Origin of the sequence: Paucilactobacillus nenjiangensis, from assembly GCF_005405445.1 — a bacterium.
In the GTDB taxonomy this organism is placed as follows: Bacteria; Bacillota; Bacilli; order Lactobacillales; family Lactobacillaceae; genus Paucilactobacillus; species Paucilactobacillus nenjiangensis.
In genome coordinates this window covers 1-48,074 of record NZ_BJEB01000007.1, presented here as the reverse complement: position 1 = coordinate 48,074, position 48,074 = coordinate 1, and the positions used below count along the sequence as shown (strand labels likewise).

General features: G+C 38.8%; 45 protein-coding genes, 1 tRNA gene, 4 pseudogenes and 1 other annotated feature. Of the genes and pseudogenes, 42 read left to right on the top strand and 8 right to left on the bottom strand.

The window, feature by feature from the left end; all coding sequences use genetic code 11:
• Positions 1-90: 90 nt before the first annotated feature.
• Positions 91-1,176 carry an Ldh family oxidoreductase gene (locus FFM59_RS02025; protein WP_137601394.1) on the bottom strand — a complete coding sequence of 362 codons (1,086 nt, stop codon included), beginning with the start codon at positions 1,174-1,176 and terminating at the stop codon, positions 91-93.
• 205 nt (positions 1,177-1,381) lie between these two features.
• On the opposite strand from FFM59_RS02025, the gene FFM59_RS02020 reads away from it, so the two are divergent.
• Positions 1,382-3,460, top strand: coding sequence for a DNA topoisomerase (locus FFM59_RS02020; protein ID WP_137601397.1), 2,079 nt, complete (start codon positions 1,382-1,384; stop codon positions 3,458-3,460).
• Positions 3,461-3,504: 44 nt separating this feature from the next.
• Here FFM59_RS02020 and FFM59_RS02015 read toward each other — a convergent pair whose 3' ends face one another.
• Positions 3,505-4,446: a 3-hydroxyacyl-CoA dehydrogenase family protein gene (locus FFM59_RS02015; RefSeq protein ID WP_137601393.1), complete on the bottom strand. Its 942-nt coding sequence runs from the start codon at positions 4,444-4,446 to the stop codon at positions 3,505-3,507.
• A gap of 393 nt (positions 4,447-4,839) precedes the next feature.
• On the opposite strand from FFM59_RS02015, the gene FFM59_RS10080 reads away from it, so the two are divergent.
• Both FFM59_RS10080 and FFM59_RS02005 read left to right on the top strand, forming a co-directional pair.
• Positions 4,840-5,967, top strand: coding sequence for an LPXTG cell wall anchor domain-containing protein (locus FFM59_RS10080; protein ID WP_137601392.1), 1,128 nt, complete (start codon positions 4,840-4,842; stop codon positions 5,965-5,967).
• Between the two features lie 95 nt (positions 5,968-6,062).
• The gene (locus FFM59_RS02005) at positions 6,063-6,950 is read left to right on the top strand and encodes a hypothetical protein (RefSeq protein ID WP_137601391.1); all 888 of its coding nucleotides are present in this window, start codon (positions 6,063-6,065) and stop codon (positions 6,948-6,950) included.
• Positions 6,951-7,096: 146 nt separating this feature from the next.
• Here FFM59_RS02005 and FFM59_RS10375 read toward each other — a convergent pair.
• A pseudogene (locus tag FFM59_RS10375) lies at positions 7,097-8,239 on the bottom strand (acyltransferase).
• 307 nt (positions 8,240-8,546) lie between these two features.
• On the opposite strand from FFM59_RS10375, the gene FFM59_RS01990 reads away from it, so the two are divergent.
• The 21 genes and pseudogenes from FFM59_RS01990 (at position 8,547) to FFM59_RS01890 (ending at position 29,677) form a co-directional block, all read left to right on the top strand.
• Entirely contained in the window at positions 8,547-10,031 is a 1,485-nt protein-coding gene (locus FFM59_RS01990; protein WP_137601388.1) for a hypothetical protein, read from the top strand.
• Positions 10,032-10,125: 94 nt separating this feature from the next.
• Positions 10,126-10,749 (top strand): annotated as a pseudogene (locus FFM59_RS01985) (GyrI-like domain-containing protein).
• A gap of 53 nt (positions 10,750-10,802) precedes the next feature.
• The gene (gene proC, locus FFM59_RS01980; RefSeq protein WP_170175900.1) at positions 10,803-11,597 is read left to right on the top strand and encodes a pyrroline-5-carboxylate reductase; all 795 of its coding nucleotides are present in this window, start codon (positions 10,803-10,805) and stop codon (positions 11,595-11,597) included.
• 21 nt (positions 11,598-11,618) lie between these two features.
• A complete protein-coding gene (nagA, locus tag FFM59_RS01975) occupies positions 11,619-12,752 on the top strand; it encodes an N-acetylglucosamine-6-phosphate deacetylase (RefSeq protein ID WP_137601386.1) in 1,134 nt (377 codons plus the stop codon).
• A gap of 51 nt (positions 12,753-12,803) precedes the next feature.
• The gene (locus tag FFM59_RS01970) at positions 12,804-13,505 is read left to right on the top strand and encodes a GntR family transcriptional regulator (RefSeq protein WP_137601385.1); all 702 of its coding nucleotides are present in this window, start codon (positions 12,804-12,806) and stop codon (positions 13,503-13,505) included.
• A gap of 404 nt (positions 13,506-13,909) precedes the next feature.
• Positions 13,910-15,364, top strand: coding sequence for an ABC transporter permease (locus tag FFM59_RS01965; protein WP_137601384.1), 1,455 nt, complete (start codon positions 13,910-13,912; stop codon positions 15,362-15,364).
• Positions 15,365-15,378: 14 nt separating this feature from the next.
• Positions 15,379-16,035, top strand: coding sequence for an ABC transporter ATP-binding protein (locus FFM59_RS01960; protein ID WP_137601383.1), 657 nt, complete (start codon positions 15,379-15,381; stop codon positions 16,033-16,035).
• 152 nt (positions 16,036-16,187) lie between these two features.
• Complete coding sequence (locus FFM59_RS01955) at positions 16,188-17,654, top strand: nicotinate phosphoribosyltransferase (protein WP_137601382.1); 1,467 nt, start codon at positions 16,188-16,190, stop codon at positions 17,652-17,654.
• A 12-nt stretch (positions 17,655-17,666) separates the two neighbouring features.
• Positions 17,667-18,491, top strand: a complete 825-nt coding sequence (gene nadE, locus FFM59_RS01950; RefSeq protein WP_137601381.1) for an NAD(+) synthase — start codon at positions 17,667-17,669, stop codon at positions 18,489-18,491.
• A 121-nt stretch (positions 18,492-18,612) separates the two neighbouring features.
• Entirely contained in the window at positions 18,613-20,787 is a 2,175-nt protein-coding gene (locus FFM59_RS01945; RefSeq protein ID WP_137601380.1) for a Tex family protein, read from the top strand.
• A 3-nt stretch (positions 20,788-20,790) separates the two neighbouring features.
• The gene (locus FFM59_RS01940; protein ID WP_137601379.1) at positions 20,791-21,231 is read left to right on the top strand and encodes a SprT family protein; all 441 of its coding nucleotides are present in this window, start codon (positions 20,791-20,793) and stop codon (positions 21,229-21,231) included.
• Between the two features lie 54 nt (positions 21,232-21,285).
• A tRNA-Leu gene (locus FFM59_RS01935) sits at positions 21,286-21,371 on the top strand.
• Between the two features lie 131 nt (positions 21,372-21,502).
• Complete coding sequence (locus FFM59_RS01930) at positions 21,503-22,474, top strand: beta-ketoacyl-ACP synthase III (RefSeq protein ID WP_137601396.1); 972 nt, start codon at positions 21,503-21,505, stop codon at positions 22,472-22,474.
• Between the two features lie 5 nt (positions 22,475-22,479).
• Positions 22,480-22,845: an acetyl-CoA carboxylase biotin carboxyl carrier protein gene (locus FFM59_RS01925; protein ID WP_137601378.1), complete on the top strand. Its 366-nt coding sequence runs from the start codon at positions 22,480-22,482 to the stop codon at positions 22,843-22,845.
• Between the two features lie 4 nt (positions 22,846-22,849).
• Positions 22,850-24,187, top strand: coding sequence for an ATP-binding protein (locus FFM59_RS01920; RefSeq protein WP_137601377.1), 1,338 nt, complete (start codon positions 22,850-22,852; stop codon positions 24,185-24,187).
• Entirely contained in the window at positions 24,168-24,956 is a 789-nt protein-coding gene (locus tag FFM59_RS01915; RefSeq protein WP_137601376.1) for an acetyl-CoA carboxylase carboxyltransferase subunit beta, read from the top strand. Before FFM59_RS01920 ends, FFM59_RS01915 begins: the two co-directional genes overlap by 20 nt.
• A gap of 2 nt (positions 24,957-24,958) precedes the next feature.
• Positions 24,959-25,714: a carboxyltransferase subunit alpha gene (gene accA / locus FFM59_RS01910; RefSeq protein ID WP_137601375.1), complete on the top strand. Its 756-nt coding sequence runs from the start codon at positions 24,959-24,961 to the stop codon at positions 25,712-25,714.
• Positions 25,715-25,814: 100 nt separating this feature from the next.
• The gene (locus tag FFM59_RS01905; RefSeq protein ID WP_137601374.1) at positions 25,815-26,762 is read left to right on the top strand and encodes an AEC family transporter; all 948 of its coding nucleotides are present in this window, start codon (positions 25,815-25,817) and stop codon (positions 26,760-26,762) included.
• A 127-nt stretch (positions 26,763-26,889) separates the two neighbouring features.
• Positions 26,890-27,828 (top strand): DMT family transporter, encoded by a 939-nt coding sequence (locus FFM59_RS01900; RefSeq protein WP_137601373.1) that lies wholly within the window; start codon positions 26,890-26,892, stop codon positions 27,826-27,828.
• A 657-nt stretch (positions 27,829-28,485) separates the two neighbouring features.
• A pseudogene (locus tag FFM59_RS10365) lies at positions 28,486-28,836 on the top strand (CHAP domain-containing protein); the annotation flags it as partial.
• A gap of 169 nt (positions 28,837-29,005) precedes the next feature.
• Positions 29,006-29,677, top strand: coding sequence for a 2,3-bisphosphoglycerate-dependent phosphoglycerate mutase (locus tag FFM59_RS01890; RefSeq protein ID WP_137601372.1), 672 nt, complete (start codon positions 29,006-29,008; stop codon positions 29,675-29,677).
• A gap of 70 nt (positions 29,678-29,747) precedes the next feature.
• Here FFM59_RS01890 and FFM59_RS01885 read toward each other — a convergent pair whose 3' ends face one another.
• Both FFM59_RS01885 and FFM59_RS01880 read right to left on the bottom strand, forming a co-directional pair.
• Positions 29,748-31,079: a C1 family peptidase gene (locus FFM59_RS01885; RefSeq protein WP_137601371.1), complete on the bottom strand. Its 1,332-nt coding sequence runs from the start codon at positions 31,077-31,079 to the stop codon at positions 29,748-29,750.
• Positions 31,080-31,143: 64 nt separating this feature from the next.
• A complete protein-coding gene (locus FFM59_RS01880; protein WP_137601370.1) occupies positions 31,144-31,428 on the bottom strand; it encodes an N-acetyltransferase in 285 nt (94 codons plus the stop codon).
• A gap of 138 nt (positions 31,429-31,566) precedes the next feature.
• Here FFM59_RS01880 and FFM59_RS01875 point away from each other — a divergent pair, with 138 nt between their 5' ends.
• The 4 genes from FFM59_RS01875 (at position 31,567) to gltX (ending at position 36,244) form a co-directional block, all read left to right on the top strand.
• Positions 31,567-32,103, top strand: coding sequence for a dCTP deaminase/dUTPase family protein (locus FFM59_RS01875; protein WP_137601369.1), 537 nt, complete (start codon positions 31,567-31,569; stop codon positions 32,101-32,103).
• 22 nt (positions 32,104-32,125) lie between these two features.
• The gene (radA, locus tag FFM59_RS01870) at positions 32,126-33,496 is read left to right on the top strand and encodes a DNA repair protein RadA (protein WP_137601368.1); all 1,371 of its coding nucleotides are present in this window, start codon (positions 32,126-32,128) and stop codon (positions 33,494-33,496) included.
• A 26-nt stretch (positions 33,497-33,522) separates the two neighbouring features.
• Positions 33,523-34,665 carry a PIN/TRAM domain-containing protein gene (locus FFM59_RS01865; protein WP_137601367.1) on the top strand — a complete coding sequence of 381 codons (1,143 nt, stop codon included), beginning with the start codon at positions 33,523-33,525 and terminating at the stop codon, positions 34,663-34,665.
• A gap of 91 nt (positions 34,666-34,756) precedes the next feature.
• Positions 34,757-36,244, top strand: coding sequence for a glutamate--tRNA ligase (gene gltX / locus FFM59_RS01860; RefSeq protein ID WP_137601366.1), 1,488 nt, complete (start codon positions 34,757-34,759; stop codon positions 36,242-36,244).
• Between the two features lie 64 nt (positions 36,245-36,308).
• Here gltX and FFM59_RS01855 read toward each other — a convergent pair whose 3' ends face one another.
• Entirely contained in the window at positions 36,309-36,857 is a 549-nt protein-coding gene (locus tag FFM59_RS01855; RefSeq protein ID WP_137601365.1) for a M15 family metallopeptidase, read from the bottom strand.
• A gap of 326 nt (positions 36,858-37,183) precedes the next feature.
• Here FFM59_RS01855 and cysS point away from each other — a divergent pair, with 326 nt between their 5' ends.
• The 13 genes from cysS to FFM59_RS01795 all read left to right on the top strand — a co-directional run bounded on the left by cysS (position 37,184) and on the right by FFM59_RS01795 (position 44,896).
• Positions 37,184-38,590, top strand: a complete 1,407-nt coding sequence (gene cysS / locus FFM59_RS01850) for a cysteine--tRNA ligase (protein ID WP_137601364.1) — start codon at positions 37,184-37,186, stop codon at positions 38,588-38,590.
• Position 38,591: 1 nt separating this feature from the next.
• Entirely contained in the window at positions 38,592-38,996 is a 405-nt protein-coding gene (locus FFM59_RS01845; RefSeq protein WP_137601363.1) for a Mini-ribonuclease 3, read from the top strand.
• Positions 38,993-39,748, top strand: coding sequence for a 23S rRNA (guanosine(2251)-2'-O)-methyltransferase RlmB (gene rlmB, locus FFM59_RS01840; RefSeq protein WP_137601362.1), 756 nt, complete (start codon positions 38,993-38,995; stop codon positions 39,746-39,748). The genes FFM59_RS01845 and rlmB overlap by 4 nt, the downstream gene beginning before the upstream one ends.
• A gap of 280 nt (positions 39,749-40,028) precedes the next feature.
• Positions 40,029-40,595: a sigma-70 family RNA polymerase sigma factor gene (locus FFM59_RS01835; protein ID WP_137601361.1), complete on the top strand. Its 567-nt coding sequence runs from the start codon at positions 40,029-40,031 to the stop codon at positions 40,593-40,595.
• 75 nt (positions 40,596-40,670) lie between these two features.
• Entirely contained in the window at positions 40,671-40,820 is a 150-nt protein-coding gene (gene rpmG, locus FFM59_RS01830; RefSeq protein ID WP_137601360.1) for a 50S ribosomal protein L33, read from the top strand.
• A 14-nt stretch (positions 40,821-40,834) separates the two neighbouring features.
• The gene (secE, locus tag FFM59_RS01825) at positions 40,835-41,014 is read left to right on the top strand and encodes a preprotein translocase subunit SecE (RefSeq protein WP_137601359.1); all 180 of its coding nucleotides are present in this window, start codon (positions 40,835-40,837) and stop codon (positions 41,012-41,014) included.
• 112 nt (positions 41,015-41,126) lie between these two features.
• Positions 41,127-41,675, top strand: a complete 549-nt coding sequence (gene nusG / locus FFM59_RS01820; protein WP_137601358.1) for a transcription termination/antitermination protein NusG — start codon at positions 41,127-41,129, stop codon at positions 41,673-41,675.
• A gap of 133 nt (positions 41,676-41,808) precedes the next feature.
• Entirely contained in the window at positions 41,809-42,234 is a 426-nt protein-coding gene (rplK, locus tag FFM59_RS01815; protein WP_137601357.1) for a 50S ribosomal protein L11, read from the top strand.
• Positions 42,235-42,326: 92 nt separating this feature from the next.
• Positions 42,327-43,019: a 50S ribosomal protein L1 gene (gene rplA / locus FFM59_RS01810; protein ID WP_137601356.1), complete on the top strand. Its 693-nt coding sequence runs from the start codon at positions 42,327-42,329 to the stop codon at positions 43,017-43,019.
• A 37-nt stretch (positions 43,020-43,056) separates the two neighbouring features.
• Positions 43,057-43,172, top strand: a sequence feature (ribosomal protein L10 leader region).
• Positions 43,173-43,203: 31 nt separating this feature from the next.
• The gene (gene rplJ / locus FFM59_RS01805; RefSeq protein ID WP_137601355.1) at positions 43,204-43,704 is read left to right on the top strand and encodes a 50S ribosomal protein L10; all 501 of its coding nucleotides are present in this window, start codon (positions 43,204-43,206) and stop codon (positions 43,702-43,704) included.
• Positions 43,705-43,755: 51 nt separating this feature from the next.
• Positions 43,756-44,124 carry a 50S ribosomal protein L7/L12 gene (gene rplL, locus FFM59_RS01800; RefSeq protein WP_137601354.1) on the top strand — a complete coding sequence of 123 codons (369 nt, stop codon included), beginning with the start codon at positions 43,756-43,758 and terminating at the stop codon, positions 44,122-44,124.
• 288 nt (positions 44,125-44,412) lie between these two features.
• Positions 44,413-44,670: a hypothetical protein gene (locus FFM59_RS09985; RefSeq protein WP_170175899.1), complete on the top strand. Its 258-nt coding sequence runs from the start codon at positions 44,413-44,415 to the stop codon at positions 44,668-44,670.
• Complete coding sequence (locus FFM59_RS01795; protein ID WP_225420269.1) at positions 44,630-44,896, top strand: DUF4767 domain-containing protein; 267 nt, start codon at positions 44,630-44,632, stop codon at positions 44,894-44,896. Before FFM59_RS09985 ends, FFM59_RS01795 begins: the two co-directional genes overlap by 41 nt.
• A gap of 97 nt (positions 44,897-44,993) precedes the next feature.
• Here FFM59_RS01795 and FFM59_RS01790 read toward each other — a convergent pair whose 3' ends face one another.
• The gene (locus FFM59_RS01790; RefSeq protein ID WP_263854032.1) at positions 44,994-46,199 is read right to left on the bottom strand and encodes an acyltransferase; all 1,206 of its coding nucleotides are present in this window, start codon (positions 46,197-46,199) and stop codon (positions 44,994-44,996) included.
• Positions 46,200-46,397: 198 nt separating this feature from the next.
• Positions 46,398-47,112 (bottom strand): annotated as a pseudogene (locus FFM59_RS01785) (glycosyltransferase family 2 protein).
• A gap of 192 nt (positions 47,113-47,304) precedes the next feature.
• On the opposite strand from FFM59_RS01785, the gene FFM59_RS01780 reads away from it, so the two are divergent.
• Positions 47,305-47,943: a YoaK family protein gene (locus tag FFM59_RS01780; RefSeq protein ID WP_137601351.1), complete on the top strand. Its 639-nt coding sequence runs from the start codon at positions 47,305-47,307 to the stop codon at positions 47,941-47,943.
• The last annotated feature ends 131 nt before the right edge of the window (positions 47,944-48,074 follow it).

Below are 48,074 nucleotides of genomic sequence, written 5' to 3'. Positions count from 1 at the left end.
ACCGCCGTATACGGAACCGTACGTACGGTGGTGTGAGAGGTCGGTAGCTGAACTAATCAACTGCCTCCTACTCGATTACCATTTAATTGATTATACGAATGCTTCGTACTTCACGTTTAAGCGAGCTGCGATAGCTTCAATTTCTTCAAGAGTCCGGTCATCAATTTCAATCCCGTTTTTGATATTATTTTCATATGCGAGTGCTTCTTTATCGCCGGCCACATAGATAGTTTTGCCTGGGACAGCAGGTAATGAACGAATATCTTGCAGGTAATTAGAGAATTTTTCAAAGATGGCATCTTTATCGCCAAAAATTGAAGGATCGATAGCAACGAAACTTTGACAAGGGCCCACAGATAGGTCGGTTGGAGTAATTTCATTAGACACATTACCCATGGAAAGAATTGAAGTAAATACTTCAACGATTACACCTAAACCAAAGCCTTTGTGGCTACCAGTATCTTCAGTGACACCACCTAAAGGAGCTAATCCAACGTTAGCATCAGGATCACGAAGTAAATCAAAATCTTCGGTATCATTGTGATCATAGACAGGGGTTTCGCCATCTTTGGCCACCCATAAAGCTGGCAAATCTTTTTCGAGTTTACGATAGACTTCAATTTTACCCTGAGGAACCGTCGTTGTAGCGACATCGAAAATAAAGGTATGGGGCTTTGCTGGCATTGCAAAGGCAATTGGATTAGTCCCAACTAAGGCTTTTGTCGCGTGAGTTGGTAACATGGCAGGACGTGAGTTACATGATGACATCCCCATCAGTCCTTGTTCCGCGGCCATGTTGGCATAGTAACCTGCAATGCCGTAGTGACCGGAATTACGGGTGGTAACAATTCCAATTCCATGTTCCTTAGCTTTTTGAATGGCGATATCCATACTGTAGATGCCGTTAAGTTGGCCTAAACCAAAGTGAGCGTCTACAACGGCACTGACGTCTGTTTCTTTCACAATCTCAGGAGCGCTTTGAACGCGGATTTTACCGTTTTGAATGAAGTTATCATACATGACTAAGCGTTGAACCCCGTGAGATTCAATACCATGTAAATCAGTGTAAATCAACATGTCAGCAGCTTGATGACTTTGTTCCTCTGAGAAACCATAGGCTTTGTAAATGTCGTAGACCAGTTCGTTAATTTTGGTGCTATCATATCGTTTTACCATTATATTATGTTCTCCTGTTCTATGTATAAATTGTATTGTATTTCACATGTTAGTAATAAAATTAAAAAATGTCAATCATTTTCTAATCTAATTTTAATCATAATAACCATAAAAAGAAAGGGTATTTGTGATATTTAACTAAATTAACACAAAAAAATGAAGTAAATTGGTACAATATGTTAAGAAAATAAAGGAAGGTATGTCGATATTGGATATGTTAATTTTGGCCGAAAAGGCTAGTGCAGCAAAGCATATGGCCAAGGCATTTGGTGGTACGAGTGGCACAGTGGCAGGTAAAACGTACAAAATTGTACATGCCCATGGTCACTTAATGGAGTTTAAAGATCCTGAAAAAATGGTGAAGACAGATGCCGAAAAGGAGCGCTACAGTTCTTGGTCGGATATGAAAACAATGCCATGGAATCAGGCCGATTTTTCGTGGGCCAAAACTTACGCAAAGTCATATAATTCATATACGAAAAAATCAAAATCGACGCGAGATGACGTAAATGCAATCAAGAGTGAAGCCGCCAATGCGGATGCTATTTTAATTGCGACGGATAATGATCCTTCTGGTGAAGGGGATTTACTGGGCTGGGAGATTGTCAATGCAATCAAATGGAACAAGCCGGTTTATCGGATTCGATTTGCTGATGAAACACCCAAGTCATTGAATCAAGCAATGCACAGTATGGTCGAAATCACGGACCAATTTAAACAAGGCGAATACCTCAAGTCAGATGCACGGAGCAAATGGGATTTTCTTTCGATGCAGCTGACCAGGATTTCAACGTACGCGGCGCGACAAGCGGGTTATCGAGTAAAGGTAATTAATCAAGGTCGCTTGAAGTCAGTGATTGTCTTAAAAATTTGGCAACAGCAACAATTGATTGATCAATACGTGAAGACCCCGTACTATGAAGCGAAGTTTAAAGATCCCGCTGGTCATATTTTTGCCCGTTCCTTAAAAGATGACGAACAAAAACGAACTGCCCGATTTGCAACTGAAAAAGACGGTCAAGCGGAAGTTGATAAATATACTAAAAGCCCAGTTACTAATATCAAACGCCAACACAAGACTCAAGCTCCCGGGGCCTTGATAGATTTAGCAAAGTTAGGTTCCATTCTGGCGAAGCAAGGGTTTAATTCTAAGGAAGTGCTGGCGACCTATCAAAAAATGTATGAAGCAGAAATTGTTTCGTACCCCCGAACCGAAGATAAGAAAATTACTCAAGAACAATTTAATGAGCTCTTGCCGGTAGTCGATGCGATTGCTCAAGTTGTTGGAGCTAATCAACAGCTCTTAACTCATCGAACCTTGCGGAGCAAACATCGCGCCACAGAAGCAGCCCATGGGGCGAACCGACCAGGAGTTAAAGTCCCTAGTTCGTTAGAATCATTGTCTAAGTATGGTCCGAGTGCGCAGGCGATTTATCGGACATTGGCACTTAATTATTTAGCTATTTTAGGCGAAGACTATCAGTTTGATCGGGTCACTGCAGAATTGGAATTATATCCCGATTTTAAAACTGGGTTTAATGTACCTGTGCAATTGAATTACAAGGCTATTTTTGATGATACTGACTCTGATGATGAGTCTAATTCTGTCAGTGATGTCGTGGGGCCTGAGGCAGAACCATTTGTTTATCAAGGAGCTAATCCTAAGCCAACTAGACCGAGCGCAGATTGGATTGGCAAATTTCTTGAAAAACACAATATCGGCACTGGTGCGACTCGATTGGGCGTGCAAGCTCAACTGACAAGTGGCAAAAATGCATTTATCAAAGATCAAAAAGGCTTTTATACACTGACTCAACCGGGAACCATTGCCGCCGTGTTAGTGCGCGATAGCTGGATTGGATCTCCTAATATCACCAAACAACTATTTGATCATATGGATGAAGTTGGCAAACTCAATGAATCACCGGCGATTGTAGTAAATTCGGCGACTAGAGTGATTGAACATGATTTACCAATTATTTTAAAAAACAGTCGGGAACTAACACAATTTGTCGGGAAACAAGTCAAAGCAACCAAGAAATATGCGGCCAAACCAAAGACAAAGGGTCAATTGACGAACGGCAAAGCAGTCGAGTTTAGTTCGACTTGGGGCGGTCATAAATTTACTGAAGGTGAAATTCAGCAGCTATTGGCCGGCCAGGTAATTTCATTTGCGGCTAAAAGTAAAGCTGGCAAGGCTTATACGGCTAGTGGAATGTTGAAGGAACAAACATATAAGGGCAAAAAGTTTTGGGGATTTAAAGCTGATTTTGGCAAAAAATAAAACACAGAAGTTGTTGGCATTTACCAGCAGTTTCTGTGTTTTATTTAGTCTTTATCTTGTTTGAGTAATTCCATTAAAGCTTGATCTCGTTGCGCGACAATTTTTTGGCCATCTTCACCGTGCCAGTCAAAGAATCCATGGCCAGTTTTTAAACCTAAATTGTTATCTTTAACTTTTTGATTAAGAACTGGATCAACGCCAGTATCATTAGCCAAGTCGTCGTATAGATAGGTACTAACGCCACGGAAGATATCGAGGCCACCTAGATCGGCACTTGCGATGGGTCCAACCAAGCTCCAGCGTCGGCCTAAACTGTATTTGATAATGTCATCAACTGCGGCGGGAGTAGCAATCCCTTCGTCGACAATATGCAGCGCTTCGCGAATCACCGCCAGTTGGATTCGATTCCCGACAAAGCCCAGTGATTCTTTTTGTAGTGGCACACCATGCTTACCAATCTTTTTGATTAATTGTTCGGTCAAATCCATGGTGGCTTGATTAGTTTTTTCGCCAGGAACAATTTCAACTAATGGCATTAATTGAGCCGGATTCCAAAAATGAGCGACGACGAAACGTTCTGGATGTTTTAACACAGATTGAATAGCTGTTGGACTCAGACCAGAAGTATTGGTGGCTAAAATAGTATCGTCGGAGACAAATTCCTCCACATGTTGCCAGACATTTTGTTTAATTTTCAAGTCTTCAATCACAGATTCGATGACAAAATCAGCTCTCGGGAACGCTATTTCATAATCTGTCGTAATGCTGATGCGCTGTGTAATATCTTCTAACGTTTCAGTAATCAGTCCAGCTTTTTGGAAAGTAGCAATGTCGTGGTTGATGGCATCCATTCCCTTTTCAAGTGCATCGTGACTGGAATCTAAAATGGTGACGTGATACCCATGCATGGCAAATTGTAGTGCAGTCGCATGTCCCATTGTGCCAGCCCCAATGTTCGCAATATTTTTAATTTGATTGACGTCCATAATGTTTCCTCCAAATGGTTAAATTTGTTATACGCTTACAACATGATTATAGCGGTAATAAGACGAATATTAAAATAATTAGTTACATATTTAATCTATAACAATTTATTGAAGATATTATAAAATAATTGGATAAATACAATAATAAAAAGGTAAAGCTACTTGTGGAACAAAAAAATGAGTTGCTTTTAAAACTGTTTTTGAATGTTACGCCTATTTATCATTTTATTGTTTTAGGTGAGTAACAATGTGAGAAATTTAACACAATGGCCTATGGTATCGTGTGGTATCGAATTGGTTCAATTGATTACAATGGGTTGAAACAGTCCGAATCATAAGCTTTAGGAATATTTGGAGTCGGGTATAGGGTTGGAAAAATTTGGAGGAATTAATATGAAGAGTAGAAAGTTAAGAAACACTGTGCTATTTTCAGGGGTTGTCTTAGGAGCGCTGGCGTTGGGAGTTGTGACTGATACTAATAACACAACTGTCTTTGCAGACGTGACCACATCAGTCACCAGTGCAGTTCCAGAAAACCAAACAACTAAAACAACTGGAATTAATGATACAGTAGATGCATCGACTGCGACAGACAAGGATTATGATCCTATTAACGTGGGAAATGCTGCCAAAATAAATCCATCACAGGCGATGGATGAAAATGGACAATATACTGGTGTAATTGAACCAAGAATTTCTGACAGAGAAAATTTAGATCAAATGGTCACCGTCATTGATGCTGCCTCACTATTAAATGGTGATACTGCACACTACGTTGAAAAACAAGCAGACGGTAGTTTCCAAGTTAATTCGGTTACTCTAAAGGGTGGACAAGAACCAGCCGAAGTTAAATCCTTTAATGTTGATGTATCGTCTGTTGTATCTGGCGACGTAGTTAGTTTGGACGCCACATTAGATAACGGTGTCAAGCTTCAAATTAGGTCGTCAACACTTCAAGATCCAGCCAAGTATCCTAATCTGGTTAGTGGAAAAACATTCCACGTCTATTTTATTGGACAAAATATGTACGATGACATTCACAATGAGCGCGTAGCTGATGACAGCACGATTGGACAATCTGTTTTCGTCGGATTTGTGAACTCACCTTTAACTTTCCATTATTATAATGCTGAAGGCAAGTTGTCTACCGGAACTTTAAATTTAGTTAATGGAGAAGCAACACCGGTTAATAATCAGACAACTCCACCAGCAGAAACTGAAAAACGAACAGAGCCCGAAACACCAACGGATACTGAAAAACCAACAGAGCCCGAAACACCAACGGATGCTGAATCAACAACAGCGCCTACGACAGTTGTTACCGATGAAAAACAGGCTGTTGCAGAGGATGGCAATAAAGTTCTTACAACGACAACCACCAAAACAGATAATGCTGCAAAAGCAGCTGCTTTGCCACAAACTGGCGATGACATGATGACTGCAATGTTAACAGCGGTACTTGGATTATTTGGTTTGGAACTATTTCTTAGTACAAGTAGAAAAAAATATCGTTTTAAATAGTCCGACTTGAGACAATTGAACAACGTTAAAAATAGCTACGGTCAAGTTGACTGTAGCTATTTTTCGGTAAAATAATTACTTTGGAGGCAGTAACAATGAAACATAAATTGAGTGTAGGTTTAGTCTTATTACCAATCATGATGCTGGGACTGGTATTAACCGGGTGTGGAAAGCAATCCAGTTTTATTGATGCAAAAAAAGATTTCGCGTCTAACATGCAATCAAACCAACAAGTGACGGTGAAGGTGACAAATGCACAAAAATCAGAAAAATTTGATGCAGTCACGGCAACAGTGAATGCACAAAATACTAATAAGGTCAAAATCCATGCCAATGTGAAGTATGATGTCAAATCGTATAGCGGTAATTTGTACGAAAATTTGAAAACGATGTCTATCTATTTGCCTGCAGAAACTTATTACACATATCTTGGTCAACTATCAGGGATGGCACTGCCGTCTAACAGTGCCTTTAATAATAAGTATGTGGAAGTAACAGCGGAACAAATGAACATTACCAAAGATCAGATTAAGAATAATCAAATGATTGGTAGTACGGATAAATATCAAAGTGCGATGGTCGATAATTTGAAGGACGTCCTGAAAAAGAGTGATAATTCAGATTTTAAAAAGGACGGTTCGAAAATCACGTATACCTATACCAAAACACAACTGAAATCATTGATTAAAAAGGCCAATACCGATTTAAAAGCCGACAAGAGCACCAAAGACCTTGCCTTTAATAAAAATGACTTAAAAGGAATTGATTCATTATTGAAAGGGACGACTGTAACAGAAACTGTTGATACCCAAAATAAATCAGTGGATTACTATACAATTAAGCACGATGATGCTCAGTATCAAGTTTCCATTAAAAATACAAAGGCCAGTGATCATGTCATCCTCCCAAGTGGTGATAAAACCATTTCAATGACCGACTTTCAAACAGAAATTCAAGCAGCATTGATGGCAAGTTATGATTAATATCAGCGTGACTTAACAAATAAATAAGTGTAGTGGAGCTGTGACAAAATTAACGTTTTGTATCACAGTTTTTTTGTACAACCATTTTTTAGAATCGGTTCCATAAGTCAACGTCGTAGCCATTCTCAAGAACTGCGCGATTTGTGTTACATTCGCGCTTTATTTTGTTGATGCAGAGTCGAGAGCCCGACGACATAACTAGTGATTTTAAAATGACCAAGGAGCGCGTTAATTACCCAGGCACAACCCCAAACAAAAAGATAGCCAATCGGGAGTAGCAGTAAAATACCCCAAGAGGGTAATGAAACTAAACTTAATAAGCCATAAAGCCCCATTAATGGAATCGTCTGGGTTAGATACATGCCAAATGAATATCGTGAACTGAGTTTAATCAAATGATTTAAGTGGCTGCTTTTTTTGGCAAGTAAGTGGTGGCCCAGGAGCCAAGTAACGCACACAGTGAGGATGCCATAAATGAGCAAATAGGGTTGGTGAATTAATTCGGTTCTACCTAGGGATAAATGCAGGATTTGGCGGTTGTAGAAAAACAAACCAAAGGTACCAATAGCTAAAATGTCGGTGGCACTCCACAGTAACCGTTGATATTTTAACCAAAGATTGGTCAGCTGTTGGTAGTGAGTGGCGGTATAGGCGCCAAAAATAAAATAAAATTGATACGTAAATACATTCATTCCGTATGAGCGGAAGAAAAATGGCCAACTGCTACGATCAACACCAGGAAAAAGATATTTGATACCCAACAATAAAATTAATTGGGTAAGAAAACTGATGCCCAGGACTAATCCTTGGCGGTCAAGTCAATGCCACCATTTTAAAAAGAATGGAAACAAAAGATAAAATTGAATGATGACAAATAAAAAGTACATATAGAATTTATTTCCATGAATTAAAGCGGGCCAGAGATGATTCAAATAACGATGCCAAGTAAAGGAACGAGCTTGATAAATAACGGTATGAAGCATCAAAGTGAGATTCCAAAATAAGTAGGGGATGCCAACACGGCGGGCGCGTTTATACCAAAAAGTAAGCATAAAATCGCTGCTGTTTTGGTATTGGTAGACGAGGACTAAGCCGCTGATAAACATGAAGCCAAAGCGCGTGAAATGTATTGAGAGATGAGACGACTCTAAAAATAATCGACTGAATGATCCGTGACTCATACTGTGGATGAAAGCGGTGGTGACGTGGTTCATTAAGACACCAGAGATGAAAAGTAGTCGCATCAAATCAACCTCGTGTAGATAAGGTTGTGGCTTGTTATCTGTCATTAAAAAATGCCTCCGCTGTTTAGTCTTTATAAATGCTACCAACTAAATATGAATATTGTGAGGCTAAACTGCCAAATTTAGCGATGTAATTTTTGCTTTTTTAAAAGATAAATAAACTAATTTAATCGACAAAAGCGACCAATATGATGAAAAAATAACAACTTTAATTAGAGCTGGTTAAATTGATTTTGACAAATATATTATAAAAACAAGTTGAGTAGGCTTGAATGACGGGATATTTAAGGTATAATAACGAACAAATAGATAAATATCATGAAACTTACTATAATATAATATTTTTGGGGGAGTGTTAGAAGTTATGGTTAAGGACGCTGTTTTTCGCGATACTGAGCTAATTAAAATTCAAATATTGAATATCTTAGTTAATTTGCCAAACCATTCAATATTGGACAAAGATATTATCAAACAAACTGGGGTGTCTCAGTTTAGATTGCAGAATATAATTGAAGAATTAGACACAGAAATTAATCAACATATCGTTGATCCAGATGTGTCATTTAAGTATGAAAATAATTATTTAACTACGCAAAATTTAACTTGTTCGCATATTAAAATTATTCGTTTGGAATATATCGTTAATTCAAACTCATTTAAAATCATGAGATATAATCAGTTTGAAAATAACAGATACAAGCTACACGATTTCTTAGAAGATAACGGGATTGGTCAGCCTAACTATTATCATTTAAGAAAAGAATTGGAACCGTTACTTGAACGCAAAACTGTTTTCGCTATGGTACCGACTTACATTGATAATTTTGAATATGTGAAACGTCGCAAATTAGCTAGTCTCTTTTACTCATACTACACTGATGTCCGGGATCCATTTCCTGAGGTTTCAGAAACAGTCACAGAGTTTATTAATCTGATTTCCAGCAAAATGCCGTTTGATTTGTCACACGCGAATACCGCGAAATTAAGAATCTGTATTTCAGTGCAATTGATGCGGATTAAGAATAAAAACTTCTTAAAGAACTACTCAGTGCCAATGACGCTGAAGACTGAAGAATTGGCGAATGAATTTTCATTGATTTACAAGCAGTTTGCTCAAGATGATGACGTTGACGCATTGACTGAGGCAGTCTTTTTACTAAGTATCTGTTATAGCCAAATCGTCGTTAAAGATCCAGCTAAGTATGGCCAATTTGTTGAATTTGATAGCTATATTCAAAAAAAGAATCATTCTTTATATACTTTTCTTGATAAGTTGCTGGAAATTAATGCATCCGATCACGGATTTAGTCCAGCTGAAATTGATCAAAAAATTGGGTATATTTTGCGGCTCAACGAATGGTTATTGATTTTTGACTTGGGCTTTATCAATGGTGTGCATGATAGCGTTTATCAAAGTCTAGTGGCCAAGTATCCACAACGTTCATTGGTGTCGGATCAGTATGTAGATAAATTAATTACGACTTTTGACTTAGATTTAGAAGAACAATCTTTGAATTATTTAAAATATAATTATTTAATTGGGTTTATGGAAATCATTCCCGATGATTCGGTTGATAAGAACGTTAATATTGCCTTGGATTATGCCAATAGTTTTGCGTATGCTGATTACGTCAAAATGTTGTTACGCCGTTATCCTTCGATTCACATCGATGACTGCTTGTCTGATCACACAGACATCTACATGACTGACGTTTATTCTGATTTTGTCAAAATTCCACAAGTTGTTTGGCCAAATTTGCCTGACAAAAAAGAATTAATTGCGTTTGAAAAAATCGTGCAAAATACACAATTTAATAAAATTAAGCTAGCTGACTAATTCATCCAACTATCCTACAGTTTGTAGGGTAGTTTTTTGTTTGAAATAACCGCAGATAATCGTTATCTTTAAGATAGTAAATGGAAGAATTCATATGACAAAAATTGAATGGAAGAAAACGGAACCCTGGTACTCAACACGGAAAAAGGCAAGAATTCTAACCTTGCCAGATCAACATTATTTTTTAATTGATGGCCTGGGTGATCCTAACCAAGCCGACTTTGCCCAGCGCGTACAAACTCTTTATCCGTTATCATATGCGATTCGAATGAGCTATCGCAATGATTGGGAGATTGATGGGTATCAAGAATATACGGTCTATCCATTACAAGGACATTGGTCAATTCAAGAGCAGTATCTTAATCAGACGCCGATGAAAAAAGATTATTTTAAATACACGATTGGCATTAAACAGCCTGAGTTTGTGACTGCGGCAGTAGCAGAAAAAGCTAAACAACGAGCAGCTGAGAAAGTTGATGCGGCGTTACTTAAACAGGTGAGGTTTGAAACAATTAAAGGTAAACAGGTCGGCCAAATTTTGCATGTTGGTCCATTTGATGAATAACCAGTCAGTTTTGCTAAACTCGAAGACTATTTAAAGACTGAAGGATACCAATGGGTTTCGCATGAACACGATGAAATTTATTTGTCTGATCCAAGAAAAACGGCCCCTGAAAAGATGAAAACTATCTTGCAAGTTGAAATTAAATTGGTATAGACCTCTAAATCGTGGTACAATGACACTAGTCAAATTGAAAGGATGATATTTACATGAAGGTTGGATTTATTGGCGCCGGTGAAATGGCGAAAGCAATTATCAACGGCTTGTTAAAAGCGAACCATGTTTCTGGTTCAGATATCTATCTCCATAGTGCACATGCTAACAATTACGAACCATTTGCTCAGGCAAAAGGCTTAGTGGCTGCTAGTACAAATAAAGAAGTTGTACAAAATTCAGATTATGTAGTGCTGGCAGTGACACCGGATCGTGCAGCTGACGTACTTCGAGAAGTCAATGATGTACTGACAGACAAAGTTTTGATTTCGATTGTTGGAGGAATGAGTATCCAACGGTTAGAAGAATTGACAGGTTATAACACACCTATTTTACGTGCATTACCAAATGTAAATGTCGAAATAACAGCAGGGATGACTGCAATCCATGCGAATGAACAACTCAATGAAGCTCAAACGAAACAAGCAGTTGGGCTATTTGAAGCAATTGGGTCTGTCAGTGAACAGCCAGAAGATAAATTTAGTATTTTTAGTGCGATGGCTGGAAGTGGACCTGCTTACGTGGCCTATTTCATTGATGCAATGAGTCGTGCTGGGGTGAAATACGGCTTGAGCAAACAAACGGCCACTGAAATTGCCGCATCTGTTGTTCAAGGTTCTGCACAGTTAGTGACAGAATCAGGCGAAACACCAATGGATGTTGTTGACGCCGTTTCTTCACCAGGTGGAAGTACAGTTCGCGGGTTACTAGCGATGGAAGAAGCCGGCTTTATGACTTCAATTATTAAATGTATCGACGCTACAATTGGTCAGGACAAAAAAGTAGATTAAAAATTAGGAGTGTAATCAAGCATGAGTATCGTATTAAAACATGCACAAATTTATACAGGGTTAGAATTAATTCGTGACGGCTTTATTCGCTTTGATAAGCAAATTGAAGCAGTCGGTCCAATGAGTGAATTTCGGGCGCAAGCAGGTGATCAAGTCGAATTTGTAAGCGGTAAAAAAATTATCCCTGGATTTATTGATGTGCATACACATGGTGGCTATGGTCTGGACACGATGGATGGAAATGCTGACGAAATTAATACAATGGTTAACAAAATGATACACGAAGGGATTACCACCATTTTCCCAACAACAATGACTCAATCAGATCAAGCTATTGATCATGCTATGAAGGGGGTTGCTGAAGCAGCCAAAGTTAACCCTGTGATTAAGGGAACTCATTTGGAAGGACCATTTATTGCGGCAATTTATAAGGGTGCCCAACCCGAAAAATACATCAAAGATCCTGATCCAAAATTATTGGACCACTGGAATGAACTATCTAATCATTTAGTTCGTTTAATTACGTACGCACCTGAAGATAAGGGTGCACGTGTCTTTGAAGATTATTGTTTGGAACACGGCATTGTCCCATCAGCCGGCCACAGTAATGCAACCCGTGAACAAATGTTAGCTAGTCGTGCAACTCACGTGACTCATTTGTATAACGCACAACGTGAATTTAAGCATCGTGAACCAGGTGTAACTGGACATGCCATGCTTGAAGATGATATGTATTGTGAATTAATTTGTGATGGTTTCCATATTGTCCCTGATATGTTGCGTTTGGCCTTTGAACAAAAGGGTGCCGATAAAATTGAATTGGTTACAGATTCAATGCGTGCTAAAGGAATGCCTGAGGGCGAAAGTGAATTAGGTGGCCAAAAAGTTATCGTTAAGGATAAGCAAGCGCGTTTGGAATCAGGCAATTTAGCTGGCTCCGTCTTGACGTTTAATGATGCCTTTAAGAATGCTATTTCATTCATGAACTGTACCATTGAAGATGCAGTCAAGATGTCATCTGTCAACCAAGCAACCGAATTTGGCTTGGATGATAAAGGAACCCTAGAAGTTGGCAAAGATGCTGACTTGAATATCATGAACAGTACCTTAGATGTTGAACGTGTGTATAGTTATGGACGTCGCTTTGACAATTAATTAAAATTGGTATAGACTTTCGATATTCTTAAATAGCGGAGGAACTGACATATGGCCTCACCGGTATACATTCAAATTCATAATCAAATCAAAGCAGAGATTGAGGACGGCAAGTGGGCAGTTGGTGCTAAAATACCTGCTGAACGTGAACTTTCACTTCAATTTGATGTGAGCAGAATGACGCTACGACAGGCCATCCAAACATTGGTTGACGAAGGAATTCTTGAACGACGAGTTGGTTCTGGAACCTATGTTTCCAATCAAAAGGTTCAAGAAAAAATGTCTGGAGTGACCAGTTTTACCGATTTAATGAAGGCTGCTGGTAAAGTAGCCTCTAGTAAGACGATTTCTTACCATATGACGATGCCATCTCAAAGTGAAATTGATCAATTGAAGTTGAAAAATGGTCAAAAGGTGTTACGAATGGAACGAATTCGTTATGGTAGTGGCGTCCCAATTTGTTTTGAAATTGCGACGATTCCATCTGACTTAATTTCTGGGCTGACTAAAGAAGAAATCACGACCTCCCTTTATAGTTCATTAGAAAATAAGGCAAAGCTTTTCCCTGGGAAAGCGATGCAAACCGTGTCAGCGATGGCAGCATCCGAAAAAATCGCCGAACATCTGGAAGTAAAACGCGGGGATGCTTTGCTTCGTGTCCGCCAATTATCATATCTTCAAGATGGGCGTCCCTTTGAATATGTTCATACCCAATACGTTGGAGATCGGTTTGAATTCGTGTTGGAAAGATAGCCCAGAGTGTGAACCTAATTGTTCAATTCTGGAGCATTTGCAAAGTAAAACAATTAGCCGGGTTTATCGGGTAGTTGTTTTATGAGCTAAGCGAGAGAATTAATTAGGTGAGCACGATTATGTTATGGGCGACATTAATAGCTAGGCGGAAATTGCAGACTTATTGAACGTAATTTGGCTATCGGCTATTTGTTTTATAAGCTACGCAAAAAAATTAATTAGGCGAGCACGATTATGTACTTGCAAAACATCGAAATATGAAATGACATGAGTGGCTCGGCGAAATTTGGCTGACCGCTTTTTTCTTGCGATAAAATCCATGAAACGAGCTAACTAAATTCATAAATAAGTCATTTTTATTCAGTAAAGTATTCTTATGAATTAATTATCAGGAGGAAACAAGTATGAATTTTGTTAAACGAGCTTGGCTTAGTTTAGTCGCTAAGAAAGGTAGAACAGTATTGTTAGCAGTTATCACTTCTGCCATTATGCTTTTCGTTTTAGCAGGGTTACTAATTAATAATGCAGCCGATTCGGCAATTAAAAATGCCAAAGCTAACGTGGGGGCGACCTTAACGTTGTCGGCCAATCGTGAGGCAGCATTTAGTAAATCTCAAGCTAGTAGTTCCTCGACGACGAAAAAGACAGTCAAAATGTCTTCAGTTAAGTTGAGTGATGCTGCTAAGATTGCTAAATTAAACCATGTTGCGAGTTATAATGTTTCGGCAACGGCTTCCGTTAACGCGTCAAGTTTTGATGCAATTACGACAACAAGTAGTTCTAACCAGCCAGGTGGTTCAGATTCGTCTAGTAGTGGTGACATTTCAATTAGCGGGGTAACGAATACTGCTTCATCAACTTCGTTTACTGATGGAACCAATAAAATCACTAAGGGACGTGGAATTACTGCTGGGGATAAGAATACTAACAATGTAGCCATTGAGTCAGAATTAGCCAAACAAGAAAACATTAGTGTTGGTGACACTATTACCGTTAAGTCAACTTCTGGTAGCAAGTCTTACAAACTAAAGGTTGTTGGAATTTATAAGTCTAGTTCAAGTTCATCGACTCAAATGGGCCCCGGCGCCAGTGATCCTGGCAATACAATTTATGGATCATACACGCTAGCTAACACAATTAAGGGGACTAAGTACGCTAATACTGCAGATTCAGTTACCTTTACAATTTCGGCACCATCAAAGATTAGTAGTGTGAAAACCGCTGGTAACAAAATCATCAACAATTCCAAATATACTTTAGCAACCAATGATGCTAGTTATCAAACCGTTAAATCTGCCATGAGCAGTGTTAAGTCATTTTCAAATAAAATCGTCTGGCTTGTGTCAATTGCCGGGACCATTATCTTAGCTTTGATTGTAATCTTGATGGTTCGAGAACGTCGCCATGAAATCGGCATCTTATTGTCGATGGGTGAACAACGATGGAAAATTATTGGGCAACTATTTACTGAAATGGTCATCATTTTAGTCGTTGGGTTAGCTGTTGCTGGAATTGGTGGTAAGTTCGTTGGTGACAAGCTTGGTTCACAATTAGTTTCATCACAATCAGCAACCTCGGCCGGTACAATTTCAGCTCCAGGTGATAAGAACGTGCAAATGAGTGGTAAGCCAAGTGGTGGCGGTGGCGGCAGTATGGCCGGTGGTTCCAAGCCAAGTGGTGGTATGTCTGGTGGGGCAACCGCTGGGACTTCGACAAGCGACACTGACATTGATGTAAACTTATCAGTGGTTGAGATGGTTGAACTGGGAGGCTTTGGTCTCGCAATTATGTTCCTATCGGTCTTACTCGCTTCCGGCGGAATACTCCGATTACAGCCCAAGAAAGTGTTAATTGATTAAATGGAGGTATTTATATGTTAGCGACGAAAGACTTAGGATACTGGTACGACAATCCAGATAATATTTTATTTGAAGAAGTCAATTTAGAATTTGACACTGGTAAGTTATATGCGATTGTTGGACAAAGTGGTTCAGGTAAAACAACTTTTCTATCACTGTTGGCTGGTCTTGATACGCCTAAAATGGGTTCGATAGAATTCAATGGCAGTGATTTGAAACGCATCGGTTTAAACAATTACCGCAAAAAAGACGTGTCAGTAATTTTTCAATCATATAATCTCTTTACTTACATGTCACCACTCAATAATTTAATGACGGCCATGGCTGTAACCAATGCTGAACATAAGGGTGATAAAGAATATGCCCGAGATATGTTGCGTCAATTAGGACTATCTGAATTACAAATGGATAAAAATGTGCAACACTTATCCGGTGGACAACAACAACGGGTGGCAATTGCCAGGACATTAGTGTTAGATGCCCAAGTGATTGTTGCTGATGAGCCCACTGGAAATTTGGATGAAGACAATACCGCAGAAGTAATTGAACTCTTCCAAAGAATCGCGCATGAACGTGATAAGTGTGTCATCATCGTGACCCATGAAACCGCGGTGGCGGCTGCATGTGATGTCTCCTATCGACTATCGCACCACGTGTTTACGAAAGAATAATTTAAGATAACTATTATGAGCGAAGCCGAATAATGAGGCTTCGTTTTTTGTTCAATCGTAATTAATATTGTTATTTCATCAATGATGGCCAAACGTGGTAAAATGATAGCGTTATGTATTTACAGTAATAAAATTACGGAGGGTACCTAATCATGAGTTACCAATTTCCAGATGACAGTTGCACATTACATACGGACGCATACGAACTCAGTATGATGCAAACGTATTGGAAAAAAGGAATCGGTCAGCGCCGAGCTGTTTTTGAAGCGTATTTCCGCGACATGCCGTTTAAGAATGGTTATGCAGTTTTTGCAGGCCTACAAAGAGTTGTGGAATATATCGAACAGTTAACCTTTTCAAAGAGTGATATCGAATATTTAAGAACAACGAACCAATTTGATGATGACTTTTTGGATTATTTAAAAGATTTTAAATTTGAAGGCTCAATTAACAGTGCCGTTGAAGGCGAACTTGTCTTTAACAATGAACCGATTATTCAAGTTGATGCACCATTGATGGTGGGTCAATTAATTGAAACAGCAATCTTGAATATTATTAATTATCAAACCTTGATTGCGACCAAAGCAGCCCGAATTAAATCAGTCGTGGGGACTGATCCAGTGCTGGAATTTGGTTCTCGTCGTGCACAAGAAATGGATGCAGCCATCTGGGGAACCAGAGCGGCTTATATTGGTGGCTTTGATGCAACCAGTAACGTTCGTGCTGGGAAGCTATTTAATATTCCAATTAGTGGTACTCATGCCCATGCACTAGTGCAAGCTTATATGAACGATTATGATGCTTTCATGGCATACGCCGAAACCCATCGTGATTGTGTCTTTTTGGTGGACACATTTGATACGTTAAAGAGTGGGGTGCCAAACGCAATTCGAGTAGCGAAGGAAATGGGAGACAAGATTAATTTCCAAGGAGTTCGCATTGATAGTGGTGATATGGCCTACATTTCAAAACGTGTGCGTGAAATGTTGGATGAAGCTGGTTTTCCTGATGCAAAAGTTTATGCTTCCAACGATTTAGATGAAAAGACAATTTTGAACTTGAAAATGCAACACGCAAAGATTGATGTTTGGGGCGTGGGTACTAAGTTGATTACTGCTTTTGATCAACCAGCTTTGGGTGCCGTTTATAAGTTAGTGTCATTTGAAAATGATGATGGCAAAATGATTGATACCATCAAAATTTCTAGTAATGCTTCGAAGGTTTCAACTCCAGGTAAGAAACAGGTTTGGCGAATTACTGACACCGGGGATGGCAAATCAGAAGGTGATTACATCACATTATTTGATGAAGATCCACAAGCTCAAGATTCAATTTATATGTTTAGCCCAGATTACACGTATATCAACAAGACGGTTGAGAATTTTGAAGCTCGCGCTGTGTTGCAGCCAATTTATGAGAATGGCAAATTAACCTATGACTTACCTTCTTTGGAAGATATTAAGAAGGGATCGCAAGCACGCCTAAACTTATTATGGGATGAATATAAACGTGATTTGAATCCACAAATTTATCCTGTTGACTTGTCTCAAAAGTGTTTTGATAATAAAATGGAGATTATTAACGAAGTTCGTGATTATGTAAATAAGTTGAATTTTTAATGAGGTGAGAGAATGAGTCCAAAACAAACTGAAATCATCAATGCGTTACAAGTACAACCAACGATTGATGTTCAAGAAGAGATTAGAAATAGTATTGATTTTTTGAAACAATATTTATTGAAGACTGGTCTAAAAGGATTAGTCCTCGGAATTTCAGGTGGACAAGATTCTTCACTAGCAGGTAAGTTATCACAATTGGCCATGGAAGAATTACGTAAAGAGACGGGCAACAGTGATTATCAATTTATTGCGGTTCGTTTGCCATATGGAAGTCAAGCCGATGAATCGGATGCAATGGCTTCAATTGAGTATATTCAACCCGACAAAACTGTTCGAGTAAATATTAAAGAAGCAGTAGATGCAACTGTCGCTGCGGTAGAAGAAAACAACATTACTGTGTCTGATTTTAATCGTGGTAACATTAAGGCCCGCCAACGAATGATTGCTCAATATTCGGTTGCTGGTGGATTTAATGCAGCGGTGGTTGGAACTGATCATGCTGCCGAAGCGGTCACCGGATTTTATACTAAGTTTGGGGATGGCGGAGCAGATGTGACGCCACTCTGGCGTTTAAACAAACGTCAAGGGAAAGCATTGCTTAAAGCTCTTGATGCACCTGAACATTTATACGTTAAAGTACCGACAGCAGATCTTGAAGATGATCGACCCGCTTTACCTGATGAAGTCGCATTAGGGGTAAAGTATGACGATATCGATGACTATTTGGAAGGCCGTGAAGTACCAGCCAAATCAGCTGCAACCATTGAAAATTGGTATAATAAAACCCAACACAAACGCCACCTTCCAATCACTGTTAAAGATGAATGGTGGAAATAAGTAAAAGCGAAGCCAACTGGTCAGCTACAGAGCATTCGTGATAGAAAAATAAATACCTCGATTTCATATTGAAGTCGAGGTATTGTTATGAATAGATTCAATAAAGGGGAATACAAACTTAATGGAAGAACAAACTGTTCAACTAGTTAAAAATAATTTGCAGGGAATTAGCGGCAAGCAAGTCAACACGGTCTTAAAACTCATGGATGATGGCAATACTGTGCCGTTTATTGCACGTTATCGAAAAGAAATGACTGGTAGTTTGGATGAAGTCCAAATTCAAGACATTGAAACTGAATATAAGCGCGTAACAACTCTTCAAGACCGAAAGACGGCGGTTGTTAAAAGTATTGCTGAACAAGGTAAGCTAACTGAAACGTTAGAAAAGAAGATTCAATCTGCGGAAAAAATTCAAGATGTGGAAGATTTATATTTGCCATACAAGCAGAAAAGACAGACTAAAGCGATGGTCGCAAAAGAAAGAGGCTTAGAGCCATTAGCTAACTGGATCTTGTCGTTCCCAACTGACAGTTTAACCACCAAAGCCGAGCAATTTGTTGATGCTGATAAAAAATTGCCTGATGTCCAAGCTGTACTTGATGGATCACATGAAATTTTAGCCGAAGCATTTAGTGAAATTGCGGTTGTTCGTAACTGGATTCGTAACCAAACTATGACCAATGGGACAGTCGAAACGACGGTTAAAACGAAGGGTAAAGAGCTTGACGAATTAGGAGTTTATCAACAATATTATCAATTCGAAGAACCCATCAAACGCATGTCGTCGACCAGAACGATGGCCATCAATCGCGGTGAAAAAGAAAAAATATTAACCGTCAAAGTTAAGGTTGAAACTGAACCAATAATGACCTTCTTTAGATTTAGATTGATTGGCAAACATGCAGATAGTGAAGCAACACAGTTTATTGAAGTAGCCTATCAAGATGCGTATAAACGCTTTATTGGTCCAGCAATTGAACGTGAAATTCGGAATAGTTTAACAGACGATGCCCAAGAACAATCGATTAAAGTGTTCGGTCAAAATCTGTACAACTTATTGATGCAGGCGCCAATTAAAGGCAAGGTTGTGTTAGGATTTGATCCGGCTTATCGTACTGGATGTAAGTTGGCGGTCATCGATGAAAATGGTAAGTTTTTAGAAAAAGCTGTTATTTATCCACATAAGCCAGCGCCCGAAGCAAAACGACAAGCCGCTCAACAAGAATTTATTGATTTGTTAACGAAATATCATGTTGAAATGATTGCCATTGGTAACGGGACTGCAAGTCGTGAATCAGAACTATTTGTGGCGGAAGCAATTACGAAAATCAAACAACCCATTTATTATGTAATCGTCAATGAAGCGGGTGCGTCAGTTTATTCAGCTAGTCAAGAAGCACGAGATGAATTTCCCGACTTGCACGTTGAGCAACGTAGTGCCATCAGCATTGGACGGCGGTTGCAAGATCCATTAGCCGAATTAGTCAAAATTAACCCAGAGTCGGTGGGTGTGGGTCAGTATCAACATGATCTACCAGCGAAAGATTTAGATAGTGAGTTGGATGTGGTCGTTGAACGGGCAGTCAACCGTGTCGGTGTTAATCTAAATACGGCCAGTTACCAATTACTGACGCATATTTCTGGCTTGTCGAAAACGATAGCTGAAAATATTGTCAAATATCGTGATGAAAATGGGCGTTATAATAGTCGAACAGAATTGAAAAAAGTTCCACGTTTAGGATCTAAAGCATTTGAACAATCAGTTGGCTTTTTGAGAATCATTGGTGGCAAAACGCCATTAGATAATACCGATATTCATCCAGAAAGTTATGCCACGGCCAAAAAAGTATTAATCGCAGCCGGTGTGGATGCTAAAGAGTTAGGTACTGATTCAGCAGCTGACAAACTCAAACAAATTAATGCCAAACAATTACCAACTGACGAGTCAGTCGGAATGGAAACTTTGAATGATATTTTAAATAGTTTGCAAAATCCAGGCCGTGATTTACGTGATAACATGCCAGCGCCGTTATTACGTAAGGATGTTTTAACTATGGAAGATTTGAGCGAAGGCATGAAGCTGGAAGGTACGGTGCGAAACGTAGTTGATTTTGGTGCTTTTGTCGATATTGGTGTGAAGCATGATGGTCTGGTGCACGTTTCTAAGCTAACTAAAAAGTTTGTGTCTGATCCTAAGCAAGTTGTCTCCGTTGGCGATATTGTGGAAGTATGGATTGATTCAGTGGACTTGAATCGACAAAGAATTCAGTTGACGATGATTGATCCGAAAGAGTAAAAAATGACGAATTTAGAATTACAAAATTTAACACAAAAATTGTCGACTGAAAAATTTAATCGACCATTTATCCATGATGTCTATTTTAACCAACGGCTGCGGACTACTGGTGGCCGCTATCATTTGAACAATCATCATATTGATATTAATCCGAAAATGATTGATCAATTTGATATGGATAACTTGGTGGGTGTGATTTTACACGAACTGTGTCACTATCATCTACATTTAACAGGTAAGGATTATCATCATGGTAGTCATGACTTTAAAGCATTGTTGCAGCAAGTTGGTGGAAGTCGTTATGCGCCAATTCCTGCGACTGAACAAGCAAAGATGGTGCGCTATCAATGCCAATCATGCTGGAATGTTGTAGTGAGGCGCAGAAAATTAAATGTGAAACGCTATGTTTGTGCTAGATGTGGTGGCCGATTGAAGTTAATTTAATCAATTTGAGTATTGTCATCTGCAAAAATATTTGCTATGATAGTATTCGTTGATGCGGCGGTGGCGGAACTGGCAGACGCGCAAGATTAAGGATCTTGTGGACAATTATGTCCGTGGAGGTTCAAGTCCTCTTCGCCGCATATTATACGATTGAAAGAGTTTGGTGTGAGCCGAACTCTTTTTGTTTGTTTAAAGTTTATGTAGATAAGTAGCATTTTCAATGTCGCTACGATAAAATGTAGTGGTTCGCAAATTGAAAGTAGGGATTATGATGGAAACTTTTGCTAAAATTACTGCAACCGCGGGCTATGTGCCAGACCGGATTGTAGCCAATGAAGAACTTGCCGAATTGATGAATACGTCAGATGATTGGATTGTGGCCCATACCGGAATTCACACGCGTCACTATGCAATGAATCAGGAAAACACGTCAGATTTATCGGTGCAAGTTGGACAAAAGTTAATTGAACAAGCTGGTATTGACGCTGAAGAGATTGATTTAATTATCATTTCCACGATTACGCCAGATTCATTAACTCCATCAACTGCTGCAATTGTGCAAGGAAAGCTACATGCCAAAAATGCGATGGCCTTTGACCTCAGCGCAGCCTGTGCGGGGTTTGTTTATGCCATGAGCGTAGCGGATAAAATGATGCGTAGTGGATTATATCGCCACGCAATCGTGATTAGCGCTGAAGTTAATTCCAAAATGATGGATTTTACAGACAGAACATCCACGGTTTTCTTCGGGGATGGAGCTGGTGGTGCGCTATTGAGCCAAACCGATGATGCCGCACAAGAATTTTTAATTGATGAAAAAATTGAAACTGATGGAACTGGGGCCACCACTATCCATAGCGGTCGAGTTAACCCAATTACTCACATTAGCGCTGATAATTTTCCGGTGACTGATGCTTTTTATCAAGATGGTCGTTCGGTATTTGAATTCGCCACCCAAACGGTGCCAGTTCAAATGCGGGAATTGTTATCAAAAAATCATTTAAGCGGGAATGATTTAGAGGCCGTAATTTGTCATCAAGCTAATCTAAGAATTATTGAAAAAATAAGTGACACACTCGGAGTCGATATGGGCAAGTTTCCGCACACGGTTGAACGGTTTGGTAATACATCGTCAGCCGGAATTCCGTTGACTTTGTCTACACTCGAACACGCAGACAAACCTGTATTGTTAACAGGATTTGGTGCAGGCTTGGCTTATGGTAGTATACTCATTAGGATGTAATTGATATGAATGTAAAACAAATTAATACTTTAATTTCACAATTAAAAAAAATAGATTTCACACATGCTCGAATTAAAATTGATGATTTCGAACTGGAAATTGATCGAGATGGTTCCGAACAAATCGTTGATTCCGATACGGAAGTCATTACTAGCCCAATGATTGGCATCTTTCATCAAAATGAGCAGCCAATCAAGGTTGGTGACGTGGTAGACAAGACTGCCGTCTTAGGTCAAATCGAGAGCATGAAACTCTATAATGAGTTAGTTGCTGGGGTAGAAGGTCAAATAACGAAGGTCTTAGTTGCTGATGGAGCAGCAGTTGAATTCGGCCAAAACTTATTTGAGATTGAATTAAACGAGGATATTTAGGGTCATGTTTAAAAAAGTTTTAATTGCTAATCGTGGAGAAATTGCCTGTCGATTGATTCGGGCTTGCCAACAATTAAATATAAAAACAGTTGCAGTTTATTCGACTGTTGATAAAGATGCGACATTTGTCCAAATGGCAGATGAAGCTTTTTGTATTGGGTCATCTGCAGCCACGGCGTCTTATTTGAATCGTGAAGCAGTTTTAATGGCTGGGGTGATTGCGAATGTTGATGCAATTCATCCGGGCTATGGCTTTTTAGCAGAAGATGGAATGTTTGTGCAAATGTGTGAACAGTGCGGGATTCAATGGTTAGGACCTCGGTCTGAAATTATTGCCTTGATGGGTGATAAAGCGTCTGCTCGTAAATTTGCAGCGAGTCGAGGAGTTGCTATTATTCCAGGGACACAAGTCATCGACGATACAGAAAAAATTACCGTAGCAGCGACAAAACTTGGTTTTCCTTTGTTAATCAAAGCCAGTCGTGGTGGTGGCGGTAAAGGAATCAAAAAAGTTACACGCCTAGAAGAATTGGACAATATGGTTCAGTTAGCCAAAGGTGAATCACAATCTGCGTTCGCGAATGGTGAAATTTATTTGGAAAAAGTTTTAACCCAAGCGCGCCATATTGAAATTCAAATTATTGGTGATCAAAAGGGGCATATTCAAATTTTAGGTGACCGTGATTGCACGTTGCAAATTGGTCGCCAAAAGGTGATTGAAGAAAGTACGGCGACTTTTATTACTGGCGCTCAACGGCGAGAACTCGGTCAAGCAGTTCATCAATTGCTTGATGGGGTCGGTTATCAAGGGCTAGGCACGGTTGAATTTTTGTTTTGTGAAGACCGCTTTTATTTCTTAGAAATGAACACCCGATTACAAGTTGAACACGGTGTGACTGAAGCAACTTCTGGATTAGATGTGGTTTTATTACAGCTACAACTGGCTTCAGGCCAAGGAAAAATTGCCAGTGAAAATACACCAACTCATAGTGGAGTGGCAATTGAAGCTCGGATTACCATGAATCTGAATTCAAAAGAAGCACGTTTGGACACGTTTGAGGTGCCAGCCGATGTCCGAGTTGATACTGGCTACCAAACTGGTGACAAGATTACGCCATACTATGATGCCTTATTAGCAAAAATTATTGTACATGGTGAGACTAGAATGGCTGCCATTCAAAAAATGCAACAAGCTTTGTCAGAAGTAAGAATCAGTGGTATTGATACCAATCTAGAGTTGTTACAGCAAATTATGGATAACACGAAGTATCAGCAAAACTCATTTACAATCGAAACGTTAGATGCGGGGATGGTGAAACAATATGAGTCACTTACCAGCTAATGGAACGTGGAGTAAATGTCCATTTTGCAATGCTCATGTGAACCAACTAGAGTGGGGCTTTTATAAGCAATGTCCACATTGTCATCGTTATCTACGGCTCACGGCGCAACAACGAATTAATCAAGTGGTTGATGCGAATTCATTTAGTCAAATTGACACGAATGTTGAATCGACAAACCACTTGAATGTGCCAGAATACACCCAAAAACTAGCTAAAGCACATCAGCAAAGTGGATTAGATGAAGCAATGGTGATTGGTCAAGCCAAAATCAAGGCACAGCCAACATTAATCGGGGTAATGGACACTCATTTTATGATGGGAACGCTGAATACTGCTGTGGGCATGATTATTAAGCAATTGTATTTAGAAGGTGCACAACGACGATTACCCATCGTCATTTTCATTGCCTCTGGTGGAGCGCGAATGCAAGAAGGCATCTATTCATTACTTCAAATGAACACGATTCTCAATGCGAAGCGAGCTTTTGACCAACAAGACTTGTTTTCGATGAATGTTTTAACGGACCCAACCATGGGTGGCGTTTCGGCTAGCTTTGCCTTTGAAGGTGATATTGTGATTGCCGAAAAATATACCCAAATTGGATTTGCGGGTCGTCGCGTGATTGAAACTATTTCTAACGAACAGTTACCAGTTGATTTTCAAGATGCTGATCATTTAAAGCAACATGGCTTGTTAGATGACGTGATTGAACGAGCTGCTATTGCTGACTATGTCGGGAAAATGTTGAAATTGCACCAAGGAGAATAAACATGCTAGATAAACAGCTTCAAATTATCAGAAGTAGTCATCGAATCTCTAGTGCTGACTTATTAGGCCAAATTGTGACGGATTTTACCGAAATTCATGGAGATCGAGTTTTGGGGGATGATCCTGCCCTGACGGCCGGAATTGCTCTATTTGAAGGCATGCCGGTGACGGTACTCGCAGTTAATCGTGGTCATAGTATGCAAGAACGCCAACGATTTAATGGTGGACAAGTACGAGTCAGTGGCTATCGTAAAGCTTTAAGAATGATAGTGGCGGCAGAAAAGTTCCACCGTCCAGTGATTTCACTGATTGATATGCCTGGCGCTGATGCTAGTGTTGACTCTGAAGATCACGGGCAGAGCCAAGCCATTGCAGATTTAATGAGTAAAATGGGTGCATTGACCGTTCCGAATATTGCTGTCTTTCTTGGTGAAGGTCATAGTGGTGGGGCACTAGCTTTATCGAATGCCAACCGGATTTTAATGCTTGAATCGGCCTTATTTTCCGTGGCCTCTCCAGAAGCAGTTGCAGCTATTATTACTACCGACGATGACGTCAGTGAATATCTGCCAATGACAGCTAGTCAGCTGTTAAAAATTGGAGTAAATGATGAAACTATTTTGGAAAATCAGAATTTAGTCATCAATTTAAAAACGGCATTGAAAAAACATGTGTCTTCATTAACACCATTATCAGCAGAAGAATTAATTACAGATCGCAGTAATAAATTTAACCAAGTGTTGAACACCTGGAAGTAAGAATGGAAGCCCTACCAGGTGGTACGGCTTTTTTATTTTGCAATTTAATCCTTGATACGTGTGCTATACTTTTTACATTACATATTTTGGAGGCATAGAAGTGTCAGTCTTTTTATCGAGTGTTTCGGGAGTTTTGATTATTCTAATCATGGTCGTGATTGGATACATATTGGCAGAAAAAAAGTGGTTTGATGAAAATTCCACTCGTCTTTTGTCAAAGTTAGTTACACAAATTGCTCTACCAGCATACATGATCACCACCATTATGCGTGATTTTACCGCCCACGATTTAAAAACATTGTTACCTGATTTGAGATATCCAGTTATTTCAATGTTAATATTGTTTGCATTGTCATTTGCCGTGTCTAATGCATTACATATTAAAAAATCACATGCGGGACTCTTTTCATCAATGTTCTTTAACTCAAATACAGTGTTTGTCGGATTACCAATTAATTTAGCTTTGTTTGGTGATAAATCCTTACCCTACGTTTTAGTTTATTACATGGCCAATACGACCTTCTTTTGGACTTTAGGCGTTTATCTAATTCAAAAAGACGGGATGGGTAAAGTTAAAATTGATATCTGGACCACTGTTAAGAAAGTCTTTTCACCACCATTGATGGGTTTTGTGGTTGGAGTTATCTTTGTAATTTTGCATATTAAATTGCCAGCATTTATCGTGAGCGATTTAGACTATATCGGTGGGCTAACCATTCCTTTATCAATGCTGTTTATCGGGATAGCCGTATCAAATGCGGGTATTTCGCGAATGCGACTTAATCCTGATTCATTAGGAATTATCATTGGTCGATTTATTTTTTCACCAATTTTAATGATGATTTTAGTCTTGCCAAGTAGCATGTCAGATTTGATGAAACAAGTCTTCATTTTACAAGCTGCAATGCCTGTCATGACTAATGCGCCAGTTGTTTCTAAATTGTATGATGCGGATGCGGATTACGCCGCCATCATGGTCACGGAAACCACGTTACTTAGCATCATTGTGGTACCTATTTTGATGGTTATTATCAAAACGATGATTTAAAAAAGTAGTATCATAGACTTATTGACCACATTTAGTCTGTGCAGATTGGACAATAGATGTGGCTGAGATGAGATGATAATCTTGTCTCGGCCATTATTTTATTACATAAGAGAATAAGGAGAATATTTTGAAAAGAACAGGGTTATACATCGCGTTATCAACGGTGCTTTTTAGTTTAATGGAAATTACATTGAAATCAACAGGAGGGGCATTTAATCCAATCCAAATTAACTGGATTCGATTTACAATTGGTGGCATTGTGCTTTTGCCATTTGCGATTCATTCATTGCGGATGAGCAATTCAATGATTCATTTAGCAGATTTAAAGTTGTTTGCGCTCACTGGCTTGATGTGTCTGGTTGTCAGTATGACACTGTTTCAATTGGCAATTACATATGATAAAGCATCGACTGTAGCGGTGGTTTTTTGTTCCAACCCTGTCTTTGCATTAATTTTTTCAAATTTAATTTTAAAAGAACGTCTTGGCCGAGCTAACTTAATTTCAGTAGTTGTTTCTTTAATTGGGTTACTGATTATTGTTAATCCAACCCATTTAACGAATCCTCTAGGACTCACACTGTCAATTTCATCTGCGTTGACCTTTGGATTGTATAGCATCATTTCTAGATATGGATCACTACGTCGCGGTTTTGACGGTATAACAATGACCTGTTTTACATTTTTGATTGGTTCAGTCGAGCTGATGGTAATCATGTTCATTACTAAAATTCCAGCAGTGGCAACAGCGATGAATCACGTTTCTTGGCTTAAACAATTTAGTGCAATTCCATTTTTCAACAATGTTACTCCACAATATTTCTGGCTATTATTCTTCGTTGGTGTTGGAGTCACAGGTGGAGGATTTGCATTTTATTTCATGGCAATGGAACTCTCTGACGTTTCGACAGCCTCATTAGTCTTTTTCATTAAGCCAGCTTTAGCCCCAATATTCGCCGCTCTGTTACTTAGTGAGGACGTACTTCCAACGACAATTGTCGGAATTCTTGTAATAATTGCCGGGTCATTTGTGGCCTTCTTAGGTAATAAAAAACGCCAAAGAGTATAAAAAACACAAAAAAGGCAAAAAATTTCCACATTTTTTTAAAAAAATTAAAAATTTCAAACCGCGCCATGTTGGGGTGGACGAATGATTATGTAATACTGCTGTAATACTTGTAAATATCTGTAACGCTTCTGGCATTTTAACGAAATCTAAGCATGCTAGTATATTCCTCGTACGATAAATCAAGAAGAAAAGCCATTCAAGGCTAAACAAACAATATAGGAGCGTAATATGAGTAAATCAGTAGCAACAAAAGCATTAATCAGTACTTTAGTAGCAGCAGGAGTATTCGTAGTAGGAACACAAGTAGCTAATGCAGACACAATCAACATTGCATCAGGCGACACAGTTTCAGCTTACGCTGCAAAATACAATGTATCAATCGATGACATCGTTAAAGCTAACAAGCTTGCTGATGCTAACTTGATCATTGCTGGTCACACTATTGAAATTCCAGGCGCTACTAGCGACGCAACTTCAGAAGTTGCTTCATCAGCTGTTGCCGATACCACTGTTGCATCATCTGCAGTTGCATCATCAGCCGTTGCTGACTCAACTGTTGCTTCTACTGACACTACTTCAGCTGCACCTGCTGATTCAAGTTCAGATCAACAAACACCAGCACCTGCTACACCTGGTTCAACACACGTTTCTTATGATTCAGCAGGTAATGCATACGCCTGGGGTCAATGTACTTGGTATGTTAAGAATGTCGCATCATGGGCAGGTAATCACTGGGGCAATGGTAACCAATGGGGTGCCAGTGCTGCCGCTGAAGGCTTTACTGTAAACAGTACACCAGCTGCTGGAACTATCGTTTCCTTTGCTGGTGGACAATCCGTTGGTGGCTGGACAGCTGATGCTTCTTATGGTCACGTTGCCTATGTTCAATCATACAATGCTGCTAATAACACAATCATTATTTCACAAGGTGGTTTAGGCTTTGGTAGTCCTGCAGGTCCTAACTATCAAACAATTAGTGCTGCTGGTTTGACTTACATTCACCAATAAACTTAAATTTAATTATTTTAAAATGTTAATTTTCAACTCGAAAATTAGCATTTTTTATTTGGCTTAAATTTTTAGTAATTAATACTAGTACGACTATTAAATTGCAGAAAAACCAAAAAGAGTCAAATTTGCGTGATATAATAGGCGGTATTAATCGGAGGTGGAAGCATTGGTCAAATTAGTTATTACCCGTCATGGCGAAAGTCAGGCGAATCGAGACAATGTGTACACAGGGTGGTCTGATGTGCCTTTAACCGCCAAGGGAATTAAGCAGGCACAGATGGCGGCTCAGCGAATTAAAAATTTGAATATTCACTTTAGCGATGTCCACACATCGATGTTACAACGCGCAATTACGACTGCAAACTTAATTTGTGATGAGATTGATCAATCATATTTACCTATCCACAAAACGTGGCGTTTAAATGAGCGTCATTATGGTGCACTTCGTGGTATGAACAAGGATGATTCCAAACAACAATTTGGCGTTGAACAGGTCGCTAAATGGCGCCGAGGTTATTCAGAAGTACCCCCACAATTGTCAAAACGAGATCATGAACGTCGTTATGACCGCTTAGGGGTTCAGATACCATTGTCTGAGAGCCTTAAAATGACGCAAGAGCGCCTATTACCATATTGGAATGATGTAATAGCCGGACAATTGATAGACGGTCAGAATCAGTTGATTGTGGCACATGGCAGTTCTTTACGAGCACTGATCAAGTATCTAGATCAAATACCAGATGATCAAATAAATTCGGTGGAAGTCCCCAATGGGCAACCAATCGTCTATGAACTTGACTCAAAATTAAATGTCATTCAAAAACAGATATTAGAATAAAAATAGTGTGCTACTTCAATTAACGATGAAGTAACACACTATTTTAAGTCAAAAGTTATTTAAATGGATATTATGCTAAAGCACCCATTGGATCCCAAGGTTTCAATGTAATTGGTTCTTCGGCTTGCGCCTTTAACAAATCTTCGGGGAGGAACTTTTTGTTAACCACAATTTGGTAACAATATTCATCTAGCCAAGCATCGGTCATCACGAAATAGCCTTTGGTTCCGACTTTTGGTCCCCATGAATTTTCAACCTTCCATTTAGTTGGTTGTCCATCAATCAAATCAACACCAGTCAAGACCATGGCATGAGTCATTAAACTCTCACCGTAATCAAGACGTTCGGCCTTGGTCATTGAAAAGTCTGTGTTGAAAAGTTCACTCTTAGCATAGACGTTTAGGTCCATAATTCCTTGCTGACGTTCTGAACTTTGACCTACGTCACAACCAAACCAAACGCTTTCGCCAGATTTTAGTTGAGCAATGGCCAATTGTTTGAATTGTTCAATTTCTACATTCAAATGTTTGACTGCACGACCACCAACGACATTACCAAGCATATCAATGGTGTAAGTTTTATTGTAGGGCTTGTCATCCGTAGGGGAGTTGATGATTGAAACGTAATCATCCAAATTCCAGCCAATATATTTCTTGAAGAAGCTTTGTGGAGTTAAATCTTTTTCAATATGATATTGTTTGGATTCGTCGCGATATTCAAAATCAAATTTAACCGGTGGCTGGCCAAAGGTATAAGTTAAAATACGATAGTTCTCTGACATCATTTGATTCCGAGCAGCGTCAATTTGTGAATCATCACTATGATTAGCCACGAGTGTTCGTAAAGTAATCGCGTCTTTCCGTAGTTTTTTGTTTAAAACGGTGTTAATTTCATTAGATTTAGAAGAACTGTAAGTTTCTGGCATGACAGATTGTGGGACGATACCATATTTTTCAATTAAGGCACAAAGCATGTCCCATTGACCACCATCTTGCTGTGGAGTGGCCATCAAGAAAGCAACTTCGCGACTATCTGCAGATTGTGTGGCTGTATTTAAAACGTTTTCGTAGAAATAGTTAGCTTTTTCAAATTTATCCCAGAAAAAAGTGTAAGACTGTGATAATTCAAATTTTTTCAGGCCTAATTTATTGGCCATGTCATGACGCATCGTGTTGAGGGCTGCAAACATCCAACAACGGCCAGATTGTTTTTGATTGGCCACGTCACCCGTATCTAGGTCAATTGAAAATGTTGGATCTGATTCAACGGCAGCATGCCAATCATAACTGCTGGCTAAAATACCATTTTTAGTCACAGTTCGTTCTAACACTTTCGCTTGTGGTTCATTTGCTAATTGTTGTTGATACTCGTTTAATTTTGTTTGATCAATTTCAAAACTCATGAAGTCACTCTCCTTTAATGTATATCTTTAATTGTAGCGCAAGTAGGTTAAAACTGCGTCCTTTTTACTCATTCACTAGTATTTTTTGATAACTAGGGTGTTTGGCAAATTCAGTTTTTGTCCAAGGGTCTAATAATTTGATGGTGAGCTGATTTTGGGTAGCATAACTGACAAATTCAGCAATTAGTTGAGCACCAATTTCAGTCGCGTCAAAATCTGGGTGCACAAAAACGTGTTCTAAGACCGCAATTGAATTATCTGTGGCAATCGAAGGAAAATAAATTTCGCCAATAATTGGATAATTGGTGTCACTAAGAATTAGATGATCTGAGGTGTAATTATATGTCATGAAAAGCCAACTTTCTGAGAGGTTAATTAAAATTTAAACGATAATACACACGATTGTCAATTCAAGCCGATAAAGTAGTATCAATATATTTTGCCATATCTTATAATTAAAAGGTAAATAACAGATGAGGTGAATTATATGTTACGGGGATTTCAAGTAGTATCAAAAAAAGCAGATCAAAATATCAATTTGCCAAAGCGCCAGACTCGACAAGCCGCTGGGTATGATTTTGAAAGCTCAGAAGATTTCGTGTTACCTTCAATTTGGAAATTAAAATTTGTTAAAATCATTAAGGGCTTATTGCACAACATTGAGCTGTCAGATGACGATTATTTAGATGCTAATAATGCATTGAAGCCAGTTTTAGTACCAACTGGTATTAAAGCCTACATGCCAGAAAGTGAATTTTTAATGCTGGTAAACCGCTCGAGTGGGCCGTTAAAACGTCGGTTAATTTTACCAAATGGGGTTGGAATCGTGGATGCTGATTACTTCGACAATGAAGGTAATGAGGGTGAAATATTTTTCCAATTAATTAATTATGGCGTGAAGGATTTAGTGATTAAAAAAGGTGAACGAATCGGTCAAGGAATCTTTATGCCATTCTTGACGGCTGATGATGAAGAACAACCTCAAAGCGACCGCACTGGTGGCTTTGGATCAACCAAGAAATAATTTAGGAGGTGGAGGAGTATTAATGGCTAAAGCAAAAACAGTCTATGTATGTTCAAATTGTGGATATAGTTCTCCCAGATTTTTAGGGCGGTGTCCTAATTGTGGTGAATGGAACACGTTAGTGGAAGAAAAGGTGCAACCAGAATCGGCCCAAAGCCGCTCCCGAATTACCATTGATGGGAATAAAACTAAACCAACACGGATTAGTGACATTCATTCAGAAGATACACCACGAGTACAGACTAAAATGCCGGAACTGAATCGCGTCTTGGGTGGCGGAATTGTCCCTGGTTCTTTGATTTTGATTGGTGGAGATCCTGGGATTGGGAAATCAACGCTCCTCTTACAAGTATCAGGACAATTAAACCAAACGGGTGGCACAGTGCTGTATGTTTCTGGTGAAGAAAGTGCCAACCAAATTAAAATGCGTGCGGAACGTTTAGACGTAACCGGAGATCAATTTTACATTTATCCGGAAACTGATATGGCTAGTATCCGCGCCACCATTGAAACAATGAAACCAGATTATGTCATTATTGATTCTGTCCAGACAATGATGGAACCAGATGTAACTTCGGCGATTGGGAGTGTGGCCCAAATTCGCGAAGTCACCGCAGAACTGATGCAAATTGGTAAAAGCAATAATATTACGATCTTTATCGTTGGCCATGTGACCAAAGGTGGCGCCATTGCGGGGCCTAAAATTTTGGAACATATGGTTGATACAGTGCTTTATTTTGAGGGCGATTTACACCATGCCTATCGAATTTTACGCTCGGTCAAGAATCGCTTTGGTTCCACAAATGAGTTGGGCATTTTTGAAATGCAAAATGGTGGATTGTACGAAGTGTCAAATCCATCTGAGATGTTTTTGGAAGAACGGCTGAAGGATGCAACTGGATCAGCCATCGTGGTTTCTATGGAAGGAACGCGTCCAATTTTAGTAGAAATTCAGGCGCTAGTTACACCGACTGTCTTTGGCAATGCCCAACGGACAGCGAGTGACTTAAATCGAAACCGAGTTTCCCTTTTAATGGCAGTGCTTGAGAAACGGGCGAATTTGATGCTTCAAAATCAGGATGCCTATTTAAAAGCGGCTGGTGGTGTCAAATTAGATGAACCAGCGATAGATTTGGCTATTTCGATGAGTATTGCCTCAAGTTACCGAGACAAAGGAACACGGCCTACAGATGCATTCGTCGGTGAAGTCGGTTTAACTGGTGAAATTCGCCGTGTTAATCGCATTGAAGAACGGGTGGCAGAAGCCCGTAAATTAGGCTTTAAACGGATTTTTGTCCCTAAGAATAATTTACAAGGTTGGACGCCACCTAAGGGAATCCAAGTGATTGGTGTAGCTACACTTGTCGAATCACTTAAACTTGCGTTAGACTAACTGAAGAAGGGAGGTGTAATTAAATTATGAGAAAACATATTATTAGATCATTATTCGTTGTTGTTGGAGCTGCGTTAGGCTTTTACTACTTACCAATGTTTTGGAATATGACAGGAGTCACTTTACCCGGAATTGGGTTATTATTTAGCGATATCTTGATTGGTGCAATTATTTTTTGGTTGCTGTCATTACCACTTGGGGGATATATTGAACGATTGGTAAATCGTACGGAAAACTATTTAACCAAGCAAAGTCCTGTGTACTTGTTATTTGGGAGTTTTCTAACGATTATTGGACTGGTTTTAGCGGTCCTTGTATCGACACCCTTGTGGAATTCACACGTGCCAGTGTTGAACAACGTTGTTCCGATTATCTTAATGGTTACATTCGGGTACTTAGGTTTTCGAATTGGAACTACTCGATTAGATGATTGGCGTGCGTTAATGCAGTCACGGCGTTCAAAGGGAACCCCAGAAACTGATGGTGAATCTGGCAGTGTTTTATCCAAACAAGATGCTAACTATCATCACTACAAAATTTTGGATACTAATATTTTGATTGACGGTCGAATCTATGACATTGTCAAAACAGGTTTCATTGAAGGAACTTTATTAGTTCCTAATTTTGTCTTGTACGAATTGCAATATATCGCGGATTCTAGCGATAGTATTAAACGGGTTCGTGGTCGCCGTGGATTGGACATTTTAAACAAACTGCAAAGCGAAAAAATCGTCCCAATTGAAATGTATGAAGGTGATTTTGAAGACATTCCTGAAGTAGATAGCAAGTTAATTCGTTTAGCTAAGGAAGTCGATGGCGTCATCGTGACCAATGACTATAACTTGAATAAAGTAATTCAATTCCAAAATGTCCAAGTGATGAACATCAACGAATTGACTTCATCATTGAAGGCACGGGTCTTACCTGGTGAAAAACTTAATGTCATGGTTGTTAAAAATGGGACTGAACGACAACAAGGAGTTGCCTATTTAGATGATGGGACAATGGTTGTGGTTGAAGATGGTCGCTATTATTTAAATGATCATATCGAAGTTGAAGTAACTAGTGCTTTGCAAACTGATTCCGGTCGGATGATTTTTGCTCGTCCAGTGCATTCAACCAAGAATATCAACGATAAACATACAGATTCAAAAAATAACAGTAGATAATTGATTTTTTTTCTGAGACTTGTAAACTAATAGATGGTTTGAAAAAAGTAGATAGTCATTTACTATCAATACATGAAAGAGGCGTAATATTTTGGCTAAAAGCAAAATCCGAGTACGATACGCACCAAGTCCAACTGGACACTTGCATATTGGAAATGCGCGTACAGCACTATTTAATTATTTGTACGCACGACACAATAAAGGAAAGTTCATCATACGGATTGAAGATACCGACACTAAACGGAACATCGATGATGGTGAACGCAGCCAATTAGATAATCTAAAATGGTTGGGCTTAGATTGGGATGAAGGTCCTGATGTAGGTGGAGATTTTGGACCATATCGTCAATCTGAACGTAAAGATATTTATGTAGATTACATTAATCAACTGCTGGAAAAAGGTTTAGCTTACAAGTCATATCGGACGGAAGATGAACTAGAAGCTGATCGTGAAGCTCAAAAAGCTCGCAAGGAAATGCCTCATTACGTTTATGAATATGCTGGCATGGATGACAAGCAAATCGCCCAAGTACAGGCTGATGCTGAAGCTAACGGACTGGAACCAGTTGTTCGTTTCCGCGTGCCTGAAGGGGCTACTTATGCCTGGACTGATTTGGTTAAAGGTGATGTATCGTTTGAATCAAAGACTATCGGTGGCGATTTCGTCATTCAAAAGCGTGACGGCATGCCAACGTATAACTTTGCTGTTGTGATTGATGATCACCTCATGGAAATTTCTCATGTTTTCCGTGGGGATGACCACGTGGCTAATACGCCTAAGCAATTGATGATTTATGAAGCCTTTGGTTGGGAAGCACCACAATTTGGTCATATGAGTTTAATTATTAACTCTGAAACAGGTAAAAAGTTAAGCAAACGTGACGAATCAGTGCTTCAATTTATTGAACAATATCGTGAATTGGGGTACCTACCTGAAGCCATGTTAAACTTCATTATTTTGCTTGGGTGGTCACCAGTTGGTGAAGATGAAATCTTTACTCGTCAAGAATTTATTAAAATGTATGATGAAAAACGTTTAAGCAAATCACCTGCTGCATTTGATGGAAAGAAACTTGAATGGGTTAATAACCAATACATGAAGAATGCGGATGAAGATGCAGTCTTTGATTTAGCACTGCCTCAATTAATTGAAGCAGGGTTGCTTGAAAAACATGCTGATCCAATGAAGATGGAATGGACTCGTAAGTTAGTGAGCTTGTTCAAGCGTGAAATCAGTTACGCAGCCGAAATCTTACCATTTGCTAAGCCATTTTTCCATGGCCCTGCAGATATTAATGATGAAGCGCGTGCTGAATTAGCTGAAGACGATGCTTTGACTGTCTTGAAAGAATTCCGTGCTCGTATTGCGGACGTTGATTACTTGAATACAGTCAAAGTCTTAAAGACAATCAAGAGTATTCAAAAGGATACCAAGATTAAGGGTCGCAAGTTATGGATGCCAATTCGAATTGCAATTACGCATGAGATGCATGGCCCAGAACTGCCTGAATCAATTGAATTAATTGGTTATGAACAATCAATTAAGAATCTTGACGAAATGATTAATGAATTAAGTTAACAAGATAAAAAAACGGATAAAAACCAACTGGCTTTTATCCGTTTTTTGGTGCACATATTTATATTTATTTAAAATCATTCGGGTTAGCTGAGGCAGGTGAAATGTTATCCATCTCACTGTCGCGATAATCCCACCATTCATCAATATAACCAACAAAGCCAGCTGCCAGCATGGCTTGATTCAGAATTTGATAATTATGTTCCTGGTATGGTTTGCGACGATAACTGCGCTTGGCTTTAGGACCAAATTCATCGAATGCACTTTGCATCGGTAGGTTGGTTCCATCTGGCTCACAGAGGGTTAAATCAAAGGTCACACCCTTTTGATGACTGGCATTAGGATTTGGTGGTAAGACCCATTGTGGATCCGGATAAATGTCAAATAACTTCTTTTGCGCCGTCACCGGCCGATAAGCATCCCAGACTTTTAATCGGAAACCAGATTTTTTCACAAGCTCACTAGCAACGGCTAATTTTTCGGCCGTTTGAGTTCTAGCAATTGCAGTTGAAAAATCGTAAATTATTTGTTTTGTAAAATTATCTTTAGTCGCATATTTTAAATCAACATAGATTTCGGGATCAAGTTGTTGAATATCTATAAATTCATTGTTCATGTCGTATACCTCGTACGTAATGGCTTTCAATAAAAAAGTGTATAAAAAAAGATGGCGGGAGCCATCTTTTGAGGAGTATTACGAAAATCTTGGGGGATTTCGTAACTATTTTTCGGTTACTATTGGGAGGAGTAATTGAAAAATATAGGTTTGCAGTCGGAAATAATTTCTTCTTCCTAACTACAAGATATATAATAACATGTATTTGTGAAAAATGTGTGATTTTTTGCAAAAAAGTTCAATTTTTTTTTTTAAATTCATTTTTTTGTATCTAATTCGGAGTGTGGTAAAATACTATTACTAACAACGTTTAAGGGGTAAAATGCATGCTAAAAATTTATAATACTCTAACAAGAAAAAAAGAAGAATTTGTCCCTATAAATCTCGGACAGGTCAAAATGTATGTGTGTGGTCCGACGGTCTACAATTATATTCACATTGGTAATGCCCGGAGCGCAATTGCTTTTGATACAATTCGGCGCTATTTTGAATTCAGTGGTTATACGGTTGATTACGTGTCTAACTTTACCGATGTCGATGATAAAATGATCAAAGCAGCGAATGAACAAGGAATTACAGTTCCACAATTAGCAGATAAATTTATTAATGCATTTATGGAAGATACCGAGGCGGTGAATATCGAACCGGCAACGATGCATCCACGCGCGACAGAAAACATTCCAGAAATTATTGAATTTATTGCGGATTTAATTGATAAGGGCTTTGCTTATGAATCTGAGGGGGATGTCTACTATCGTGCTCGCAAATTTAAGCACTACGGTGAACTATCCGACCAATCAATTGATGATTTAGAGGTTGGGGCAAGTCGCCATGTTGATTCGCAGGAATTTGAAAAAAAAGAAGATCCAATTGATTTTGCGCTCTGGAAAGCCGCTAAACCCGATGAAATCAATTGGGATTCACCATGGGGCAAAGGGCGACCAGGATGGCATATCGAATGTTCCGTGATGTCTACCAAGTACTTGGGCGATACGTTTGATATTCATGGTGGTGGTCAAGATTTACAATTTCCACATCATGAAAACGAAATTGCGCAAAGTGAGGCCAGAACCGGCCAAAAATTTGCTAACTATTGGATGCACAATGGATTTGTCACAGTAGGTGAAGACAATGAAAAGATGAGTAAATCACTTGGTAACTTTGTGACGGTTCATGATATCATCAAAAATTTGGATCCTCAGGTGTTGCGTTTCTTTATGGCAACTACCCAATATCGTCGGCCAATTCAATATAGTCCATTAAATATTGCGGATGCGCAAAATAATTTGTCGCATATCCAAAATGCGTTTGAAAATTTAGATTATCGGTTAAATGATGCTCAACCAGGATCGTCCACAGATGTAACAGCGGAAGTCGATAATTACGTCAGTCGGTACACGGCAGCGATGGATGATGATTTTAATGTACAAAATGGAATTGCAGTCGTGTATGAATTAGTGAAGTATAGCAATGTTTATGCTGAACGTGAAGTGGTTCTAAAAGATGATTTAACTTTATTAAAGACGACTTTACAACGGTTAGTCGCAGTCTTTGGCATCGAATTAAGTGTTGAAACGCTTGATGACGCTAAAATTATGGAACTAATTGCTCAACGTGATCAAGCCAGACTTGATAAAGACTTTGCGATGAGTGATAAAATTCGAGACGATTTAAAGAATCAAGGAATTATCATTGAAGATACACCAAATGGAACGCGTTACAGGAAGGAATAGAATGTCAAAAGTAGATTATCAACAGGTTAACGGAATTGCCTTGGCTTACTTAGGGGATGCAGCTTATGAGGTATATGTTCGAGAACATTTATTAAGCAAAGGCTATACTAAGCCTACCAAGCTACATCACACAGCCACGCATTTCGTCTCTGCCAAGGCACAGGCTGCCTTAATCGATTTAATGCAACAAGATGAATTACTCAATAAAGAAGAATGGGATTTCTTTAAACGTGGTCGAAACGCCAACAGTCATACCCATGCCAAAAATACAGATGTGCTGACTTATCGTATTTCAACCGGCTTTGAAGCTTTGATGGGATATTTGAAATTAAGTAATCAGCCGGAACGATTAGATGAAGTTGCCAACTGGTGCATTGACCAAGTAGAAGCAGGGAGAACAGAATGAGCGAAGAACAAAAACAAGCAACGGATTTTATCATTGGTCGGCACGCGGTCACTGAAGCACTAAAAACAGACCAATCAATCAACAAATTATTTTTACAAGATGCGTTAACGTCTGACACTATTAAAGACATCGTTAAATTGGCACGTGAAAAAGGCATTGTGATTTCAAATGTACCTAAGTCGAAACTAGATTTGTTGACTGACCATCAGAAACATCAAGGGGTAGTGCTGGCCATTTCAGCATATCAGTACGCACAACTGGATGATTTATTTGATAAGGCCGAACAGGCAAATGAAAATCCATTCTTTTTAATTTTAGATGAAATTGAAGACCCTCATAATTTAGGCTCTATTATGAGAACTGCTGATGCAGCTGGTGTGCATGGAATTATTATTCCAAAACGACGCGCAGTTGGTCTTACTTCTGTGGTGGCGAAAACCTCGACTGGGGCAATTGAACACGTCCCAGTAGTCCAAGTCACTAACTTAGTGCAAACCGTCAAAGAATTACAAAAACGCAATGTTTGGATTTTTGGGACTGACATGAACGGAACTGATTACCGTCGTTGGGACGCTAAAGGACCATCTGCATTAATCATTGGTAACGAAGGCAAAGGAATTTCACAACTATTGAAAAAATCGGTTGATGAAATGTTGACCATTCCAATGATTGGACACGTACAGTCATTAAATGCTAGTGTCGCTGCTAGTTTGTTAATTTATCAAGGTTTTAATTCAAGACATCAACTATAGAAAGACAACTATTTAGGTGAAAGCTTAAATAGTTTTTTAATACCAGTTACGTTATGCCATGAAATGTTATGTGCGTTGAAATACTATCTTGGATTATAATGAGCAAATGATAAATTTTGCTCATTGAATTTTTTTAATGCTCATGTAATATTCATAAAAGGGTGCATATTGTCCGAATTATGAATAATAAACATATGTTCGCTTGTGCTAAAAATCGGTTTCGGTATATTAGGAAAGATAGGTATATTCAAAACAAATTTTTTATGCCTCAGGAGGAAGTATGTACGAGGGAACTGCAAAACATTTGATATCTGATACGGAATTAATCACGCGGTTTAACGCAGGAGATTCAATCAGTTTTACAGCTTTATTTAAAAGGTATTTACCATTGGTTCATAAGATGCAACGTCAATATTACTTTAAACAGTATGATCGTGAAGATTGGGAGCAGGAAGCACGAATTGTTTGTTTAAAGGTCATCCGACAATTTGATGAAAATAATGGTGCGACGTTCGGTAGTTTTTTTAAAATTAGTTTACGTAATCGGGCATTTGACATTATTCGCCGTGAAAAGCGGATTGAGTACGTAAACGAAACTATTACCAGCGATGAAGAAAATGAAGTATTGGTAGATTACTCGCGATCTCAACCAGATGAATGCGCAATTTGTCATACTCAAATTGATGAGTTTCTCACTTATTGTTCACCGTTTGAATTAAATGTCTTTGATTTAATTGTCAAAGGACGAACACGTTCTGAAATTAAAATACTATTGAAATGTGATCAACGTAGTATTGATGGCGCCTTAAGTCGATGTCGAAAAAAATTAAAGTTAGCGATGAAGTAAAATCGTTTTAGTGGAAGACCGTTGACATAAATTAGCTAAGCATGATACTATAATATGGATTGTGGGGTGGCGTTTATGGCCCATACTAAAGTGGCTTTGGCGTGTTCCGTTTGTGGTTCACGCAATTATATAATTACAGCTAATCCTAATCGCCAAGTGCGGTTAGAAGTTAAAAAATTTTGTAGATACTGTGGAAAACACACGCTACATAGAGAAACAAAGTAGGAGGAGAACATCCAATGCATTTATTTAGATTCATTAAAAATGTCGTAAAAGAAATGAAACTCGTTGTTTGGCCAACTGTCAAAGAAAATCGTCGAGATACTGCAGTTGTTGTTTCATTATCAGTCTTTTTCATGCTATTTTTTGCATTATTCGACTGGTTAATCGAGTCCGGTTTGCTCATTTTTACTAAATAGTGTGGTCAAATAGTTATTATTTTGATATACTTTGTTTGTTGAGGACTTCGTTTAGTGCGAAGTTTTTTTATTTTGTTTATGATTCTGATTTAAAAAAATAGGAGATTATATCGTGGCTGAATCAATTGAAAAACAATGGTACGTATTGCATACTTATTCTGGATATGAAAATCGAGTAAAAAGTAATCTTGAATCCCGAGCTCAATCAATGGGGATGGAAGAATTCATTTTTCGGATTGTGGTTCCGGAACAAGAAGTGCGTGAAATTAAAGATGGTAAAGCAAAAGAATCCATCCAAAAAACCTTTCCTGGATATGTACTAGTTGAAATGGTTATGACTGACCAAGCTTGGTATATCGTTCGTAACACTCCTGGCGTTACTGGATTCGTTGGCTCTCATGGTGGTGGTTCAAAACCAACTCCATTGTTACCAGATGAAGTTGAACTTGTCTTGCGTCGTTTGGGGATGAGTGCTCGTCATCAAGAGCTTGACGTTGAAGTCGGTGAAACCATCAAAATTGTTGAAGGTGCCTTTGCTGATTTAACCGGTAAAATTACTGAAATTGATAATGAAAAAATGAAATTAAAGGTTAATATCGAAATGTTTGGTCGTGAAACTGCAACTGAACTTGATTTTGATCAAGTAGATAAATTACTTTAATTTTTACAGCATTGGTCGTTGAACCAGTGCTTTTTTTGTGGTAAACTCATTAAGTATGTTTTTGGCATATGTAGTGGGAGGGACAAATCTAATGTCCCATGATTACCACAATGACCTAAGGAGGTTATGTCTCATGGCAAAAAAAGTAGCTAATGTTGTTAAGTTACAAATTCCAGCCGGTAAGGCAACTCCAGCGCCACCAGTTGGACCAGCGCTTGGACAAGCAGGAATTAATATTATGGGTTTCACAAAGGAATTTAATGCACGTACTGCTGACCAAGCAGGACTATTAATTCCCGTTGTGATTAGTGTATACGAAGACCGTTCATTCGACTTCATCACTAAGACACCACCCGCTTCAGTTCTTTTGAAGAAAGCCGCAGGTGTTGAACACGGTTCCGGTGAACCAAACACTAAGAAAGTAGCCAAGGTTACCAAGGCTCAAGTGCAACAAATTGCCGAAACTAAAATGCAAGATCTAAACGCTTCTGATGTTGAATCAGCAATGCGCATGATCGAAGGTACTGCACGCAGTATGGGCTTCGAAGTCGAAGGTTAATATAACCGTGACAGTCGGGTACTTCATAAAAATGAATGTACCAAGTGGGAGGGAACTCCGTTTGACCACATTTTGCAAGGAGGAAAACACAAATGGCTCAAAATAGAGGTAAAAAGTACCAAGATGCTGTCAAGAAAGTGGATGCTGAAAAATCATACACTGTTGACGAAGCTATCAACTTGGTTAAAGAAATTGATTTTGCAAAATTTGATGCAACCATTGAAGTTGCTTTCAATTTAAACGTTGATACAAAACAAGCAGACCAACAATTACGAGGTGCCGTAGTACTTCCTAACGGTACTGGTAAAGAACAAAAGGTTGTTGTTTTTGCTAAGGGTGACAAAGCTAAAGAAGCCGAAGCTGCTGGTGCAGATGTCGTTGGTGACGATGACCTAGTTGCTCGTATTTCTGATGGCTGGTTAGACTTTGATGTTGCTATCGCAACACCAGACATGATGGCTCAAGTTGGTCGTTTAGGTCGTGCTTTAGGACCTAAGGGATTAATGCCTAACCCTAAAACTGGAACTGTTACTATGGACGTGACAAAGGCTGTTTCTGAATCAAAAGCCGGTAAGGTAACTTATCGTACTGATCGTGACGGTAATGTTCATGTTCCAACTGGTAAAGTTTCATTTGATGCAGCTAAGTTGGCTGAAAACCTTAAGACTATCTCAGATGTAGTTCTTAAAGCTCGTCCAGCTTCAGTTCGTGGAACATATGTAAAACATGTTTCACTTGCATCTACATTTGGCCCAAGTGTTAATGTTGATGTAACATCACTTTAATTCTTGACATTTCTCGTCAGATTGTTATACTATCTTAGTTCAATTAAATAATTCACCTAAGACTCAGGCGGCGCAAGCCATAATTATTACCTGCCGAGGAAGCTAAATTTCTTCTCTATGTCTAGGTGGGCATAGGGATTTTTTATTAAATCCTACATGATTAAAATTTTGGAGGTGAAAAAATATGAGTGAACAAACAATCGCAAAGAAAGCTGAAACTGTTTCAGCAGTCGCTGATCGTTTCAAGGCAGCAGAATCTGCAATCGTTGTTGATTTACGTGGTTTAACTGTTGAACAAGACACACGTCTACGTAAAGAACTTCGTGATGCTGGCGTTTCATTATCAGTAATTAAAAATACTGTATTGGTTCGTGCAGCTGAAGCAGCTGGTTATGCTGAATTGAACGACGTCTTTGCTGGACCTAGTGCCGTTGCATTTTCTAACGAAGATGCTATTGCACCAGCCAAGCTCTTGAAGAAGTTCTCAGATGAATTTGAGGCACTTGAAATCAAGGGTGGTATTCTCGAAAAGAGTGTTGCCGATCTTGATAAGATCAATTTATTTGCTACATTACCAAGTCGAGAAGAATTACTTGCTACATTGGCATCAATGCTACAAGCACCTGTTCGCAACGTGGCTTATGCGCTTAACGCTGTTATCGAAAAGGGCGAAGACGCTGCATAATATAGTAACAAACAAAAAAACAAACACACACAATATTTGGAGGACAATATAATGGCTTTTGATAAAGACTCAATCATTGCTTCATTAAAAGAAGCATCAATCTCAGACCTTAGCGACTTAGTTAAGGCAATCGAAGAAGAATTCGACGTTTCAGCTGCTGCACCAGTTGCAGTTGCTGGCGCTGCTGGTGGAGACACTGATGCAGTTAAGGATTCATACACTGTTGAACTTACTGAATCAGGCGACCAAAAAGTTAAAGCTATCAAGGCAGTTCGTGAAATCACTGGACTTGGCTTGAAAGATGCTAAGGGTCTTGTTGATGACGTTCCTTCTGTAATCAAAGAAGACGTTAAAGAAGACGAAGCTAACGACATCAAGGCAAAACTTGAAGAAGTCGGTGGAGTTGTTACTCTTAAGTAATACAACTTATAAATTTGAAACAATGTCCTTATGAAACAAGTCTTTTGTTCCGTATGGTAATTGTTAAAATCAAGGAAAATGTCATGTTTTCCTGTCTAAAATCCTACAAAGTTATGTCTTGGTGGGATTTTTTTGTATACTAAAATTTATATTGTAGTTTGGAATTAATTTAAATGATTTCTTTGATAACCCAATCATTTAAGATATACTAATGTCGTCAGTAGTGATTGGAATGTTACTGATTGGGAGGAAACATTGGTTAACTATCAAAACAGGGTGGGGATTAATATGGGTGAAAATAGGGTAAAAGTTGTGTTAATGGTTGGAGTGAGCTTGTTGATTTTGACAGGTTGTGGCACACAAGGCAGTACGAATAATACCAACAAAAGTAGTCAAACATCAACATCAACTACTAACAAGAATAGTGCTAATGTATCAAGCTCTGCCAAAGCCAAAGCAGCGAGTGAATCAAAATCAACCACGCTTTGGAATGATACTAAGGATAATGAATTACAAAATTTCATTAATCAATGGAGAAAGCACTAGTATTGGTTGGAGTGCTGATGGAATGGGTAATTACGAATATAACGTTGTCGCCATCTATAATTACGATAGCACACAACCACCATTACCAAATCACATCACGTATGTGTTTGCCTTCCATGATGGTCAACCAGTAGCGTTAGTTGACCAATCACGTGATGGCGGACCGAGATTAACTGAAACGCAAAATAATGAAGTTAAGTCCAATTTTGCAGAAATAGCAGAATAATCTTTATTCAAATAAAAACGATGAATCAATCTAGAAACGCATAGTTTCAAAAAAGATTCATCGTTTTTTAGGTTAATGTAGTGCAGTTATTATCAAGTTAATTTTCTTTTTCTGAAGTTCGATATCGCCAAAATTTATTAATATCACGCCAGTGTAGTTGGGGCCTACCAATGAGTAAACCAAATGGTGAAACTTTATAGAATATCCAGGCGATGATAAATGAAATAGCCAAAACAAATAACCAGCCGATTGGCACGAGTAATAGTAAGAGTAAATCAGGCAGACTCAATTGCGCCAATACCCATTCCAATAATAGAAGCCCAATGATTTGATCTAAATAAATACCAAAACTTATTTTGGCACCAGTTCCAATAACACGAGAAAATAAAGCCGCTGGATGCGTAGCCCGCCAAGAAGCATATCGTTTACCTAGCCAAAAGATAAACAGGATGGCCATAGTATCAAAAACCATGAGGTAAGGTTGATATGCTGACCGAACGTGGTCAGAGTTAAGCTGTAAAATACCCAGATTCAAGATGCGATAAAAAGGAATGGTTCCAAGCGATAATCCAGCGAAGATGATACTAATTATCTTAATATGTTTGTTTACAAACTTGGTAAGTTCATTATAATGTTGGCTTGCATAAGCACCAAAGATAAAGAAAAATTGATAAGTAAAGACATTAATACTATAGGCATGAAACCAATATGGCCAATGTGAAGTATCTACATACCAGAGTTTGTATTTAATTAAACTTGTTAGGGCTAGTTGAACAATAAAACTAATCACTAACAGCTGTTTATGTTGATTCGGCCATTTGTGGAATAGCCAGGTAATGATAGGAAAGACTAAATATAATTGCATGGTGACTAATAAATAGTACATGTATTGCAAGTCACCTTGAAAGAGATGACCTACATATGTAATCAAAAAATGATGTGGGGCATGCATGACGCCAAAGAAAATGGATAAACTAAAAATAATTAAATTCCAAATTAAATAAGTCCAAATGCTACCATTGAAACGCTTTTTCCAAAAGCGGCGCCAATTGTGATTGTTATAGTAATTCATGGTTAGCACCAAGCCGCTCATGAACATAAAACCCATGCGACTGAAATGAATCATTAGACGTATGCTCTGCAAATCATCGTAAGACATACTGGTTGAGTTCATGGCACTCATAAAAATATTAACGGTATGATTCAAAAGAACGCCACTGATAAAAAGGATTCGCATAAAATCAACTTCATATAAATAGTTCCGTTTTCTAGGGGTGGTGTGGTCTTGCTGCAAGTCGATCACCTTTCTTTCCTGTCACATTAAGCTGTGAACAATACTACTCATGTTAGGCTTAAGTTGTGGACGATTTGAGGAGCAAAAAGTGTCATCTTTTTTAATACTTAGCGAAGATAGTATGAAGTGGATGGTGAATCAATGGACATAAATAAAGGACCTGTAACAAAATTCACATTTTGTGTCACAGATCCCTATTATTTTTGATTATTGAACTAAGTGTTTTAAACCATTAATTTGTTTGAAGACTTCCCGTTCAATTTGTCGATTTTTAAAACTGGCAGTGTGAATTGTACTGTTCGGGCGATTTATTTTGGTATATAGCAGTTTGGGATTGTAGGCATAGCTGCCAGCTGTATTTGCTACAAAGGCAGATGTAAATAAATAATCTTCTGCAATCGGCAATGTTTCATCAAACCGCAAATTAATTGCATCAATTGCCGTTTTGGCAAAGGCTTTATTCCAGACATAACCGCCAATTTCAGATCCGTGAGAAGAAACTTGATTGAACATTTCGCGTTGGTTAATTTTGATTGGATGATTGACGGTTGTTCGACTACCATGCCAAACATAGCCAACAGCAGCGGCGACAACGCCATCTGTAAACGAATCAGCGAGAGTTTCAACAAATAATGGATCTAACGCGTCATCCCCGTCGACAAAAGCAATTGCATCCCCAGTTGCATGTTCAATACCATAATTTCTAGCGGCACTGATGCCTTTGATGTTGCGTGAACTGGTGAAAGTGGTAATCAGGATGGTCACGCGTGAACGCTTCCGCCAGTTGTGCTGATTGATCAGTGGAATGGTCATCAATTAACCACAATTCAAATGGTCGAGTTTGGGCAGCTAAGCTTTCCAGTGTTTGTTCTAAATAACCAGCGACATTATAGGTTGGAATTACAATGGATATCTTTTCCATAATACATACCTCAATTATTTTTTGGTCATTATGCCGATTACTCATTGAAAAAGCAATTATTCAGCTCAAAGGACAAGACTTGTTGTTAGACATGGTTTTCAATTTATGACATCATACACATAAATTGAAGTTATTGATGGGGAGGAGTTATTTTTGCAAGCACAAACATAAGCATTTCCACGGCATCAGCGATTGTATTTTGGGGCCTTATTAGCCGGTATCGCTGGTAGTTTAGATTCGTATACCTACTTACTCCATGGAGGTGTTTTGTCTGGCTTACAGACCGGAAATTGCATTTTAATTGGGGTTGAAGTTAGTAAGGGTGATTATGGGCAGTTACTAAAATACATCGTGTCGATTTTAGCATTTATTTTGGGAGCAATTATTATTCGTTTTATTCAGTACCGGTTTGAACTTTCAGATAGTTTAAAACGGCATGAAATTTTTGTCTTAATTTATGAGTGCGTTTTAATGGTGGTTGTGGCACTTCTAGGTACACACATTCCACAAATGATGGCAACGGCGATTTTATCAATTGTCGCAGCTGGTCAATTACAAGAGTTTAGACAACTCAAAGGGGGCCCATTTACGTCGTTGATGATGACAGGAAATTTGCACACATTGGGTGAAAGTTTATTTAATAGCTGGTTAGTCGGCCAAAGTAAAGCGCGTTCCAAGGCGATTGACATGGGAACCATTATTTTAAGCTTTGTGGCCGGGGCCGTTTTAATGGGCTTACTGGTACCGATGTTAAAAGAATTGGCGATTGTTTGTTCAGCCGTCATGGTGGCCATCACCGCGATGATTTTAATGGTTAATCCTGAGCGTTAATCGGATAGTGAGCACAAAAAAACACTCTGATTTTTGACAGGGTGTTTTGTATTTTGGTTCTACAATATTTGGTACTGATAGAGATTCACTTTGTGAATTTATACTGGTGCCATTTTCTATTATCAAGTAAA

Excerpts from the sequence above, each read along its gene's own strand:
- FFM59_RS02025 (WP_137601394.1), bottom strand. The coding sequence starts at position 1,176 with ATGGTAAAACGATATGATAGCACCAAAATTAACGAACTGGTCTACGAC.
- FFM59_RS02015 (WP_137601393.1), bottom strand. The coding sequence starts at position 4,446 with ATGGACGTCAATCAAATTAAAAATATTGCGAACATTGGGGCTGGCACA.
- FFM59_RS10080 (WP_137601392.1), top strand. The coding sequence starts at position 4,840 with ATGAAGAGTAGAAAGTTAAGAAACACTGTGCTATTTTCAGGGGTTGTC.
- FFM59_RS02005 (WP_137601391.1), top strand. The coding sequence starts at position 6,063 with ATGAAACATAAATTGAGTGTAGGTTTAGTCTTATTACCAATCATGATG.
- proC (WP_170175900.1), top strand. The coding sequence starts at position 10,803 with ATGAAGGTTGGATTTATTGGCGCCGGTGAAATGGCGAAAGCAATTATC.
- nagA (WP_137601386.1), top strand. The coding sequence starts at position 11,619 with ATGAGTATCGTATTAAAACATGCACAAATTTATACAGGGTTAGAATTA.
- FFM59_RS01970 (WP_137601385.1), top strand. The coding sequence starts at position 12,804 with ATGGCCTCACCGGTATACATTCAAATTCATAATCAAATCAAAGCAGAG.
- FFM59_RS01965 (WP_137601384.1), top strand. The coding sequence starts at position 13,910 with ATGAATTTTGTTAAACGAGCTTGGCTTAGTTTAGTCGCTAAGAAAGGT.
- FFM59_RS01960 (WP_137601383.1), top strand. The coding sequence starts at position 15,379 with ATGTTAGCGACGAAAGACTTAGGATACTGGTACGACAATCCAGATAAT.
- FFM59_RS01955 (WP_137601382.1), top strand. The coding sequence starts at position 16,188 with ATGAGTTACCAATTTCCAGATGACAGTTGCACATTACATACGGACGCA.
- nadE (WP_137601381.1), top strand. The coding sequence starts at position 17,667 with ATGAGTCCAAAACAAACTGAAATCATCAATGCGTTACAAGTACAACCA.
- FFM59_RS01945 (WP_137601380.1), top strand. The coding sequence starts at position 18,613 with ATGGAAGAACAAACTGTTCAACTAGTTAAAAATAATTTGCAGGGAATT.
- FFM59_RS01940 (WP_137601379.1), top strand. The coding sequence starts at position 20,791 with ATGACGAATTTAGAATTACAAAATTTAACACAAAAATTGTCGACTGAA.
- FFM59_RS01930 (WP_137601396.1), top strand. The coding sequence starts at position 21,503 with ATGGAAACTTTTGCTAAAATTACTGCAACCGCGGGCTATGTGCCAGAC.
- FFM59_RS01925 (WP_137601378.1), top strand. The coding sequence starts at position 22,480 with ATGAATGTAAAACAAATTAATACTTTAATTTCACAATTAAAAAAAATA.
- FFM59_RS01920 (WP_137601377.1), top strand. The coding sequence starts at position 22,850 with ATGTTTAAAAAAGTTTTAATTGCTAATCGTGGAGAAATTGCCTGTCGA.
- FFM59_RS01915 (WP_137601376.1), top strand. The coding sequence starts at position 24,168 with ATGAGTCACTTACCAGCTAATGGAACGTGGAGTAAATGTCCATTTTGC.
- accA (WP_137601375.1), top strand. The coding sequence starts at position 24,959 with ATGCTAGATAAACAGCTTCAAATTATCAGAAGTAGTCATCGAATCTCT.
- FFM59_RS01885 (WP_137601371.1), bottom strand. The coding sequence starts at position 31,079 with ATGAGTTTTGAAATTGATCAAACAAAATTAAACGAGTATCAACAACAA.
- FFM59_RS01880 (WP_137601370.1), bottom strand. The coding sequence starts at position 31,428 with ATGACATATAATTACACCTCAGATCATCTAATTCTTAGTGACACCAAT.
- FFM59_RS01875 (WP_137601369.1), top strand. The coding sequence starts at position 31,567 with ATGTTACGGGGATTTCAAGTAGTATCAAAAAAAGCAGATCAAAATATC.
- radA (WP_137601368.1), top strand. The coding sequence starts at position 32,126 with ATGGCTAAAGCAAAAACAGTCTATGTATGTTCAAATTGTGGATATAGT.
- FFM59_RS01865 (WP_137601367.1), top strand. The coding sequence starts at position 33,523 with ATGAGAAAACATATTATTAGATCATTATTCGTTGTTGTTGGAGCTGCG.
- FFM59_RS01855 (WP_137601365.1), bottom strand. The coding sequence starts at position 36,857 with ATGAACAATGAATTTATAGATATTCAACAACTTGATCCCGAAATCTAT.
- cysS (WP_137601364.1), top strand. The coding sequence starts at position 37,184 with ATGCTAAAAATTTATAATACTCTAACAAGAAAAAAAGAAGAATTTGTC.
- FFM59_RS01845 (WP_137601363.1), top strand. The coding sequence starts at position 38,592 with ATGTCAAAAGTAGATTATCAACAGGTTAACGGAATTGCCTTGGCTTAC.
- rlmB (WP_137601362.1), top strand. The coding sequence starts at position 38,993 with ATGAGCGAAGAACAAAAACAAGCAACGGATTTTATCATTGGTCGGCAC.
- FFM59_RS01835 (WP_137601361.1), top strand. The coding sequence starts at position 40,029 with ATGTACGAGGGAACTGCAAAACATTTGATATCTGATACGGAATTAATC.
- rpmG (WP_137601360.1), top strand. The coding sequence starts at position 40,671 with ATGGCCCATACTAAAGTGGCTTTGGCGTGTTCCGTTTGTGGTTCACGC.
- secE (WP_137601359.1), top strand. The coding sequence starts at position 40,835 with ATGCATTTATTTAGATTCATTAAAAATGTCGTAAAAGAAATGAAACTC.
- rplK (WP_137601357.1), top strand. The coding sequence starts at position 41,809 with ATGGCAAAAAAAGTAGCTAATGTTGTTAAGTTACAAATTCCAGCCGGT.
- rplA (WP_137601356.1), top strand. The coding sequence starts at position 42,327 with ATGGCTCAAAATAGAGGTAAAAAGTACCAAGATGCTGTCAAGAAAGTG.
- rplJ (WP_137601355.1), top strand. The coding sequence starts at position 43,204 with ATGAGTGAACAAACAATCGCAAAGAAAGCTGAAACTGTTTCAGCAGTC.
- rplL (WP_137601354.1), top strand. The coding sequence starts at position 43,756 with ATGGCTTTTGATAAAGACTCAATCATTGCTTCATTAAAAGAAGCATCA.
- FFM59_RS09985 (WP_170175899.1), top strand. The coding sequence starts at position 44,413 with ATGGGTGAAAATAGGGTAAAAGTTGTGTTAATGGTTGGAGTGAGCTTG.
- FFM59_RS01795 (WP_225420269.1), top strand. The coding sequence starts at position 44,630 with ATGAATTACAAAATTTCATTAATCAATGGAGAAAGCACTAGTATTGGT.